The following is a 57,671-nucleotide window of genomic DNA, read 5'->3' as shown; positions in this document are numbered from 1 at the left end:
GGCTTTTATCGAAGGAGATAGCTTTCATCGTTACACGCGCCCAGAAATGGATAAAAAAGTACGCGAAGCACAACAAGAAGGTAAACACATAAGTTACTTTGGCCGTGAAGCCAATGACTTTGGCGCATTAGAAACCTTATTTGGTACCTACGGCGAAACAGGCCAAGGCAAATTGCGCCGATACTTACATACCTTTGATGAAGCTGTACCTTATAATCAATTACCGGGGACCTTTACCCCTTGGCAAGATCTTGAAACAAACACTGATTTAATGTTTTACGAAGGCTTGCACGGTGGCGTGGTTGATCAAGATCATGATGTAGCTAAGCACGTGGATCTACTTATAGGCATGGTGCCTATTATTAACCTTGAATGGATCCAAAAATTGATCCGCGATACGCAAGACCGCGGCCACTCTCGCGAAAAAGTAATGGACTCAATTGTACGCAGTATGGATGACTACATTAATCACATTACACCACAGTTTTCGCGCACCCATATTAACTTTCAACGTGTGCCAACGGTTGATACGTCAAACCCGTTTAGCGCAAAAGATATTCCTTCGCTAGATGAAAGCTTTGTGGTTATTCGCTTTAGAGGAATTGATGACGTTGATTTTCCGTATTATTTACAGATGATTGAAGGCAGCTTTATGTCGCGTATAAATACCCTTGTGGTGCCAGGCGGTAAAATGGGTTTAGCAATGGAGCTGGTGCTTACCCCGCTTATTAAAGACATTATTGTTAAAAAGCGTGCTCTTGAAAACCTAGCCCCTTTAGATATACCCATTTAGCCCCTCTTTTATGATTTACACTTCTGACGTACACTGCTGCTTTTGCTAACAGTGAGGGAAAACGTGTCGCACTCATTAAAAATTATTGTGGGCTCTAAAAACCCAGTAAAAATTAACGCTGCAAAACATATTTTTGCAATGTACTTTCCTAGTTATGAAATTGATTGCCAAGGCGTTGATGCTCCCTCAAATGTTCCCGATCAACCAATTGGCGAGGAACAAACCCTTATAGGCGCACAAAACCGAGTTACTTACTGTAAAAACATGTACCAAGCAGATTACTACTGTGCAATGGAAGGCGGTGCAGAGCTATTTAGCTATGGTGCTGCGACCTTTGCCTATGTTGTTATTAATAATGGCTCTGAGCAAGCGATAGGACGCAGCAGTAACCTGCCGTTACCACAAGTGTTATATAACGCGCTGCTAAACGGAGAAGAGCTTGGCGATGTGATGGATAAAGCATTTAACACCCATAATGTTAAGCAAAAAGGCGGCGCGATAGGACTTCTCACAAACAATCATGCCACTCGTCAAAGCACCTACACCCAAGCGCTTACCTTAGCTATGGCTCCTTTTTTACACCCTAGCCTTTATCAGGAAAATTAATGAAATACAGTTATGTACTGTTTGATGCAGACGAAACACTATTCAGGTTTGATATTTTAGCGGGAATGACCCGCATGTTTAAAGCGTACAATATTGAGTTTACTCAAGCTGATTACATCCATTACCAAAAAACTAATAAGCAGCTGTGGATAGATTATCAAAATGGAAAAATTAGCGCCGATTACTTACAAGTAACCCGCTTTAACGAGTGGGCTGTAAAATTAGGGGTACCCGCTAAAGAGCTAAACGATGCATTTTTAGACGCTATGGCACAAATTTGTGAACCACTCCCTGGCGCAATCGATTTACTAAATGCACTAAAACCGCATGCACAATTGGGTATTATTACTAATGGCTTTGCACGTTTGCAGACCGTGCGCTTAGAACACACTGGTTTAAAAGATATGTTTGAGTGGCTGGTTATTTCGGAACTGGTAGGCATTGCTAAGCCTAACAAGGCTATTTTTGAGCACACATTTGAGCTTATGGGTAACCCAGACAAAAGCAAAATATTAATGGTGGGCGACACTGCCTCTAGCGATATCTTAGGAGGCAATAATGCAGGTATTGATACCTGTTGGCTACAGCACCCTGGCGAGCAGTTACCAGCAGGCATAATCCCAACCTACACCATAACTGAACTGGCACAGTTACCAGCAATTTTAGCGCTTTAAGCTGCGCGTTAATTATTAAAAATTAATAGTAATTAGCTGCAACTCGCTAATTTAAGGCAAAAAAAATGACGCTATTAAGCGTCATTTTTTATAACTGTTTGTGAGCGTGTATTTTTAAAAAATACTAAATTAGGCCGTCGCTAATTCAAGGCCGGGTGCAGGCATCGTAACAGGCGTTTCAAATGTTGCCCACTCCCATGCTGACTCTGTTGCCATAATTTTGCGAAGTAACTTATTATTTAAATCGTGACCCGATTTATAAGCCGTTACCTTACCTAGTAGGTTATGACCTGTCATAAACATGTCGCCCACACAGTCTAATATTTTGTGTTTTACAAATTCATCGCTGTAGCGCAAACCATTTGGGTTTAGTACTTTAAAGTCATCAAGTACTACTGCGCTGTCCATGCTGCCACCAAGTGCTAGGTTATTAGCATGCATGTATTCAATGTCTTTCATAAAGCCAAAGGTACGTGCACGGCTAATTTCTTCAGTAAAGCTTTGCGCAGTAATATCTAAACCAATGCGCTGGCGGCTTTCATTAATGGCCGGATGATCAAAGGCAATTTCAAAGTCGATATGAAAACCATCATATGGTTCTACTTCGGCCCATTTATCACCTTCTTCAATACGTACTTTTTCTTTTATACGAATAAAGCGTTTCGCAACATTTTGCTCTTCAATGCCGCCTTTTTGTAACAAATAAATGAACGGTAATGCACTACCATCCATAATCGGCACTTCTGAGCTGTCTAATTCAACAATTAAATTATCGATACCCATTGCAGCAACCGCTGCAATTAGGTGCTCAGTCGTTGATAAGCGAACGCCATCTTTGTTAATTAAACAGGTACACAGCTGCGTATCACCAACGGCTTCAGGTGTTGTTTCAAAATCAACAACCGGATCAAGGTCGACACGACGAAATACAATCCCGGTATTTGCGCTCGCAGGTCGGAGAGTTATTGTGACCTTCTCACCTTTATGAAGTCCAATTCCTATGGCTTTGACTACTTGTGCAATCGTACGCTGTTTAATCATAGGTTCGCTCACTTTTAAATCAGTTACAGTTAGACGGCGGAGTTTAACATAAATCCTTTTGCCTTTCAATATTTGTACATATTTCAAACAAAAGCATTAGTAAATGTTAATCAGCCTGCTTACGTAAAAAAGCCGGAATATCAAAATAATCTCCGCCTTCTGATTTATCCGCTTTTTTACTGTTTTGTGCTGATGAACTTGCCGTGTTGCTTGAGCTTGTAGATGGCGCTTGTTCTTTGCTTTCTACTTGCGTGCTTGGCGTCGTTTCTTCAGTGCTTGTGCCTTGGCTTGCAAAGCTTGGTACGTACATGCTGCTAGATTGGTTTGATGAACTTGCTACATCAGAACCTGATGCCTTTTTAAAGCCGTTATCAACAATACCAAACTGCGGACGACGATCGCCGCCTAAACCCGTAGCAACAACGGTTACACGTAACTCGTCGCTCATTTCTGGGTCAATAACCGCACCCACAACTACGGTTGCATTTTCAGACGCTAGCGCTTTAACGTGGTTACCCACAATTTCAAATTCTTCAATCGCAATGTCCATACCCGCGGTAATATTAACCAAAATACCTTTAGCACCGGTTAAATCAACGTCTTCTAGTAATGGGCTTGAGATAGCCGCTTCTGCAGCTTCTTGGGCACGATCTGGGCCTGATGCAGAGGCTGTGCCCATCATGGCAGTACCCATTGCTGACATTACGGTACGTACGTCGGCGAAATCCACGTTAATTAAACCAGAACGTGTAATTAGCTCCGCAATACCTTGAACAGCACCAAAAAGTACATCGTTTGCTTTAGCGAAGGCATCTAACAGTGTAGTCCCTTTACCTAAAACTTTAAGCAATTTATTGTTCGGAATTGTAATAAGTGAGTCTACAATTTCTGACAATTCGTTAATGCCTTGTTCAGCAGCTGCTGCGCGCTTTTTGCCTTCAAAGTCAAAAGGACGCGTTACTACAGCAACCGTTAAAATACCTAATTCTTTGGCAATTTTAGCAACCACTGGTGCAGCACCAGTACCTGTACCACCACCCATGCCGGCAGCAATAAATACCATATCTGCGCCTTCAAGGCTGGCACGGATTGTTTCTGCATCTTCTTCAGCCGATTCGCGGCCTACTTCTGGGTTTGCACCTGCACCTAACCCTGAGGTTATTTGCGTGCCTAGTTGTACGGTAATATCGGCAGCGGAATTACGTAATGCTTGTGCATCCGTATTTGCAGCTATAAAGCGCACGCCTTCTATTTGTTGTTTTACCATGTGCTCAACAGCGTTACCGCCACCACCGCCCACGCCAATTACCTTAATTACAGCTTCTTCGCTGTGTTGTTCCATCATATCAAACATGTTTACTCTCCGACTTGAGTACTTTAAAACTCGCCTTGGAACCATTTAGTAATGCGGTTCCACCAATTATTATTATCCTCTGCTTTCGACTTTTGTGCATTCATCGATTGCATAGTGCGCCCGTATTGTAACAAACCTACAGCGGTTGCGTACGAAGGATCGTCTACGTAGTCTGTCAAACCAACTATCCCGATTGGTTTGCCTATTCTTACTGGCATTTGGAAAATGTCTTCAGCCACTTCCATTGCGCCAGTCATTTTAGCAGTCCCGCCTGTAATAACGAGGCCTGCCGCAATTTGGTCTTCTAAACCTGAGCGACGAATTTCTTCCATCGCTAATTCAAATAATTCTCTAAAACGAGGCTCTACCACTTCAGATAAAGTATGGCGCGACATTAATCGTGCTGGTCGCCCGCCTACACTTGGTACTTCTATGGTGTCTTCGTTACTGGCCATTTGGCTACTTGCACATGCATATTGTACTTTGAGTGACTCAGCATGTGATATAGGTGTACGAAATATTTTTGCAATATCACCGGTTACTTGATTACCCGCCACTGGGATAACCGAAGAATGGCGTAATGCCCCGTTAATATAAATAGTGATATCCATTGTACCACCACCAATATCAAGTACCGCTACACCAAGCTCTTTTTCGTCATCGGTTAAAACCGAGTAACACGATGCAAGTGCGGTAAATATAAGCTGATCAACCTCTAAACCACAGCGCTCAACACATTTTTCAATGTTTTTAGCCATGTCGTTTGAGCAAGTAATAATGTGTGCACGTGCTTCCATACGTACACCGCTCATCCCAAGGGGGTTTTTAATGCCCTCTTGCATATCAATGCTGTATTCTTGCGGTAATGCATGCAGCATTTTACGCTCTGCCGAAATAGGCACAGAGCGCGCTATATGAATTACATTTTCAATGTCTTCATCGGTTACTTCTGTATTATTGATAGCAACCACGCCGCTTTCGTTTTGACACTGTATGTGCTTGCCAGAAATCCCTAAGTACACTGAGCTAATACGACAATCGGCCATTAACTCGGCTTCATCTATTGCTCGGCGAATCGACTCAGACACTAAGTTTAAATCGTTAACGCCGCCTTTATCCATACCATGAGATACTTGGCTGCCCACACCAACAATGCTGAGCTTGTTATCTGCGGTGATTTCACCTACCGTGGCCACCACTTTTGAGGTACCAACGTCTAATCCAATCACTAGGTTTCTTTCTGCTGACTTAGTCATGCCTTACTCTTATTTTGTAATTGCTGTTCTTGCACAGGCTTATAGCTAACTGCAAGGCCGGTATCATAGCGTAAATCTATTGCATCTATTTGTGCATCTGCACGCTTTTCCATGCGCGGGTACACATCTATAAACCGCTGTACTCGCTTTGCTTTGTCTTTGCGCCCTAAATTTAAGCGCACACCATTATCTAACCATAACTGCCACGAAAAACGCTCCGAAAGGGCTAAGCTTTTTAGCGTTAACGCATTTACCTTTAGCATTTCGTCAAACTGCTTAAAGGCAATCCACGCTTCTTTTTCGCTGCCTTCTGGGCCGTAAAGTTGCGGTAAATCATTGGCGAGTTTATCGCTACTTGCTTCAAAGGCATCGCCACTTTGGTTTAGCAGTAAATCGCTATTCCAATGGGCTACGGCTTCGTGTTCAACCACGTACACTTGTATTGTATCGGGCCATTGCTTGCGTACCGATACGGTTGCAACCCAAGGTAAATCTTTTACTAGTTGCTGTACGCGTTTTACATCTAGCTCAAAAAAACTGCTTAAATCGGCCTTTTTTATTGCTTTTATTATGGCCTTTTCGTCAGTGTATTTGGGCTTTCCTAGCACTGTTAAGTGCTTTATTTGTGCATCTTTGTTCTCTACTAGCCAATCAGATACACCGGTAGTTATTTGCACGAGCCCAATCACTACCACCAGAAAAAAGCTCACACCAAAAATTAGCGACCAATTAAAGTTAAGTTGCTGTTTTAACTGTTGAGCTTTTTCTAAAAGGGGATGCATATTAAAGCGTTTGCCCCAAAATGCGAACAACTAATTGCTCAAATGTTGCCCCGTTTGCTTTTGCCGCCATGGGCACCAGCGATTTTTCGGTCATGCCAGGGACTGTATTTACTTCTAATAAATAAAAGTTCCCCAGCTCATCTTGCATGGCATCTACACGGCCCCAACCGCTTGCACCCACTAAATCAAACGCCTCTAACGAGATAGCCTGTAAATGCTGTGTATCTTGCGCCGATAAATCTGCAGGGCAATGATACTGTGTTGTATTTGATTGATACTTAGCTTGGTAATCGTAAAAACCATTTGGAGTCGTCATTTCAATCACAGGCTGTACTTCATCGCCTAATACAGTCACGGTAAATTCGCGCCCAGTTATCCACTGCTCTACTAATACTTGGCTATCAAACTTAAAAGCGTGTGTAAGGGCATCTTCAAGCTCTTGAGCGGTACTTGCTTGCGCCATACCTATGCTTGAGCCTTCGTGCGATGGCTTAACCATTACTTTTTTAAACTCATCCATAATGGCTTTTGCATCAAAGCCTTTTTTAGCATCAACAACTGCATAAGGCGCTGTGCTTAGCCCTGCAGATTTAAATAAATGCTTACAACGTACTTTATCCATTGCCAAGGCTGAGCCTAATACAGTGCTGCCCGTGTATGGCAAATTCATAAATTCAAGCGCGCCTTGCACTGTACCATCTTCGCCACCACGGCCATGCAAAGCAATAAAAACACGATCGACCTGTAATTCTTTTAGCTCCCACAAAGAGCGATTTTGCGGGTCAAAAGCAATGGCATCAACGCCGGCATTTTGCAGTGCATTAAGCACCGCTTGCCCTGAACGTAGTGACACTTCGCGCTCTGCTGAGTTACCCCCAAGCAGTACTGCTACTTTACCAAATTGCGCGTTTTCTTGCGTCATACTTCACCTTGCTTTAATTTTTCCACCGACATACCTGTTGCCGCTAATGTTTTAACCAATTGTCCTATATTACCAGCGCCTTGCGTTAAAACTAAGTCGTTATTTTGTAAGTTATCGGCCAGCACACCAGCAAGCTCTGCGCTCGTTGCTACATGTAGAGGCTCTTTTCCGCGCTGACGTAAGCTGCGGCACAGGCTTTTACTGTCTGCGCCAACAATAGGCTCTTCGCCGGCACTGTACACATCTAGTAATAAAAGTTGATCTACATCTGCTAATACTTTTACAAAGTCTTCGTATAAATCGCGTGTACGGGTAAACCTGTGTGGTTGATAAACCATAACTAAACGCTTTTCTGGCCAGCCTTCGCGTACCGCTGCAATGGTGGCAGCAACTTCTGATGGGTGATGTCCGTAATCATCCACCAGCATGACATTGCCGCGCTCGTTTTCAAAATTGCCATAATGCTGGAAGCGTCGCCCTATGCCTTCAAATTTTTGCAGCGCCTCTAAAATTGCGTGGTTAGCAATGTTTTGATCTTTAGCCACTGCAATTGCCGCCGTGGCATTAAGTGCGTTGTGCTTACCTGGCATATTAAGCGTTGCAGTTAAGCTTTCACCGCTTTTATGTGTCACTGTAAAAGTACAAGTACTTGCTGATTGGCTAAAGTCGCTCATGCGGTAGTCGGCATCTTTTGACTCGCCATACGTAATCACAGGGCGACCAAAACGCGGGATCAACTCACTTGCTACTTGCGAGTCTATGCACACTACGGCTAAGCCATAAAATGGCAGGTTATGAATAAAGTCCACATAAGTGTCTTTCATTTTCTCAAGACTGCCGCCATAGGTTTCCATGTGATCTTCTTCAATATTGGTGATCACCGATACCATAGGCTGTAAATGTAAAAACGATGCATCGCTTTCATCTGCCTCAGCAATTAAAAAGTCGCTCTTGCCCACTTTTGCGTTACTGCCCGCGCTATTTAATAAGCCGCCAATAATAAAAGTAGGATCAAGCCCTGCCTGAGCATAAATGCTGGCAATTAAACTGGTTGTTGTGGTTTTACCATGTGTGCCCGCAATAGCAATGCCATGGCGAAAACGCATTAATTCGGCAAGCATTTCTGCACGGCGAACTACCGGTATACGCGCTGCTTTTGCAGCAATAATCTCAGGGTTTGTTTCGTCAATAGCACTTGAAACAACAACTACGTTGGCATCTTTTACGTTGTTTTCGTGATGGCCTATAAATACTTCTGCACCGGCTTTAATTAAGCGCTCGGTCATTGCGCTGTGCGCTATATCTGAGCCTGTAATGCGGTAGCCTTCAAAAGCCAGTACTTCAGCAATACCGCCCATACCCGCACCACCAATACCAATAAAATGGATGGTTTCTATTCGACGCATAGCAGGTCGAGTTTGTTGTTCTTGTATTGACTTATCTTTCACTTATTTTCTCTTATTTGTTACTTGCTCACAGTGCGAGGCAACGCTTGCTGTGGCATCTAAAATGGCTTGCTGCTTAGCATTGCTGGCCATTTGTTTAATTAATATAGGCTTTGCCAAATACGGGTTTAATAGCTCAACTATTGAATCTTTATTAAACTGCGGCTGAGGCATTAAAAGCGCGCCATTTGCGGTTACTAAATACTTTGCGTTGGCGGTTTGATGATCGTCTACCGCATGTGGAAACGGCACAAACACAGCCATTTTACCCGCGGCGGCAATTTCACTAACAGTCAGTGCACCAGCACGGCAAATAACAATATCGGCCCACGCGTAGGCGGCGTCCATATCATCTATAAATTCAGCAACTTTTAGGTCTTCATCTGCAATGTTGTTTTGCGCATACGCGCTTTTCACACCCTCAATATGGCCTTTACCTGTTTGGTGCCACACTTTAATTGGCGCTGTTTTAGCAAGTAAATTAAACGCCTCTGGCAGTGTTTGGTTAAGCACTTGTGCGCCTAGCGAGCCACCTACCACTAAAATATTAATAGGGCTTGAAACATCACGTTTAGCTACATTAGCAACGCTTGCACGTACTGGGTTACCGACTAATTCGGCTTGCCCTGGTGCAAAGGCGCTTGGAAACGCAGCAAGTACTCTGTTAGCAAATTTTGCCAACCACTTGTTGCTCATTCCTGCTACTGCATTTTGCTCATGAATCACCAGTGGAATGCCTAAACTTTTAGCGGCAATGCCGGTTGGCCCGGTTACATAGCCACCCATAGCAAGCACTACATCTGGTTGCTGAGATTTCAATACCTTACGCGCCTGCAATATTGCATTAAGTACCATGAATGGGGCTTTAATAAGACGCTTTAAGCCATTACCGCGTACGCCCTTTACATTAATAAAGTCAATTTCAATGTTATGCTTTGGTACAACATCCGCTTCCATTCTATCTGGCGTGCCTATCCAGCTTACTTGCCAGCCTTGCTCTTTTAAATAATCGGCTACAGCAATACCTGGGAATATATGCCCGCCTGTACCACCGGCCACAACTACTAATTTTTTACTCATCGCTTACCTCCGCGTGAGGTGGCTTGTTTGGTTGCCATTTTGGTTTCAAAATCAACACGCAATAAAATACCGGTGGCAATCGTCATTATTAATAAACTTGAACCACCATACGAAATAAACGGCAAGGTTAACCCTTTAGTCGGTAATAACCCTGCACTGGCGCCTACATTAACCATGGTTTGAAACGCAAACCAAATGCCAATAGCAAACGCAAAATAGCCTTCGTATTCTTTGCCACATTTTAAAGCTTGTTGGCCTATTAAAAGCGCCCTAAATACAAACACAGCCAACACACATAAAATACTTGCTACACCTACAAGGCCTAGCTCTTCACCTATAACGGCAAAAATAAAATCGTTATGCGCCTCGGGTAAATACTGTAACTTTTGCACGCTGTTACCTAACCCTTGGCCAAACCAGCCGCCTTGGCTGTAGGCCATAAGCGATTGCACTAACTGATACCCTTTACCAAATGGGTCTTCCCAAGGGTCTAAAAAGCCCACCACTCGCGCCATTCTGTATGGCTCTACAATAATCAGTAATACAACAAGCCCTACGCCCGTTAAAATAAGTACAAAAAACTGCCATAACTTTGCGCCGGCCAAAAATAATAGCCCCACAGTTGTTACAAACATAACCACCACGGTTCCTAAATCGGGCTGCAGTAAAATAAGTAAGGCATATACCGCAAATACAGCGATAGGCTTAGCAAAGCCTTTAATATTTTCTTGTACTTCTTCTCGTTTTCTTACTAAGTAGCCTGCTATATAACTGAAAAAGTATAATTTAGCGGCCTCGGCCACCTGAAAACCAACAGGCCCAATGGGTATCCAACGCTTAGCGCCGTTGACTTCGCGGCCTATTATTAACACGGCAATAAGTAGCACCATACCAAGCAGCAACAAATACGGGTTTGAGCGTTTCCACCAATCCATAGGCACGCTGGCTGCAATCCAAAATAAAACAAATGCCATCGCTAAAAACATGCTGTGGCGAATGGTAATATGGTATGAGTTATCAAACAGCCTTTCGGCTGTGGGCATTGAGGCGCTGGTCACCATTATAAAACCCACCCCTATAAGCATTAACATGCAATAAAGCAGTGGCACATCGTAAAGCTGTGCTGAGGGTTTTGGGGTGAGTGTTTCTTTTAAATCGGCAAAGGCAATCATAATTGCCCTTCCATTACACATTGCACAAAGTCATCACCGCGTTGCATGTAGTTGTTATACATATCAATGCTGGCACAGGCAGGGGCAAGTAATACAATGTCACCGCGCTTGCTAAGTACTTTCGCAAGCGATACCGCCTCTTGCATTGTGTTTACTAAGTGCGATTTACTCGTTAAAGCAGCAAGCTCTGCTGCATCTTTACCAAAGCATACAAGCGCTTTTACATGACTTTTTATATATGGCTTTAACGCACTTAAATCAGCGCCTTTAGCATCACCACCGGCTATTACAATCAGGTTTTCGTGATCTGAGGCCAAACTATCTATTGCCGCTATAGTGGCGCCAACATTGGTGGCTTTAGAGTCGTTAAAGTATTGAACACCATATTGCTCATCAACAAACTGGCAACGGTGCGCTAAACCATTGAATTGAGAAAGCGCCGCTACGTACTTTTCTTTACTAATATTAAACGGGCTTAATAACGCCATAACCGCAAGTGTATTTAAGTGATTGTGCTTACCAACGACCGCAAGCGTACTAACAGGTAAGTACGCCTCGCCTTTTACTATAAAGTGCAGCTCATTATTGCGCTCAGCTAAGTGGTAATCACCTTGGTCGCTGCCAAAGCTCATTTGCGGCGCTAAAGCGCGACTAATAGGCTTAGTTTGAATATCATCTGCGTTGCTTACTAAAAGCTCAGCATTGTTATAAATACTTAATTTAGAGTCGATATAGGCTTGGTAGCTGTCGTAACGATCTAAATGATCTTCAGATATATTTAATACCGCTGCGCTTATTGGTTTTAAGCTTGAGCAGGTATCCAGCTGAAAACTCGAAAGCTCCAGCACATACACATCAAAATCATCACTTAGTAAATCCAATACCGCAGTGCCAATATTGCCACCTAATGCCACCTTGTAACCTGCTGCTTTTAATACCTCGTAGGCTAAGGTAACAACGGTTGATTTACCATTAGAACCAGTGACAGCAACAACCGGTTTTGTATTTATACGAGCAAACAGCTCTACATCACCAATTACTTCAATGCCTGACTCTATTGCTTGAGCAATTGCGGGAATTTTTAAGCTAAGCCCGGGGCTTATGATGATCATGTCGGTTTTACAAAGCGCGGCGCTAGCTAAATCACCAAAATGCGTATTAAGCTCAGGAGCATGCTCGCTTAGCCAATCCATACCTGGTGGTGCAACCCGGCTATCAACGACTTTTGGTGCAAAACCATGAGATAATAAAAACCGCACAATGCCCAGACCGGTTACACCGAGTCCGAGCACTGTTATATGTTTGTTTTTTATCTCGTTTAAATACTGCATTTATCGAATCTTTAATGTCGCAAGGCCAGCAAGTACTAGCACAATTGAAATTATCCAAAAGCGCACAATAACACGTGGCTCTGGCCAACCTTTTAGCTCGTAATGATGATGAATCGGCGCCATTCTAAAAATGCGCTGTCCGCGTAATTTGTATGAGCCCACTTGTAAAATTACCGATAAAGCTTCCATTACAAACACACCACCCATAATAATAAGCAGTAGCTCTTGGCGTACTAAAATAGCAATAATGCCTAGCGCGCCGCCAAGTGCCAGCGACCCTACATCTCCCATAAACACCTGTGCTGGGTATGTGTTAAACCATAAAAAGCCTAACCCTGCGCCAACAATAGCGGTACACACAACCACCAGCTCACTAGCAAGCGGTAAATGCGGGATATGTAAGTAAGCCGAAAAGTTAATATTACCGGTTAAATAAGCAATTATGGCAAGTGCTGCCGCAACTAAAATAGTCGGCACTATCGCCAGGCCATCTAAGCCATCAGTCAGATTTACCGCGTTTGAAGTGCCTACTAATGCAAAGTAAGTAATTACAATGTAAAACAAGCCTAGTTGTGGCAATACATCTTTAAAAAATGGCACAACAAGTGAGGTTTCTGACGCTTGTGTACTCGTTGCATACAGTGAAGTTGCCACCACTAGAGCAATAACCGATTGCCAAAAATACTTCCACTTAGCAATTAACCCTTTAGGGTCTTTGCGTATTACTTTGCGGTAGTCATCTATAAAGCCCACTAAACCTAATGAGCCAATTACAAATAAGGTTGCCCATACGTATTTGTTTGATAAATCAGCCCATAATAAGGTGCTGGTAAATATGGCGCCTAAAATAAGTAAGCCTCCCATAGTAGGAGTACCTTTTTTAGATAAGTGAGATTCGGGGCCATCATCACGCACTACTTGGCCAATTTGCATTTTTTGTAACGAACGAATGAGCTTAGGGCCAAAATAAAGCGACATCATTAACGCTGTTAATATGCCTAAAATGGCACGTAAGGTTAAATACGAAAAAACATTAAAGCCACTGTAATATTGGGTTAAATACTCTGCCAGCCAAACTAACATTATGATACTCCATTGATGGCTTGTTGCTGGCCATTTACTAAATCGGTTACTAATAATTCCATGCGAGAACTGCGCGATCCTTTCACCACAAGCGTGGTTTTATTGTTTGTGTTATTAAGACTGGTTTGAATTTGCTTGAGCATCTCTTCTCGGTTAGAAAAATGACGGTTTGGCTTATCAAATACATCGCTTGCGTATTTACTTAACACACCCAGCGTATACAGCTCATCAATGCCTTGTTGTTTTGCGTATTCGCCTACTTCTTGATGATAAGTTCTGGCTTGCTCACCAAGCTCTCCCATATCGCCCAGTGCTAAAATACGGTGCCCTTGAATATCACTTAATAAATCAATTGCTGCTTTTACCGACTTAACATTTGCATTGTAGGTATCATCAATAACGGTCAGTGAATCAGTTACTTTTATTAAGTTTACCCGCCCCTTAACATCGCCCATGGTGGCAAGTGCGGTGGCTATCTCTTCAAGTGATACATCAAACTCGCTGGTTAAAGCTGCGGCAATAAGCGCATTGCTCACGTTGTGCTTACCAGGAAGAGCAAGCGTTACTGGTACTTTTTGATCTTGTGTACACAATAAAAAGCTCGCGCGAGCGTTTTCATCTAGGCTTATATTTTCAGCCCAAATATCAAGTTTTTCAGTACTTGAAAAACACTTAACAGTGCGCCCTTTTAATTTATCAAGCCAGTATTGGCTAAATTCGCTATCGCAGTTAACAATGGCAACGCCATCGTCTTTTAGGCCATCAAAAATCTCACCTTTTGCCTTAGCAACCCCCATTAGGCTACCAAAGCCTTCTAAATGCGCAGCGGCCACATTGCACACCACAGCTACATCGGGTTTTGCCATGGCGGTAGTGTAAGCAATTTCGCCTAAATGATTAGCGCCAAGCTCTATAACAGCAAAACGGTGCTGCGGCTCTAAACGTAATAGCGTAAGCGGTACGCCAATATCGTTATTAAAATTACCTTTTGTAGCAAGCACATCTCCGTGTACCGATAAAATAGCAGCGCACATTTCTTTTACCGTTGTTTTACCCACGCTGCCCGTAATGGCAATGGTTTTAGGGTTAACCTGCGCCATAACTGCTGCACCTATATTACCTAATGCAATACGGGTATCGCTAACAACAAACTGCACAATATCTACATCTACTTTATGCTGAACAATAACGCCAATAGCGCCTTTTTGTTTAGCATCAGCAATAAACTTATGGCCATCAAAATTAGGCCCTTTTAAAGCTAAAAACACCTCACCGTCGCAAATGCTGCGAGTATCGGTATTAATATTTACTACATTGAGATTATCACCTAGATAATCGGTTGCTAGCACATTTGCCAGCCAATCAAAGTCCATTGGGATCATTGAGTTATCCCTCTTACTGCTTTTTTTAGTTGTTCTTTTACATAACTGCGATCGCAAAAGTCGATACGTTGATCGCCAATAATTTGGTAATCCTCGTGGCCTTTGCCGGCAATTAAAATAACGTCATCCGCATTTGCATTTTCTATTGCATAGCGAATGGCTTTTGCTCTGTCAGCCTCTAAATGGGCTTTTTCAGGCTGCGATAAACCCGCTGCCACATCTGCCAAAATAGCATCTGGGTTTTCTGAACGCGGATTGTCGCTGGTAACAATAACCTTATCTGCATTTTGCTCTGCCGCTTGCGCCATTAAGGCACGCTTGCCTTTATCTCTATCGCCGCCACAACCAAAAACACAACTAACCCCACCAGGCACATGTTTTTGTAAAGCTTGTAAAGCCAGAGCAAGTGCATCAGGCGTATGGGCGTAATCAACAACGCACGTGGGTAAATTAACTTCGCTAAACGCTTGCATACGCCCAGCAACGGGGTGCAAATGCGCGCATCCGGCGGCTAACTGCTCAAGCGGATAACCTAGCCCCAACAACGTTGCCAGTGCCGCAGTTAAATTATATAAGTTAAACTCACCAAATAGAGGCGATTTTACGCTAATATCACCCCAACTTGTGCTCAATTGCGCCGAAATACCATTTTTAGAATACTCAACATCAGAAAAATACACATATTGTGCATTTTTAGGCGCTAAATTTTTACGACCATAACAAATAAGATTATTAAAACTGTATTTTTCAAGCCATTGCTCTGCTTGCCCATCGTCTTGATTAAGCACCACTAGCTGTGGGTCAAAATCGCGAAACAGCATAAGCTTAGCGTCGCCATAACTTGCCATATCGCCGTGATAGTCAAGGTGATCGCGCGATAAATTAGTAAATACCGCCGCTTTAAATTGGCATTGTGCCACACGCTGTTGCACTAACCCGTGCGATGAAACCTCCATCGCCACAAGCTTTTTATGCTGCTGTTTTAAGTCATGCAATATGTGCTGCAAGTCAACAGCCGAAGGCGTGGTATTAATAAGTGGCGTAAGTGTATCGGGGTGGCCATAACCTAATGTGCCTATAATGGCCGAAGGGGTACTACAAAACTGCGCTAAATGCGCCATCATAGCCGTTGTTGTAGATTTGCCATTAGTGCCCGTTACACCAATTAAATCGAGAGATTGGCTTGGGTTTTGATAAAATTGACTCGCTAGCTCTGGGAGTTTTTTATCAAGCTCAGTTACTAAATACAGTGGCTCAAAAGTGACATCAAATTCGCAAAGCCTATCGGCAATAATGGCTGTAGCGCCGTTTTCAATTGCTTTGGCAATAAACTGTCCGCCATCAAGCGCATGGCCTTTTATAGCCACAAATACATCGCCAGGGGTTACATCACGGCTATCAAGGCGTAAATCTTTAACTAGCTGCGAAGGTGCATCTATGTCGATGTATTTTAAAATAGCCTTTAAATCACGCATCGTTATCTTTACCTTTTACGTAAGCCACTTCTTCCTTATCAGGGGCTACGTTTAATATTCTTAATGCGTTAGAGACGATTTCTGCAAATGCAGGGCCTGCGGTGGCACCTCCATAGTACACATCGCCACCGGGCTCATTTATCATCACTACCACAGCCAAGCGTGGATTACTTGCCGGTGCTACACCTGCAAAATAACCTACGTATTCATCACCGTAACCACCAGCAACCGCCTTTTTAGAAGTACCGGTTTTGCCTGCCGCACGGTAGCCATCTACTTTTATGTTTCGGGCTGTACCGTCTTTTTCAAACACGCTTTCCATCATGTGAACAACGGCTTCTACGTCTTTTTGTTTAAAAATACGCTCGCCTTCTGGCACACCGTCTTGCTTTAAAATCGTTAACGGACGATTAATCCCACCGGCACCTAACATGGTGTAAAAGCGGGCCATTTGCGCCGTACTTACCGAAATAGCATAACCAAACGATAACGTGGCAATTTCAAAGTCAGACCAGCGGCGGTTTGGATAAAATAAACCACTACTTTCGCCAACCATGCCTGTGCCGGTATCGCTACCAAAGCCCACTTTTTGATATAAACCAACTAAGTAATCTTTAGGTACTTGCTGCGTTACCTTTGCCACGCCCATGTTTGATGAATACTTTAAAATTTCGCGAAGCGTCATTTCACCGTGGTTACGGGTATCTTTTACTAAACTGCCGCCTAAACGCATCCAACCTGGGTAGGTATCAATGGTGTCGTCGGCTTTAATTGCGCCGTAGTCTAGCCCAGCTAAAATGGCTAGTGGCTTAACGGTTGAGCCTGGTTCAAACAAATCGGTAATTGCGCGGTTACGGCGTTTATGTGGTTGTGCATCGTTCAAATTATTTGGATTAAATGATGGGCTATTTACCATGGCCAAAACTTCACCGGTTTTAACATCAACTACCATGGCCGACCCTGATGTCGCTTTATACGTGAGTACAGCAGATTTTACTGCCTTATAAGCAATTGCTTGAATACGTTGATCAATACTCAGCTGAATATTTTCAGGCTCTACACGCTCACGCTCATCTAATACTTCAACTTCGCGGCCTTGGGCATCTTTACGAATAGTGCGGCGGCCTTCTTCGCCTGTTAAGGCATTTTCGTAGAGTTTTTCAATGCCTTCTATGCCTTTTCCATCAATGTTTGTAAAACCAATAATGTGGGCCGTTACCTCTCCCGCGGGGTAATAACGTTTAGACTCATCTAACAAATGAATACCAGGTAAGCGTAATTGGCTAATATAGTTGGCAACAGCCGGTGTAACTTGGCGCTTTAAATACACAAAACGACGGGTGGGATCATTTAATAAACGCGAATTTATTTTTTTAGGATCGATACGTAATACATCTGCCAGCTCACGCCAGCGCAGATCATTTTCATAATAAACAGAGGTACGCTTATCAAGCTCAGCGGCATTTTCTGCAAGCGTTTTATGATCTTCACCGTTTTTACGTGCTTGTTTTATAACTTTGGCAACAAGTGACTTATGTAATGCTTTAGGATCGGCATACACACTGACTACAGGCACACTTACAGCAAGCTCTTTGCCTTGACGATCGAAGATCATACCGCGTTGTACATGTAGTTTTTCTACACGAACAGTGCGTTTATCGCTTTCTGAACGGGCTTTATCTGGCTCAATAACTTGTAAATAGGCAGCACGCGACACCAGTGTTACAAACACTAAAAACACCACAGTGCACACCAACATAAAGCGCCATGTGATTAAGTTATTGACCTGTTTTTTGCCGCGATTTCTCATTGTATTATTATAACCTGTTCATCCTGACTGGTAGGGCGCTTCATTTGAAGCTGCGTGGTAGCAACTTCTTCAATGCGCGCATGCTGCGAATAAAACTCTTCTTCTACAAGTAAATAACGCCATTCAAGGTCGAGCTCATCTCGCTCTTGTAGCAGCGTATCTTGCTTAATTAGCTGCGCGCGAGCCGAGTGCGTAACCTGCACTACTGCAAAGCTTGAAGCGAATATCACAACCAACAAGGCCGAGGTTAGCTTGTTAGCTCCTAGGCCTTTTAATATTTCTAAAAATAAATTGGGTTGGCGATGATTCGCTTTAGTGTTCATCCAAGCCTCTGTGCAATCCTAAGTACTGAACTGCGAGAGCGTGGATTACGCTCTATTTCTTCAGCACTTGGTTTAATAGCTTTACCCACTGCTTTTAACGTCAGGTTTTTATTTATTTGTGCGTCGGTTAAAGGCAGACCTCTGGGTATCGCTTCTCCCTTACTCTGTTTTCTAATAAATTGCTTCACAATTCTGTCTTCAAGTGAATGAAACGAAATAACCACTAAACGCCCACCTGGCTTTAATACTTTTACAGCGGCTTGCAATGCGGTTTGAATTTCTTCCAGTTCACTGTTTATGTAAATTCTGATTGCCTGAAATGTACGTGTGGCTGGGTGTTTAAATTTATCTTTAACGGGCACCGCTTCATCGACTAAATCGGCAAGTTGCTTGGTTGTAGTAATTGACGTGTGCTCTCTTACCTCAAGTACTTTGTGGGCAATACGCTTACCAAATTTTTCTTCACCGTAGGTTTTAATTACATGGGTAATGTCTTCAAGCTCAGCTTCGGCTAGCCACTGCGCTGCACTGCGCCCACTTGTTGGGTCCATGCGCATATCAAGAGGGCCGTCCTTCATAAAGCTAAAGCCACGCTCTGCGTCATCAAGTTGGGGGGAGGACACGCCAATATCTAATAAAATGCCATCAACTTTACCTAACAGATCGTTTTGCTCTGCAACATCGTATAAGTTAGAAAAGCGGGTGTGAGCTATAGCAAAGCGTGCGTCATCGGCAAATTTTTCAGCCGACTTTATTGCTTGAGGGTCTTGATCAATGGCCTGTAAACGCCCTTGCTCACCAAGTCGAGCAAGTATTTGACCTGAGTGTCCGCCACGTCCAAAAGTACCATCCATGTATATGCCGTCTGGCTTAATTGCAAGAGCATCGATGGTTTCGTCCATTAATACGGATACGTGTTCAAATTGCGCAGTCATTAGCTTGTGTTTGCCTTTTTTAGTGCCGTTAGAGTGTGAAATTATCTAAATCTTGGTTTGCTTCAAAATCGCCGAGCCTTTCCAACTCAGTGTCTTGGCGCATTTGTTCGTGCCAACGCGCTTCATCCCAAATTTCAAATTTATTCATTAAACCAACTAGCATGATCTTTTTGCCAAGTTCTGCGTGGCTACGCAATGAAGGCGCCAGCAAAATTCGACCATTTTTATCAAGTTGATACTCTGTGGCATTACCTAACAACATACGTTGCATTCGGCGAGCGCGTGGATTCATATTAGAGATTTTAGATAAGCGGCTTTCTATTTCTTGCCACTGTGCAAGAGGATACAACCATAAACACGGCTCGTTTAGCGCAATGGTACATATTACCGTTCCTTGATCTTCAGACAGCAAAGCGTCTCGGTACTTAGTCGGTACCGCAAAACGTCCTTTATCATCCAAGCTCAGTGAACTAGCGCCACGAAACATAAAAAGCCTACTTTTAAATTGTGTAATCGAGTTTCGATTAATTTGATCCAGTTAGATCCACTAAAAACCACTTTTTACCACAGTGCTCCAGTTTAGGGCTTGACAAGCCTTTTTGTCAAGTAAGCTGACCAGCTTTAACGTCTCGCTAAGCTAGAAAAAATAAGGCTTTACGCAAAGCGATTGAATTACGTGGGAAAAAGTGGAGGTAGTAGATAAAATTTTTTTAAAGCGTTGCTAATAACGTTTGGTTTACATAATTTGCTTACTGAATAATCAATGAATAATTACAAAAAAATGAATCTAGGGCCTGTTGACCTTTAAGGATTATAATTTGTTCAATCTAGGGGGTATTTAATCGCGGCGTGAGGTTTGTAACCTAGTGGGCTAAGTAAAAACCGAGTAACAAAGAGTAAATGCCCCCTAGGCAGAACCCTTCGGGCAGCGCCTGTTTGACATTTATACGTCGTTATCGCCTATTTATGGGGAATAACCACACTACATAGGCTCTACCTTGCCTAAATCCCAAACAGACTGCTGCAAATTAAATCTCGAAAGGTAAACAGGCCCTAGGTTTATAGGCATGTAAAATTTACTTAGCACAGCAGCAATACTTACTTCATGCTGCTTTTTATTTAATCTACCGCACCCTACCTAAAATATATAAAAACAATAAAATCAAGTGGTTAAATTATTTTTAATGGTTGGTTTAATCGTTGCATCTGCTATAGCACCAGTTAAATTTTTTTATTTTATTTATTAAGGATTGATTATGGCTACTGCAACAAATACAAAACCGAATACTGAAACAAACATGAAACCTGATCTTAAACAAAAAGAGAGTGAGGCACCGTTGACTGAAAAAGCAACGTCTGTAGCACACGATGCAGTAGATGCACTTTCAAGCAAGGCATCAGTTGCTGAGTCAAGCGTACGTAAAGGCGCTTCAAGCTCTGCAGAAGCACTAAGCGAAAAACAACTTATTGCTCGTGAAAAACTAACTGAGTGCAGCGCAAAAACGCGTGCTTTTGCCTCAGAAAATCCGCTAGCAACAGCGGGGATTGCTTTTGCGGCGGGTATGCTTGTAACGTCATTATTTCGTCGTAAGTAATAAATAATGAGTAGCTCACAAACAACAGCAACCACGGACGGTAATGCTCAAAATCAAACAACTGATGACCCTAGCCAAAAGGATGATTGGCAGGATCATATAGCAAAGATCATTGAATACTCTGACCAGCTCAAGGAGGATTATAAAACGCAAGGAAAGCTTACCCACCAACTTGCAAAAGCTGAGTGGAAGCTGTCGTTACGATCAATGGCGTTGATCACTATATTTTTAGGATGTTTTGCCAGTGGTTTGATTTTGTTGTGGGCCGGCTTACTAGGTGCAATTGGCTACGGTGTATATGATTTATTTGGCTCGGTTTGGCTTAGCTTTGCTACTGCTGCACTCGCGCAAATAATTTGTTTAATTTGGCTTTGGCGAAATACCGTATACCTAAGCAATAAAATTGGCTTTAGTAAAACGATTAAAAGTGTGAAGCAACTTTTAAATCTATAAGGAAATAACCATGCTCGTTAATTTTCTAATTAAAGAACCCAATGAGAACGTTGACACGTTAAATAAGCAAATGGATTTACAGCATGCATTAAAACGCCAGCACCATGCAGCAATAAAGTATCGCTTTAAGCGCTTTGCAGCCACCAAGGTAGGATTGGCATCAGCCTTTTTAGCCGGAGCAACGGTTCAAGCTGGCAAAAGCGAAACCAGCTTTGTGCGAAAATACGGCTGGCTGGTAAAGTTATTTGCATAGCAGCAATTGCATTTATAAAAGCTTTTTTAAAAGTGCAATTGCCGCTTATTATAATGCCTTCTAATACCTCTTAGCCCAACTCGTCTCTATTATGGTTTTGGCTAAAGTTTAACGCCGGCCCCTTTGGAATAATTTGCGTTGGGTTGATCATCGTGTGGCTAAAATAGTAATGCTGCTTAATATGATCAAAGTTAACCGTACTGGCTACTCCCTCTATTTGGTATAACTCACGTACATAGTTACTCAGCGCTGGGTAGCTTTCAATGGTGCGTAAATTACACTTAAAATGCCCTACATACACGCTATCGAACCGGATGAGTGTGGTAAATAAACGCCAATCTGCTTCAGTTAAAGTACCTCCCATCAGGTAACGATTTTTACTTAGTATGCCTTCTACTTTATCAAGTGCTTTAAATAACGCAGTAAATGCATCTTCGTATGCTGTTTGTGTGGTTGCAAAACCCGCTTTATATACCCCATTATTAATATTGGTATAAACAAGGTCGTTAATTTCATCAATATCAGCTTGTAGTGGTTTTGGGTAATAGTCATCCGTATTATTCGTAATTTCATTAAATGCGGTATTAAACATACGAATAATATCTGCAGATTCATTACTAACAATTTTATTTTGATGCTTATCCCAAAGCACAGGCACAGTTACTCGCCCACTGTAATTTTCATCGTGCTTAGTATAAATTTGATGTAAGTATTCACTATTAAATAAATCATCGCCGCTACTGAGGTTATCTTTATCAAAGCTCCACCCCTTATCTAACATATCTGGGCTGACTACCGATACGCTAATAATATCGCTTAGGCCTTTTAGCTGTCTGAATATAAGTGTGCGATGCGCCCACGGGCACGCTAAGGCAACATATAAGTGGTAGCGATTTGCTTGCGCTTTAAATCCGCCGCTCCCTGTAGGTCCAGGGCTGCCATCTTTTGTGATCCAATTACGAAGCTGTGCTGCTTCGCGTTTAAATTTACCATTATTCGAGTCGGTGTCGTACCATTTTTCTTGCCATTGGCCATCAACTAATAAACCCATAATAACCTCCTCAATTAACTATTAAATGTTGCCAAATTCACCGTTTTGATAATCACGCACCGCTTGTTTAATTTCCTCTTGCGTGGTCATTACAAATGGGCCCATATGTACAATAGGTTGCTCAAGTGGGTTACCCGCTAAAATAAGTATCCCCGCCCCCTTTTGTGAAGATATATCAATGTCACTGTTTTCACTTAATATAAGCAACTTGCCAGCATTAAATGTTTGCTCGTCACTTGTAATAAGCTCACCTGTATGAACATAAATCATCACTTTACGTTGTTTAAGCCCTGCTAACTGGATGCGTGTATTAACGGGGAGAGTAACATTGGCCAGTGCAGCATTGGCCGCTAAGCTTTGCAAACTCGACGTTAACGTACAATCTTCAAACTGCCAATTACCCGCAAGTGCACTAAAGCTCACGCCGTGCTTGTTAGTGACTTCAGGCGCTGGATTTTGTGTAGTATCTTGATAACGTGGCGCACGCATTTTTTCGCCACTGGGCATATTGATCCAAATTTGAAAGCCATGCAGCCCCTCTTTTGCATCTGTTAGTGGCATTTCACTGTGCATTACGCCTCTACCTGTACTCATCCATTGTACATCGCCAGATCGGATCGCTTTTTTGTTGCCCATTTGATCTTGGTGTTCAAAGCCACCTTTAATAATGTACGTAAAGGTTTCAATGCCGCGATGAGGGTGCGGTGGAAAGCCACCAATATAGTCACTTTCATTGTTAGACTTTAGCTCATCAATCATTAAAAAAGGGTCGAGATATTTGCCATCAAAACCAGGTATCCGACTTATGTTTACACCATCACCATCTTGGGTGGCGTAAGCAGTTAACACTTTTGCTATGTTCATATTTAAAATACTGTAGTAGATTAATTAATGAGCTTATTAAAACATTCATAAAACAATACGACTATGTCTTTAAATCGAGCGAAACGTTCTATTTTTTAGAAAGTTGAGTATTTATTTTGATAATTCGTTTATTTGGCATAATAAGCTTCATGATTAAAAACACAGACTTAAGCTGATTTCTAATAACTTTTTAGTGCAACCCTATATTTTGTATGGTTATTTTTGGCTTTTATGTCTACAATCACTTTTTAGGGACGCAGAGCTTAAGGAAAACTTATTTTTACTTCATCGCTTAAAAGCCAGCTTTACAGGTTACTCATTCTACTTAGCATTCCCGGTGCCGCTGTGACGGTATTTACGCTATGGTATGAGCGTGATGCTGCCATAGAAAAAAGTGAAGAAAGAATAGTAAACATCGCTAAGCACTTGACACAACATCAAAAAATCATGGTTGATGATGTTAAACGTATTACTATTTATTTAGCCGATAAAACTGCAAAAAATGAAACACTCCCCACAACTTGCCCTAATTACTTTTACGAAATAAAAGCCCTTCACCAGAATATTGCAAATATAGGTATTGTTGATAAAAACGGCGACCTACAATGCGTGACAAATGGTCGTAGTAAAAATATTAATATTAGCGATCGTACTTATTTTCAAAATGCCATTAGTAATAAAAGTTTTTCGGTGGGGTATTTTCAATACGACCGAAGTATTCAAGCGCAAAGTGTCAATTTTGCCTACCCAATTATAGATAGTAATAACCAATTAAAAGGCACACTAGTTACCGTTATTGCATTGAATTGGTGGAATATCGCCTTAAGCGAAGCAAAATTACCTAACAATGCCAAGGCCGTTATTGCCGACTCTAACAGCTTAATACTGGCCAACTACCCTAATCAACCACGTAATTTAGGCCAAAAAATTACCGACATAGATTTACTTCACGATAAAAGCTCGTTAACCGTGTTTAAAAATGCAGAAGGCGAAAATCAGGTTTTTCACCGCTCAGTTATATACGAAGACGACCATGATAATAATTTAGATATTTATATAGCCGTTTCGGTTGAAGACTTTATTAATACAGTTAATAAAAACTTTGCTAAAACTATTTTTGCGTTTTTATCGGCTATTGCCTTGTTGGTGTTGCTCGCTAGGCGCTTAATTAAACAAAGTATATTTAAGCCTATCGCTAATTTAACCAAAGCCACAGATGAACTGGCAAATGGCACTATGCCCAAACATATTAAAAAGCCCAATAGCCCAGAGCTGCGCGCGCTTTATGACCGTTTTGCTGTGATGGCACAAACCCGGCTATCTGCAGAGGCTAAATTAAAAAATAAGCACAACGAGTTAATGAGCTTATTAAATGCTTTACCCGATACCTACATACGTATAAATGCCCAAGGCAAAATCCTTTATATTGGCGGCTATATTAGCCCTGTGCTAAATGTTGAGACAGGCAAAGCTTTAAAATTAGTTGATGTACTCTCTGAGGCCAACGCAGAGTTACTGCTTTCTCAATTAGGTACTTTAGAGGGCTCACAAACCGTTGAATTTACATTGTTTAAAAAATCTAAAGAGCACTTTTTTGAGGCAAGAATCAATGCACTCACTAATAATGAATACATTATTGTTCTTAGAGATATAAGCCAAAAAAAGGTCAACGAAAAAGCACTTCATTTAGCGTCGCTTGTTTACAGTAATAGTAGTGAAGGGATGATGATTACAGACCCCGACGGCATTATTTATGACGTAAACCCTGCGTTTTGCGAAACAACCCAATACAGCAAAGAAGAAGCGATAGGTAAAACCAGTCGTATTTTAGCATCTGGCAAACACTCAAAAGCATTTTATGAAAAAATGTGGGCAGAGCTCAGAGAAACTGGCCGTTGGCAGGGTGAGATAATTAATCGTAAAAAAAATGGCGACACCTATACCGAGTTTCTGATCATAGATACCGTTTACGATGATAAAAACATGCCTACTCGCCGGGTGGCCATTTTTACCGACCTAACAGAAAAAAAACAAGCCGATGAAACCATATGGCGAAAAACTCACTTCGACCACTTAACTGATTTACCAAATAGGCTTGAGCTTAAAGAGCGTTTAAATAAGCGTTTTGAAGAAGTAACAGGCGACAAATGCGAACTTGTTGTGATGCTGCTCGATATTGATCACTTTAAAGATATTAATGACACGTTAGGCCATCATTATGGCGATAATCTACTTAAGTTAGTTTCTCAACGGATAATTCAAGCTGCAATAAACGCCAGTTTTGTCGCGCGTATTGGCGGTGATGAGTTTGTGATTGTATACGACCATGTTAAAAGCAGTCGCCATATAAACCAAATTGCCAGCAATATATTGCAAAGCCTTTCATCAAGTATACAGCTTGAAGACGAGGAGCTATTTATTAGCGCTAGTATGGGCATTGCATGCGCACCTAGCGATGGCCAAAGTACAGAGCTGCTATTAAAAGCTGCCGACCAAGCCATGTATAAAGCTAAAAATAACGGCCGTAATGGGTTTGAGTTTTTTTCAAAAGATATGCGTATTCATGCGCAAGCGCGTATGCAGCTATTAAAAGATTTACGCTCCGCCATAGAGCTTGAACAATTTGAGCTATTTTATCAGCCTATTGTGGCATTAAACGATTTGCACATTCATAAAGCCGAAGGGCTTATTCGCTGGCACCACCCTAAAAAGGGGTTAGTCTCGCCGGCGACGTTTATACCGCTTGCTGAGGAAACTAGGCAAATAAATGCGCTGGGCCAATTTGTATTTACGCAAGCAATACACACCCTAAAAGAAATAAATACCACCATGGGGGAGCAATTTCAAATTAGTATAAATGTCTCTCCTGTGCAGTTATCAACAATCGATAGCGGAATTGACGATTGGTGTGAGATTTTAAAAGCAGCCAAACTACCCGCCTCCTCTATTGTGGCCGAGATCACAGAAGGCCTTATGGTTAACCCAGAGCCACTAACCCAAAGTCGCTTAAAAACATTAGTCCAGTCAGGTGTGCAATTAGCGCTAGATGACTTTGGCACCGGCTATTCATCGCTCGCGTACCTGCAAGAAATGGATACCGATTATCTAAAAATAGATAAACGCTTTATTGATAATATTAAAGCTGGGAGCCAGGAGCTTGCTTTATGTGAAGCCATTATTGTAATGGCCCACCAGCTTGGCCTAAAAGTTATTGCCGAAGGGATTGAAACGCAGCAACAAATGCAACTACTACTAAAAGCAGGATGCGACTACGGGCAAGGTTATTTGTTTTCAAGGCCAGTGCCTAAAAAAGAGTTTATGACGCTGCTGAGCAGCAAAAAAATGGTTATTACCAATAATAAATAAGTAGTTACGCAATAAATAGAGTGTCTACACGGTCAGGTAGTTTAATCAATAGTAAGTAGTAACAAGGTTTAAAATGGCAAAGGCAACACTCGAGCAATGGAGAATGTTTAAAGCTGTTGTAGAGCATGGTGGATTTGCCGGTGCTAGCAGCGCGGTATTTAAAAGCCAATCAACCGTGCACCATGCAGTGCAAAAGTTAGAGTCGGCACTGCAAGTAAAATTGCTTGAAGTAAAAGGCCGTAAAGCGTATTTAACCGAAAACGGTAAGCTTATATTGCGCCGCGCCGAATTTTTAATAGATGAAGCCAGCAAAATAGAATCGGTTGCTAATACGTTAAGCGAAGGTATTGAAAGCACATTAAAAATAGCGGTAGATGAAGTGTTTCCGCAGCATTTATTGTACCAAGCGCTAAGCCATATTAATGAGCAATACCCATTGGTAAAAATAGAACTGATAGAAAGCGTACTTAACGGCGCAAACGAATTACTTACCAATGCAGTGGTCGACTTAGCAATTACTTCTATTGCGCTTTATGGCATTAATTGCCATAGTTTGTGCGATATAGAATTTATTGCCGTTGCGCACCCTGATCACCCCTTACACCAGCGCACTGAACCACTGACCTACAGAGAGCTTAAATTACACAGGCAAATAGTTGTTCGCGATTCGGCCACCCACACCAGCCACGACGACGGCTGGCTTGGGGCTGATATGCGCTGGACAGTGAGTCACTTACGTAACTCTATTGATATGGTTAGCCAAAACTTTGGTTATGCATGGCTGCCTAGTGCACAAATTAAACCTTATCTTAAAAACAACACTCTTAAACCCCTTAATTTAGAGCAAGGTACAACCCGCTCCTTAAAGCTTTATTTAATGTGCACCGACAATGACCGTTTAGGCCCCGTTGGCCAAGCATTTACTCAGCATCTCATAAGCTTGTGCAATAACGAGCCCGGCTAAGAGTTTGTCGGCTCATCTACATCAAGGTGATCAGCAACATAGGCACCGCGTTTACCGCGTTCTTTAGCGGGGCCTTTAGTACTATCTTTCGCTGTTTGTTGTTCGGTTGCCGCATTTATTACCGCCCCAAGCGTAATAATATAGGCACTTATATAGAGCCACATTAGCATAATCACTACCCCGCCTAACGAACCATACGTTTCGTTGTAGCTTGCAAAGTGAGACACATAAAACGAAAAACCAATTGAGGCTAAAATCCATAATACAGTCGCAATACACGAGCCAAGTGTGATCCAGCGCCATTTAGCGGGTTTTCTGTGTGGTGCATAGCGATACAAAAGCACCAATGCAAAATTAAACATAAAGGCGAGTAATGGCCACGATATTAACTTTATTAGTAAGTCTATACTTTCTTTTAAGCCCACTAAATTAAGTACTATGGGTAAAATACCTATAATTAGCAAAGCAAAAATAGCCACTAAAATAGCCCCTACCGAAAATAAAAAACGTACTAACTGAGCATGAAGAAAAGAGCGTTTTTCGTATTCATGATAACTAATATTACAGGCAGTAATAAGCGCTTGGCTGCCTTTAGAGCTACTCCAAATAGTAAGAATAAGTGTACCAATTGCACTTAAGCTTAAACTGGCGTTAGAGGTTTGAGCCAAGCTCGAGACCTGAGATAAAATTAAATCGCTCGTGCTTTGCGGTAATAAGGTAACTATTTTACTTAAGTGTTCACTAATATCGGTGGGCGATGAAAAGTACGCATACACAGAAACCATTGCAGCAATAGCAGGAAAAATAGCAAGTAAGGCATAAAACGCAACGCCCGCTGCAACCAGCGATAAGTTATCTTGGCTCATTTGCTTAAAAATACGTTTGGCTATGTCCCACCAACCAATAACCGGAATGTGCACTGGCTGCTCGGCATGTTGTCCCCGTTTAGGTTTGCTCATTGTTTGCTCCTTTTTAGCCTATTATCGAGCAAAAAGTTTGCCAAGCTGTGCTTATGGCATTGGTATTAAACTTGCTGCTTGCTAGATTATTTAAAATACCAAGGTAATACACCATGAACAGCCTTATAACTATGCTAATTGCAGTGAACACCACGGCTGTGAATGCCTTAAACACCCCAGAAAGCGTGCTCAGTTGGCAGTATTTATACGCCCAAAGTTTGCAATTACTTCACGCAACAGCGCAAATATTACCCACTCTTTTATTAGGTTTTATACTTTTAACTATTAGCTACTTTGTCGCCAGTCCTTTGTCTAAGCTGTTAGTAAAACCGCTCATTTATATGACCGACAGTAAACTTGTGCACTTAGTGGCCAAACGCGGGATTAGCATTTTAATTTTATTGCTGGGCGTGTATTTATTTTTACGTTTAGCAGGACTTACCGAATTTGCTATTGCCATTATGAGCGGCACCGGATTAATAGGCTTAATATTGGGCTTTGCCTTTAGAGACATAGCAGAGAACTTTATTGCTAGTTTGCTGTTGAGCGTTCAACGGCCATTTAAAATAGACGATGTAATAGAAGTCGATGGCCGTTTAGGTGTGGTTAAAAAGGTCACCGCTCGCGCAACCACCTTAGTTGATTACGATGGCAACCATATACAAATACCTAACGCCACGGTTTATAAAAATACCATTAAAAACCTAACTGCAAATCCAAAAATGCGTGCCAAGGTGGTGATTGGCATAGGTTACGATAACGATATTCGTTACTGCCAAACACTCGCCCTTGAAATTGCAAACAAGCAAACGGGTGTTATTACTGAGCCACCAGCACAAGTGCTGATCAATAATTTAGGCAGCTCAACAATTAACTTTAATCTGTTTTTTTGGGTTAACAGCGAGCAACATAGTCCGTTAAAAGTGGCCTCGCAGTTAATGCGTGAGCTAGTAACCGAATTTACAGCGCAAAACATCAGTATGCCAGATGATGCCCGCGAGCGTATTTTACTCAGTGCACCTGATGAGAGTGATACACAAAAGCCCACCAACAAAGCTGAGCAACCTTTAACTGCTCAGCAAAGCTTTAAGCAGCTGCAGCAGCAAAATGAAACGGTTGATGATGTAAGTAGTGATACCGACGAAATTCGTGATCAAGCCGAAAAATCACGGGATCCTGAACAGGGTAAAAATATTATCTAAGTTAAACGTATAAGAAAAAATAAAACCACATACAGCCAATTTACAACTTAATAATGTTTTAAACCCTAAAAAATCAAAAAATATGATTAATTAATGCATTAAATATAACTTTTGTTATATCAATAATAAAAGTTATACGCCAAGCAACCAATTGATTTTAAATAATTTATTTATAAACCATCATTTAAGCCGCCTTTAACCCGCCTTTCATTATTAATAATTATTCAAAAAGTTATATTAACAAACCACCAACCAAAAACAATAAAACCAATAACATTCAATACGTTATTAACAAAACCGTGCTTGGCATTATTAATGCAATAACAATAATCTAACAACTTTAGAGCTTAATTATGCACGTGTACAAACAACCCCTATCTAAAAAGGCTAACGAAAGCTTGTCCATAAAATTGCAAGCCCCTTGTGTGGCCTGTGCACGTGCCGGTGCAATATGCGCGTTAACGCCCTAAGCAAAAGTTAAATAGCTCCCACTAAATATTATAAATAATTGGAATAACACTATGACCAGTACAACAAGTATTAATAACAACGAGCCTAGAAAAATGGCGCTCTGGCTAAAAATACTCATAGGTATGATAGCGGGTATTATTGCCGGCATGCTGTTAGGCAATAATGCTGAATATATAAAACCAATTGGCCAGCTATTTATTAGCGCCATAAAAATGTTAATTGTACCGCTTATATTTTGCTCATTAATTGTTGGTGTTACCTCAATGAAAGACACCACTAAAATGGGTCGTATTGGTGTTAAGTCAATCGTATTTTATTTAGCCACCACCGCAGTAGCCATTTCGATTGGTTTGGGTCTTGGGCTGTTGTTTGAACCTGGCGCAGGCTTAAATATGGTTGCAACCACAGTCGCTGATGCTAAACCAAGCCCTACCTTAGTAGACACCATTGTAGGTTTAGTACCAAAAAACCCAGTGGGCTCATTAGCCTCAGGTAATATTTTACAAATTATTGTGTTTGCGTTGAGCTTAGGCATTGCTTTAAACCTAATTGGTGAAAAAGGCGAACCCGCTAGCAAAATGTTTGAAAGCCTAGCCGATGCAATGTACAAATTAACTGAGCTTGTAATGAAGCTGGCACCATACGGTGTATTTGCATTAATGGCTTGGGTATCTGGCAAGTACGGACTGGATGTATTACTGCCACTTATAAAAGTAATTGGTTTAGTGTACCTAGGCTGCATTATTCACGTTCTAGTGTTGGGTGGCGGCTTTGTAGGCCTACTAGGCAAGCTTAATCCACAGCGTTTTTATAAAGGTATTATTGAAGCGCAAATTATTGCTTTTACCACCACAAGTAGCTCAGGTACTTTACCTGCCAGCATTAAATGCGCCACCCAAAACTTAGGTGTATCGCGTACTGTATCAAGCTTTGTACTGCCAGTAGGCGCCACTATTAACATGGATGGCACCGCTTTATACCAAGGCGTATTAGCACTGTTTATTGCCCAAGCCTTTGGTATTGACCTCACCACAACAGATTACTTAACCATTATAGCTACAGCTACTTTAGCCTCTGTAGGCACTGCTGGTGTACCCGGTGCAGGCCTTATTATGCTTTCGCTAGTACTGACTACCGTTGGCTTACCACTTGAAGGCATTGCAATAGTTGCCGGTATTGACCGAATTTTAGATATGGCGCGCACTACCATAAATGTAACTGGCGACTTAATGGTTACTTTATTAATTGGTAAAAGCGAAGGCGAGCTTGACGAAACCCTTTACAACCAAGATAACACAGCGGCTCAACCCGCTAAGCAATAAACCTCGATTTAGTAATTTTATAGAGACAAACCATGACTAGTAAACTTATATATTTACCCGTTGCATTAGGTGTTATTGCCTTAGCTAAACCTGCCCACGCAGATATTACAATTGAAGGTTTAAATGGCCTTGAAGCCGTTAAGCTTTTTGGCGATATGCGTATGCGCTTTGAGCGCACCGAAGGCGATACAATTGACTCAACAAGCCGCGCCCGTTTGCGTGCCAGATTTGGTATTAAATACGCAGCTACCGAAAACTGGTCAGCGCAAATGCGCTTTAGAACAACCTCAAGCCAACACGATTCAACCCATCAAACCTTTGGTATCACCGATACCAGCGATAACGATGACTTTGGTTTAGACCGTGCCTTTATGAAGTACACAGGGCTTAGTAACACCCAAGTATATATTGGTAAAGCGGCACCCGTTTATATGCATTCATCAGAGCTGCTTTTTCGTGACGATATAGCACTAGAAGGTGTACAAGCTAACTGGAGTAACAATACGTTTAGCGTTAATGCGGGGCATATTATTCTTGAAGAAAACGTCGATAATGGCGAAGGCAAGCGCGATGCTAGCTGGCAACAGCTACAAGGTGTTTATGCTACAAGTTTTAATAACATTAACGTTAAAGCCGGTATTGGCGGAATTTTTGTTAGCGCCTCAGATACGGCCTATGCCAGTGCTGAGTCGGGTCTTGATGATGACCAAGCAGGCAACGTAATGGCCTACAACCTTGATGTACGTTATGGCGCAGTGCGCTTTGCAGCCGATTACTACACAAGTGAAGCCGACAGCGAAAATACAGCGTTTACTGTACATGCTCGTTATCAAATTAATAAACAGTTTGGCCTGCGTTTTTACGTGCTACGTACCGAAGCCTATGCATTACCTATGAACGGCGCGTTTACGCAAACTAATACTCCGGGTTCTTATACCAATATTAAAGGCACACGCGTACAGCTAGATTACAAAATTGCAGAGAACCTAAATGCCGATTTAAGATGGTTTAGCGTAGATAATATTAATAACGATATACCCACTAACAACAATGGCCGCGATCGCATTCAAGTAAACCTAAACATGAAGTTTTAGTACTAAGGCATGTTGACCAATCGTGATTAAATTTACAGTAGTGAGTTTAGTATTTAGCAAAAGCGATTATTAAGCCTACTCGCTTAAAAGCCAGCGCCTTGCTTAAACTGCCCTAGCTTGAAAAACGTTAATCTACACAGGTCAACATTCTCTAAATAGGCCCAACCAATAAAAGCGATTTAATAGCCGATATTAAATCGCTTTTATTTTATTAAACAGCCTTAAAAAGACATAACTGCCTTACAAAAAACCTTAATTAACAATTAATTTATTCTTATTTAGTTTAAAGTATAAATAGATAAGACTTAAAACCATAATAAATTCGTTAGTACCTAATTTATATAAAATTAAAATACAGACTATAGTCCCCTGCTGCCAACTAAAAACAACCTTTTTGCGGCTGTAAAAGGAACATAAACGCCATTTTATTTGTACTGTTTAGACAATTTACTAACGCACTACCACAACTAAAAAATGCAGAGGTTTACTCACTTGTTTATTAAACAAAACGCTTGGTTTTATGTATTAAAAATAGCGCTACTCAGCCTACTGGGTTTCAATAGCCTAAACTGCATTGCACAAGCTAATTTATCGCAGCCTAAACAAATTATAGTGGGCGGAGATTTTAACTACCCCCCTTATGAGTTTATTAACGAAGATGGTGAACTTACAGGTTACAACGTAGAACTTAGCCAAGAAATAGCCGCTGTAATGGGGCTTAATATAAAAATAAAGCTAATGCCCTGGGCCGAAATAAGAGCCGAGTTTGACCGTGGAAATGTGGATATTCTACAAGGCATGGCCGCCACACCCGAGCGCACCGATCTGTATAACTTTAGCCCGCACACGTTTGTTAACCACTCTATATTTGCGCGCGACAATAGCCCTAAAATAGCGCACTACAGCGAGCTTGAAAACTACCGCGTTATTGTACAAAGCAATGGCTCAGCATTTGATATGCTTAACCACTCAGGCTTAAACATTACCCTTATACCGGTTGAAACCCATGCCGATGCCCTGCGCTTGCTTGCCTCTGGCCGCTATGACTTTGCAGTGGTTTCAAACTTACCCGGCTTATATTTAAGTAAAAAATTGGGGCTATCAAACATCACTGCTATTTCTAGCCTAGAAAGAAACCGGCTTTATGGCTATGCCACTAAAACCGCAGATGAAGCGCTGTTATCGCAATTTACTCAAGGCTTAGCTATTTTAAAAAATACCGGACGCCAGCAAGAAATTTACGACAAATGGTTTGGCCCGTTAAACGTATCGCCTTGGTCAAAAGCTGGCGTAATAGCGGGTATATGTGTAGTGGTGCTGCTACTAATTAGTACCGTGGTGATAATTTGGAACAAAGCTCTGCGCAAAAAAGTAGAAAGCCGCACCAAAGAGCTACAAGCCCAGCAGTTACAGCTACTTCATGCAGATAAAATGGCCTCACTGGGGGTGTTGGTTTCGGGAGTAGCTCACGAAATTAATAACCCATGTAGTATTTTAACGTTAAACTTTCCGTTTATAAAAGAAGCCTTTGAAGATGCAACAGACATACTTGATGAGCATCAAGCACGCCAAGGCGACTTTCTTGTTGCCGGTGTAAGCTATCAGCGCTTTAAACATATGCTGCCAGAAATTCTAGACGATATGCACATTGCCAGTAACAAGGTAAAGGGCATAGTAGAGGATTTAAAAAGCTTTGCCGTAAAAGGTGAAGCATCGCATGAGAAAACTGAGCAGCTAGATTTAAACCTACTAACAAACCGCTCTATTCGCTTAGTCACAAATCAAATTAAAAACTCGACAAACCACTTAGAGGTTAACTTAGCCAACTCACTGCCTGCGTTTAAAGGCAGCGGCAGTCGCATTGAGCAGGTAATCGTAAATTTAATTTTAAATGCCTGCCAAGCGCTTGAAGACAAATCGCAAAAAATTATTATCACCAGCTATTTCCATACTAAACACAATCAGGTTGTGCTGAGCATTGAAGATCAAGGCGTAGGCATTGATCAACAGCACTTAATTAAGCTCACCGACCCGTTTTATACCACCAAACGACAATCTGGCGGCACCGGCTTAGGGCTTTCTGTATCAGCGGGGATCGTGGCAGATCATCAAGGCCAACTCACCTTTAAATCAACCCTCGGTAAAGGCACAAAAGTAAAGCTATCACTACCCTTATTACAACACGAGAGAGAACTATGAATACTAATTTATATCCTAGTTTTGAGGTCCTCATTTGTGATGACGACAACAGCTTTTTACGAAGCATATCGTTTGCAATAGAGCGCTACTGCGGCATTAACAACATTGTACAATGTAATGATAGCCGCGATGTAATTGCCAAACTAAACCAAGGGAATGTTCGCGTTGTATTGCTTGATTTAAACATGCCACATATCAGTGGCGATGAGCTTATAGCGCAAATTACAGAGCTTTTTCCGCATATTTCGGTGGTGATCATCAGCGGCATTAACCAAGTAGAAGCCGCTGTAAAATGTATAAAATTAGGTGCTTATGGTTATCATGTAAAAACAGAAGATCCAGAACGCCTAAGTAATAGCATAATGCAGGTGGTGCGTTTTCAAGAGCTAAACTTAGAAAACCAAGCCATGCGCGGCTATCTGCTAGAAAACCAAACAAGCCTGCACCCTGCGTTTTCTAAAATTATCAGTGTAGATCATCAAATGCATTCGGTGTTTAATTACATTGAGTCTATATCAAATAGCCAACAACCTATTCTTATAACCGGAGAAAGCGGCGTAGGAAAGGAGCTTATAGCCAGAGCCATTCACGAAACCAGTAGCTGCAGTGGCGAACTTGTGTGTGTAAACGTAGCCGGGCTTGACGATAACTTATTTTCGGATACCTTATTTGGCCATAAAAAAGGCGCTTTTACAGGTGCTGAGCAAGCCCGCAAAGGCATGATAGAACGCGCATCAGGCGGAATACTATTTCTTGATGAAATTGGCGATTTAAACCTGGCCTCGCAAGTAAAGTTATTAAGGCTTTTGCAAGAAGGCGAATATTACCCAGTAGGCAGCGATACCCCAAAGCGCATCAACGCGCGCATTATTGCAGCCACCCACCAAAACTTACTCACTAAAAAAGAAAATGGCGAATTTAGAAACGACTTATACTACCGTTTAAAAATTCATCATGTAAATATTCCGCCGCTTAGAGAGCGCAAGCAAGATATAGCCTTATTACTAGAGCACTTTTTAACGCTTGCCGCACAAGAATTTAATAAACCGGTGGCAAGTATTCCAAAAGAATTATTAATTTTACTCGAAAACTACGCTTTCCCGGGCAATATAAGAGAGCTGCGCGCCATGGCCTTTGATGCAATGAGCACCCACCAAAGTGGCGCACTGTCTATGAAAGCGTTTGAAAGCGTACGCAGCGCCGTGCCTAAATTAGATATGCAAGCCCAGCTTGCCAAGCCCTTATTTGAGTCAACATCAACGCTACCCACTTTAAAACAAGCCGCAGAATTACTGGTGGCAGAAGCTATGAAACGTAGCAACTCAAATCAATCTATGGCAGCGCAACTACTCGGTATATCGCAGCCAGCACTCAGTAAGCGACTTAAAAAAGGACAGCCTGAGCCTTAAAAAACAACAAAGTACGTCATCAAATTTTAGGCACAAAAAAGCCCGCAGCGTTAACTGCGGGCTTTTTTGTTGAATGAGTGAGTTAGCCTATAAGTTTCAAGGCTGAAAAAAAATTGCAAGCAAAAACAATACGTTCATTTTTAATACTTTAAAATCAAGTACCACTTTGGCACATCTTTTGGCACAGTTCCAGAAGGAAAACGCTTTTTTTTGAGCTACTCACGTATAATGTAGAAGCATTAACTGACATAAAACCAAAAGAAAAGGAGTTCTATCAGATGTATCTATTCGTAATAGACCAAAACCCACAAAATAACGGTGACCACGAAGTTCATAATAAAAGCACAGGTTGCTCATATATGCCTAACCCAGAGAATCAAGTATCTCTTGGTTATCATCAGTCCTGTTCAAGCGCTATTTCCGAAGCTAAAAGTAAATGGCCTCAAAGTAAAATAAACGGCTGCTTTTACTGCTGCAACGCATGCCACACTAGCTAGCTGTTATCGGGGCTAATACCCCCTCTTACTAATACTAGGTGGAGGTGGAAGTTTATCACCAACAAAGAAATCCGTTCCGGATACAAAACCACAGTGGGTCGGAAACTTCTTATAATGAGAGGTATTCTTACTCCACCTTAATGCAGAGTAACCTCCCATAATTCTATGCCCAACCCACCTTTCGTCTATTAACTTATAACCACTAGGTTTGTTTAATAACAATAAGCTGCCCATAAATTGCAACCACTGTTGATGATCTAGCAATTTATTTCCATAAGCATGATACGAGCGACCACTTGAGAAAATATTAAAACCCATTCCCCAATAATTACATAGCTCTTTAAGTACACCTGAGGCTGATGGTTCAGCTCCTTTAGAACCAAAATCAATCATTGGTAAGTGCATTACTGTAGAGTTTAAATATAGCTTTGAGTGAAAAGCCAGCTCACAATCGGATTCTAGGTTAATTAACTCAGCCAGCAAATAGCTTTCTGTTAGCTCTGAAGCAGAAATACTTAACTCTTGCCGTTCATCTCTAAACGATTGAGGCTCATATCTATACCTACTTAAATTTAAGTGAATCGAACAATTCAGATAGCCGTTAAGAATTTCTTTCACCCAACAAATAGGATGACGACTTAGTTTCATCCTATGAGTGATCCCATTATGGTCATTTGAGAACATTTATACCTTTCACCATTTGAAAAAACTCCATTGAGTATTGATCTGTCATTCCAGAAACAAAGTCAATTATTAAATGTAACCTTAACTGCCACTCAACACCATTCTCTAAACTGAGGAAAAGCTCTGAAAATTTATCATGAACACAATCATCAACCTTGCTGCAATCCAATTCAAACTGAGGAATAGAACAACCTAAAATGGCAGCTTTATAAGCATTTAAATGTTTTTCTGGTAATCGATTAAATAACCTTCTTTGTCTGTGTAGTGATTCATCCTTTATTCCATCAAAATCATTTTTTAACAAAAATAGGAAGTGCTCTTTTGTCAGTTTAAGAATACACTCAAACTCCTCAAGTATACCTGAAATAATTTTAAAACCGGACAGTTCCATGCACTCGGCTTCTTCTGATGTAAACAAGTAATCGCCAGTGTAAACCTTTAAAACTTTTAGTAAGTCATAACTTAAAGTTCCTTTGCAAACTAACTCTTCTCTTTCATCAAAACTACATATACGTTCATAATTAGTTACGAATTTTTCAGCTACAGAGTCAACTAAGAAGTTAGACAACAAAGTCTTGAAACTCAAAAATATCCCAATTGAGTCACCTTTAGTTCCATTTAACTTAGCCATTAGCTCTTCACAAATACTTGGGTTTTTGTGCTTTTTAGCAACTTTAGATAACCCTTTGATCACTTCTTTTTTAAAGTGATCCATATTAATGATTTTCTTTTCAATTCCGTCTTCAATATCACTTATACAATAAGAAATATCATCAGAAGCCTCCATCAAAAAACCTAATGGATGCCTACTATTAAGCGGCATTCCCAAGGCTTCCCAAGCAGATTTGATTACATCTTTTTCTGTGCTGAAATAACCTATTTTTTTACTAAACGGTGAATTTTTATTCTCTTCTTTTTCGGTTGACCCATAAGTATATTTAAGAAATGCTGCTAACTGAGTATAGGTTAAATTCAAACCATAATATCCATCATCACCTTGTAGCTTGGTAATAATCCTAAAACCTTGTGGGTTACCATCAAAATGAGTAAGGTCCAACGTTAAAGATTTTCTCAATTTCTCATCTTTAAAAAGTTCTGTAAACCAACCTTTACTGACTAAATCTCCAGCCCATTCTGATACAGCAGCCTCACCAAAGTGACCAAAAGGAGGGTTTCCTATATCATGCATTAAGCAAGCTGTTTCTACGATATTGGATATTGAAAGGCTATTCTCTTCCCAATACTTTTTTATTTCATCAGACTTATCCGAACCAGCTATTTTCTCTAGAACTTTAGCAACTATATATCTTCCAATATGTGAAACTTCAATAGAGTGGGTTAACCTTGAACGAACTGATGAGTTGCTTTCTAAAGAAAAAACTTGAGCCTTCTGCTGAAGCCTTCTAAAAGCAGCAGAGTATATTAATCTAGCACGATCACTTTGTGTTGAAGCAAGCAAAGAATCGTGGTCAGCGGTTGAAGCTCGATGTCTTGTAATTGAATTTAAGTTTTCCATTTCATCTACTTATTTAAGTTAAAATCACTTTGCAATCAATTTTACAAGCATACATAACTTAAGCTTAGATTAACATTCTTAATAGCTTAGTTTAAAAGCCAATCCTTCTTGGCGCTGAGCCTTTCACCTTTTGCTCTTCAAAAAGGTAGTTTAATACATCCGATGTTGACAGTGATTTATTGTTAAAACGCATTTTTCTGGCGATCACACTAAAGTCACCAGGGGTTAAACGATTTAACTCAGTAAGCATTTTTGTGCTATTGGGCGGGAGTGACCTTTCACCTGTTAATTTTAAAAGCATATGTTTCACTTGCTGATCGGTTAAGTAATCCAGTTAAAGCTTGAAATCACAGCGTCTTAGCAAAGCTTTATCTAACTTATCTTTAAAGTTAGTGGCAGCAAAAAATGGAAATTCAAACATCTCAAGATTACATAAAAGTTGGTTAACTGATTGAATTTCCCAGTTGCTTTTAGCGCTCTCTCGACTTGCAAACAAACTATCAGCTTCATCGATAAAAATGGCCGCTTCTTGCTCGGTTGCTTTTACAAATAGCTCCTTAATATTTTGCTCGCTTTCACCAACCCACTTACTCAAGATATCTGAAGCTTGAACACTAATTAGATCATACCCAGCCTCTTCACATACATGATTTACGAATGCAGTTTTGCCTGTTCCTGCTGGGCCAAATAGTAAAGTTCTTGCGCCATGATGGCTTTCTATAGCAGTTACAATTTCGTTCATTGATGAAAAAAGGAATGGGGTCAAATCTTGACTTCATACATCATAATTTCTCACAGCCCAGTTATCACTCTTTGTTGAAATTCTAACTAATACTGCAAACAGATAACCAAAAACTAATGACTTATCTTAATTTTAAACACAAAAAGCCCGCAGCGTTAACTGCGGGCTTTTTTTTTGAATGAGTGAGTTAGCCATATAAGCCGGGTTCTGTCCTTTCCGAAGAAAGTGATAATCATTCGTCTAGGCCATAAATCGCTCTATGGCTCAAGCAACCTACCCGGTTCCAACGTGGGCCACGCCATAAGGAACCCTATTTGGTCTTGCTCCGAGTGGAGTTTACCTTGCAACCTACTATTACTAGCGGCCCGGTGCGCTCTTACCGCACCCTTTCACCCTTACCAACCCGAGGGTTGGCGGTCTCCTCTCTGCTGCACTTGTCGTGGGCTCACGCCCCCCAGCCGTTAGCTGGCACTCTGCCCTGTGGAGCCCGGACTTTCCTCCCCCTGATCATTTTCGTCACAGGCAGCGATTATCTTGGCTAACTCGGCGCGCAGTATACATGAGCTGTGCCTTGTACGCAGTAAAGATTTACTCTTTTTCGTCAATAATTGTTTTATACAGGGCGTTTTTCTTCATTCCAAAGTATTCAGCAACAATACCACAGGCTTTTTTCATCGGCATTTCGCTTTCAAGTAGCGCCAGCATTTTACGCGCCTCTGGCGGTATATCATCTACTTGCTTGGGCTTACCTGGCAACATGAGCACTATTTCGCCGCGTTGCTTGGTTGGGTCATCAGTTAAAAACTGCTTTAACTCACTTACGCTACCATTAAAAAAGGTTTCAAAGGTTTTGGTAAGCTCTTTTGCAAATACCACTTGTTGCTCACTACCTAAGGCCGCTTCTAAATCATCTAGGCTTGCCATAATACGGTGGGTGCTTTCGTACATTATGCTGGTAATGCTTGAGTTTACAGCTTCTATGAAAAAATCTTGGCGGGCTTTACTTTTAGCCGGTGTAAAGCCAATAAACTGAAAACGATCTGTTGGCAGGCCTGAGCAACACACTGCAGTAATAGCAGCACACGCACCGGGCACGGGTGTTACATGCGCGCCTTGCTCGCGGCACAAGTTTACAACGGCATAACCTGGGTCGCTTATCAGCGGCGTGCCGGCATCTGAGACTAGCGCGATATTTTTGCCTTCGTTTAGCCAATCAATAATCTGCTGCGCTTTTTGTTTTTCGTTATGGTCATGTAATGCAAAGGTTTTAGCCTTTATACCAAAGTGGCTTAGTAGCTTACCGGTGTGGCGCGTGTCTTCAGCAGCGATTAAGTCAACTTGCGATAATGTCGCGATGGCACGCTGGCTTAAGTCGTCAAAATTGCCAATTGGGGTGGCAACAATGTAAAGAGTGCCAATTTTCTGTGAATTCTCCTCATTTAACATTGAGGTCTCCTGCGTCAGTCAGTAATATAAGCAAATCGCGTTAACGTATTGGGAAATCATTGTGCGACTTAAACTTGTTAGTCTATTAATTATATTGTCAGGGTTATCGGCCTGTAGCACAACCGAAAAACCAACTAAAAATAGCGATAGCATTAACACCAGTGTGAATGCGCTGCAAAATCAAGCAACCAGTGCCGATGCTATTTATAAATTAGCGCTTAATCGTACCGGTGCCGACAAAATTCAATTGCTTTATAGTGCGCGTGATGCGGCTATTTCGGAGCAAAGCTGGCCGTTACTTGAAAACATTTGTAATGAGCTTGAGCAAACCCCAAGTGTTGATAAAATTCAAAACCGCTTATACATTGCTTATGCACAAAAGCAGCAAAATAAAAACGACCAAGCGCTCGTTATTTTGCAATCGCTCGATGGCCAACTGAAACAGCCTGAACACTTTGCTTGGCATCAATATTTAACTGCTAGCATATATGCATCGCAAAACTTTCCTAAGCGCGCCGCACCTTATTTTTTTAGAGCCTCAGAAACTGCGAATAAAAACAATATTGAGATCCCAGCTCTGCAAAGTGCGCTTTGGGATAACTTAACAAAGCTGTCTTCTTATGCGCTGGAGCGCTTTAATCGTGGCTCTGTTATTCAACAAGGTTGGACTAACTTAGCTTTATACCACCAAGTATATGCAAATAGCGGTGTAGAGCTTGACCAAGCCATCAATAATTGGCGCCGTCGCTACCCTGGGCACCCTGCCGTAGCTATTCTTCCCGAGCAAGATGAAGCCCTAGCCGACCTAGCACCAGTTAATATAGAGCGATTAGCTGTACTTTTACCGCAATCAGGCGCAAATGAGCGTTTAGGTGACGCCCTAAAGGCCGGCATTTTGGCAGGGCTTGATAAGCAAACTATTAGCGACACTGTTTTTATAGATGAGAACCTTTCAACCCAAGTGCTAAGCGAGCAGCTGAGCCAATTTAATCCAGACTTTGTGATTGGGCCATTATTAAAAGCGAATATAGATAAACTTGCGCAAGCTAAAACACTTATTGATACCCCAACATTACACTTAAATACATTTGATGGTGAGCGACTCTCGCTGCAACATTACTTTTTTGCTTTAAACCCTGAGCATGAAGTGCAGCAAGCGCTGGAGCACTTTTTAGCTAAAGGTTATCAAAAGCCTATGTTATTAGCGCCTAATAATGCCAATGGTCAGCGTTTGGTTGATTACTTTAATATTCAGTGGCAGCGCTATAGCGAAACAAAACCGCAAATTGGGTTTTATAACGATAACAAAGACATGCCAAACACAATTACAAGCTTGTTAGAGGTTGATAAATCTAAGCAGCGTATTAAAACGGTTAAGTCTTTATTTAAACAAGAAGTAGAAAGCGAAACCCGCTCTCGTAGCGATATTGATGCGATTTACATTTTAGGCGACGCTATAGAAACACGCCTAATAAAACCTTATCTAGATGTAAATGTAAGTACTTTTGCACAGCGGATCCCGCTTTATGCCAGCTCTAAAAGCCATAGTAAACAAATAGATCGCACTGATAAAGGCGATTTAGAAGGGCTTTACTTTACAGAGCTTCCGTGGATGCTTAATGCGACAGTTAAACAACATAACTTACGCAACCAATACAACACGCTGTGGCCTGAAAATGCCGATATAAGCCAACGCCTATTTGCAATGGCTTACGATGCCGTGTCGGTGCTAAGCGACATTAGGCAATTGAGTGTAATGCCCGGTAATAAGTTTACAGGTTTAAGTGGAAAGCTTTCGGTAAATACAAGCGGACACATAGAGCGTACGCTTGATTGGGCACAATACACAAATAGACGCATAAAAGCCGTACAGCTAGAAACAAAGCAGCCCGTGCCTTTATTTATGCAATCAGCCAACGAAAGCACTACGCTTACGTTTGATTAATCTGGAGCGGCTATGTCGTGGTTTAAAGAGCTGTGGCAAAATAGCCGAGAAAAAGGCCAGTACTATGAACGCCAAGCAGAAAAATACTTAACCCGTGAAGGGCTTACGCCTATTGAGCGTAATTATTATTGCCCCTTTGGTGAGCTTGATGTGATTATGAAACACGGCGATACGCTTGTATTTGTAGAAGTTAAGTTTCGTAAAAACAATGCTAGAGGCGGTGCAAATTATGCCCTTGGCGCACAAAAACAAGCACGATTAAAACGCACTATTTATCACTACTTGGCAGCAAAAAACTTAACTAATCAGCCTATAAGAGTCGACTATGTTGCCATTACAGGTGAAGGCTCTGGCAATATAAATTGGATCAAAAGCGTACTTTAACACCACGCAAACAGATTAGTAAAACGCCCAGCAACAAACAAAAATGACGAATAAATTATTGGTAGTCTATGCAAGATACAATTAAAGAAATTTTTACAGAAAGCATTCAAGTACAAATAGCAGCAGGCGAAGTACTGCCAAGCGCACTAGAGTCTGCGGCATTTACCATTGCACAAAGTTTAATTAATGGTAACAAACTCCTTTGCTGTGGCACGGCAAACTGCCATATGCTAGCGCAACACATGGCCGGCGTATTAGTTAATCACTACGAAACAGAGCGCCCCTGTTTACCTGCTATTGCGCTATCTCAAGAAAACATCAATTTAGGGCAAAGTAGCCAAGTAGATGAGCATGATACCTTTGCTCGCCAAGTACGTGCCTTTGCACAACAAGGCGATTTACTGCTTGCGTTAGCAATTAATGGCAACGAAAAACATATTATTTCTGCTGTAGAAGCTGCACTTACTAAAGATATGAAGGTCATAGTGATGGTAGGTGACGATGGTGGAGAACTCGTTGGCTTATTAGGCCCTAATGATGTAGAAATTCGTACGCCTTCTAAGCGCCCTAGCCGCATTATTGAATCTCACTTAGTTAACTTACATTGTTTAAGTGAACTGGTTGATTTAACTCTTTTCCCGCAGGATGAAAATTATGTTTAAACGCTCTCTTATTGTTTTAGGTACTGTTGTTTTACTGCAAGGCTGTGCAGCCGCAGTGGTTGCAGGAACAGCTGGTGCAGTAACAGCAGCAAATGATCGCCGCACCATTGGCTCGCAAATAGACGACAATAATATAGAAATTAAAGCCAGTATTGCGCTTAGTGAAGTTGAACGACTAGAAAAGTTCGCCAATGTAGACGCTATAAGCGTTAATGGCATTGTTTTACTAGTAGGTCAGGTTGCCAATCAAGAAATGAAAAACCAAGCTCAGCAGAGCATTGAGGGGCTCTCAGGTATACGTAAAATACATAACCAAATTAGAATTGGCTCAAATATTGGAATTACCACACAAACGCACGACTCGTGGCTAACCTCTAAAGTAAAAGCGCAGCTTTTAACAGCTAAAGATATACCGAGTAATAATATTAAAGTAGTGACCGAAAATGCTGAAGTATTTTTAATGGGATTAGTATCTGAATCTGAGTCTAACCAAGCGGTTAACATTGCACGCAATGTATCGGGTGTAGAGCGCGTTATTAAAGTGTTTGAATATTTATAAAATACATAAAAAGCCCTTTATGAGGCACATAAAAAAACCGCTTAATTAGCGGTTTTTTTGTATTTAAGCGTTACTTGATGACGCGTAAATGTGAGCCTTTTTTCTTTTCTGGCTTTTCTGGCGGGGTTTCATCAATAATCTCATCTGATGTTTCCACACTTTCAAGGTCAGGTGCAAAATCGTCTTCGTCCTCTAAAAACTCATCTGCAGTAAAGACTGTTCCTTCGCCATTTTCACGCGCATAAATAGCAAGTACCGCACCTAAAGGCACATATACTTGCATTGGCTGTCCGCCAAAGCGCGCATTAAAGCTTAGTTGTTCCATATCTAACGAAAACCCAGTAACGGCAGAAGGGCTAATATTAAGCACTATTTGGCCATCTTGTACAAACTGCGTAGGCACTTGTACTGCTGGGTACTGCGCATCAACCACTAAATGTGGTGTGCAGTCGTTATCTACGATCCAATCAAAAAAAGCACGTAGTAAATAAGGACGATTAGGCGTCATTATAAACGGATCTCACGCTCAGCTTCAGTTAAAGAAGCTTGGAATGACTCACGCTCAAATAAGCGGATCATGTACTCTTTTAGCTCTTTAGCGCCAGAGCCATTAAGCTCAATACCAAACTCTGGTAAACGCCATAATAGTGGTGCTAAATAACAATCCACTAAGCTAAACTCTTCACTCATAAAGTATGGAGCTTCGTTAAAGATTGGTGCAATTGCAAGTAACGCTTCAGTTAACTCTTTACGAGCTTGTGCAGCATCTGCTGTATTGTTAATGATTTTTTCAGCAAGGCTGTACCAATCAGTATCAATACGGTGCATCATTAAACGGCTACGACCACGCATTACCGGATACACAGGCATTAGTGGAGGATGAGGGAAACGTTCATCAAGGTATTCCATGATGATGTTTGCCTGATATAAGCCAAGCTCACGGTCAATCAGTGTGGGTACTGTACCGTAAGGGTTAATTTCGTGAAGTGCCTCTGGCAAGTTATCCTTTTCAGCCAAATGAATATCTACACTTACACCTTTTTCTGCAAGTACAATACGTACTTGGTGGCTATACATACAGTTAGCACCAGAAAAAAGGGTCATTACAGGGCGCTTATTGGCAGCTACGGCCATGCCTATACCTCCATTAAATAACTAAAACAGCAATAGGGGCTTAAGCCCCTATTGCAAAATTACCTTGTAAAATGCTCAAATTAATGAACATCTCTCCAGTATTCTTTCTTAAGCATAAATGCCAAGATAAACAGGATAACTAAAAATCCAATTACCTTAATACCTAACGCTTCTGACTCAAGGCGTGTAGGTTCACCTACATACTCTAAGAAATTCGTTAAATCACGAACCGCTTGATCGTATTCATCAACGCTTAATTCGCCCTTACCATCTGTTTCAGTACCAACAACTTTAGTCACTGTTTGACCATGCTGTTCAACTTCTTCAATGATAGGTGTTGGTAGCCCTTGTAGTTCTTGAAGAACATGCGGCATACCCACCGATGGGAATAACGTATTATTTACGCCAAACGGGCGAGATTCATCTTTATAAAACGATTTTAAGTAAGTGTAAATCCAATCACTGCCGCGCACACGCGCCACATTGGTTAGATCCGGCGGAGCCGCACCAAACCATTTAGCAGCATCTTCTTTTGCGATAGCGTTAAGAATATGGCCACCTACTTTTGAACCATCAAAAATCAATTGCTCTTTACCAAGCTCGGTAGGAATACCAATATCACGGAAAGTACGTTCATAACGTTGATACTGCATTTGGTGACAACCAAGACAGTAGTTCATGAACAACTTTGCGCCGCGCTGCAAAGAAGGCTGATCAGATATATCGTTACCCGCTTCCATAAGAGGAACCGAAGGACCCGCGGCCATAACCATGTTAGGCAGCAAGTTTACTGATAAAGCAAATACACCAATAAGTAGCTTTTTCATCATTTCGTTAACCTCTCAGGCAATGGCTTAGTTTTTTCATTCTTACTGTATATAAATAACAGTACGAAGAACATAAAGTAAGTCACAGTACAGATTTGAGAAATTATCGTTTTCATATCAGTTTGTGGAGTTGCACCCACCCAACCTAAAAGAACGAAAGTTACAACGAAACCTGCAATGTTCCATTTGTGGAAACCACAACGGTAACGAACCGACTTAACACGACCACGGTCAATCCACGGTAACAATGCGAGTACCACAATTGACGCACCCATTGCCGCAACACCGATAAGCTTATCAGGGATTGCACGTAAGATTGCATAGAATGGCGTAAAGTACCAAACTGGGAAAATGTGCTCTGGTGTTTTAAGTGGGTTTGCTGCTTCAAAGTTTGGCGCTTCTAGGAAGAAACCATTCATCGCAGGCATAAAGAATACAACCCAACAGAACAAGATTAAGAAACCAACCACGCCCACAATATCTTTTACTGTGTAGTACGGGTGGAACGGTATCGCATCAACAATGTCTTTTTTGTCGGTGTAATACTCATGGAATTTAAATTTAGACTTATCTTCTTCAGCCACAGTGCCTTTTTTGCGTTTTATTTCAACACCGTCAGGGTTGTTAGAGCCCACTTCGTGCAGCGCAACAATGTGTAAGAACACTAAAATTACAATAACCAATGGTAGTGCAATAACGTGTAATGCAAAGAAGCGGTTAAGCGTTGCACCCGATATTACGTAGTCACCACGGATCCAAAGTGTTAAGTCATCACCAATTACCGGAATAGCCCCGAATAACGAAATGATTACCTGCGCACCCCAGAACGACATTTGACCCCATGGTAGTAAGTAACCCATGAAGGCTTCAGCCATTAATGCTAAGAAAATAAACATACCGAACAACCACAGTAATTCACGTGGTTTTTGGTAAGAGCCGTAGATCATGCCACGGAACATATGCATATAAACAACGATGAAAAACGCAGATGCACCCGTTGAGTGTAAATAACGTAATAACCAACCGTATTCAACATCACGCATGATGTACTCTACTGATGCGAAAGCGCCTTCAGAAGAGGGAACAAAGTTCATCGTTAACCAAATACCAGTAAGTATTTGGTTTACTAGTACTAACATGGCTAGCGAGCCAAAAAAGTACCAGAAGTTAAAGTTTTTAGGTGCTGGATACTGTGCAATGTGCATGTTCCAAACACGTGTCATTGGGATACGGTCGTCAATCCAACTAACAATTTTACCAAACATTAGGCTACCCCTTTTTCTTCGCCCACTAAAATAGTGGTTTCATCAAGAAAAGTATAAGGTGGTACTTCTAAGTTCAATGGTGCAGGAACTGATTGAAATACTCGCCCAGCCATATCAAATTTAGAACCGTGACATGGACAGTAAAAACCATCATCTGTCCCTTCAACTTTTTCACTAAAGTTACCTTGGAAAAAGCCTGGAGAACACCCTAAATGCGTACAAATACCAACAGCGACAAAAATCTCTGGGCGTAATGAACGGTAATCATTTGTTGATGATTCTAGTTGTTGTGGCTCTTGCGATTGCGGATCACGAAGTTGACCTTCATGTTCTTTCATCTGCTCAAGCATTTTAGGGGTACGTGATACAACCCATACAGGTTTACCACGCCACTCGACACGTATTAATTGTCCTGGCTCAAGTTTGCTGATATCTACTTCTACAGGCGCACCCGCAGATTTAGCTCGCTCACTTGGATTCCAAGACGCAATAAAAGGAACAGCAGCCCCAGCCGCACCAACACCACCTACAACAGAGGTAGCTATGGTTAAAAAGCGACGTCGGCCATTGTCTACAGGCGCATTGCTCATCCACTTATCTCCACTATGATTCTCAACACTTGCTATATTGAGAACATCAGTTACAGCAGGTTAATTTTTCGAAATTTTTAAAATAGAAGCGATCATAATTAAAACCCTTGATTAAAACAAGGTTATTCACAGCCTCACGCTCGAATAACCCGACTTGATCAATAGTTTGATAAAGTAAGCTCGAGAATAAAGCCGAATGACTATAATAGCGCTTCTGTAAAAACAATATACTGACCAAGATCAACCCCACTACGAGGAAACAGATAAACTGTACATGGTGATGTTGAACTTGCTCATACTACTTGCCAGCCAATTGTAGCAAAAAATTCCACCAATTAACTGATGGATTTACACTAATTGCGATAATTATTTAACTTTTTTGCAGCGAAATGGGTATTTTAAAGCTTTCGTACATTAAATACGCAGTATTTATAAAATATGATCAGCGCCTAGCCTTAAAAAAGCGGGCTTGAGGTAGGTAAGTACTTAAATTTTAATGCCAAAAACAAAAAACCCAGCATAAGCTGGGTTTTTGAATTCTTGATAACGTAAAAATTAACGTTTTGAGAACTGTGGACGCTTACGCGCTTTCTTAAGACCCACTTTCTTACGTTCAACTTTACGTGCATCACGTGTAACAAAACCTGCTTTACGAAGTTGTGGACGTAATGACTCGTCAAACTCCATAAGTGCACGAGTGATACCGTGACGGATAGCACCAGCTTGACCAGTTGTACCACCACCGGCAACGGTGATGTGAAGGTCAAATTTTTCAGTCATGTCAACAAGCTCAAGAGCTTGACGAACAACCATGCGTGCTGTTTCGCGACCAAAGTACTCTTCTAAAGAGCGCTTGTTGATTACGATGTTACCAGTGCCTGGGCGTAAGAATACGCGAGCACTTGAACTTTTACGACGACCTGTACCGTAGTATTGATTTGCCATGATAGTGCTCCTTAAATGTCTAGAACCTGAGGCTGTTGTGCAGCATGGTTGTGCTCAGTACCTGCGTAAACTTTAAGTTTACGGTACATAGCGCGGCCTAAAGGACCACGTGGCAACATGCCTTTAACAGCTTTTTCGATGATCATTTCAGGCTTTGCAGCTTGAAGTTTATCAAAAGTAGTAGACTTAAGACCACCTGGGAAACCAGTATGAGCGTAGTACACTTTATCTTTGAATTTGTTACCAGTTACAGTAACTTTCTCAGCGTTGATAACGATGATGTAATCACCAGTATCTACGTGTGGAGTGTATTCAGCTTTGTGCTTACCGCGTAGGCGATGAGCGATTTCAGTAGCGATGCGACCTAAAGTTTTACCTTCAGCGTCAACTACGTACCAGTCACGTTTTACTGTTTCTGGTTTAGCAACAAACGTTTTCATTTATAAAAATCCAATGTTTTTCAATTAAAACCACAGGCAGTTATTATTAACTACCGCTCTAAGTATGCTATAACCCCTTCGAGTTTTAGACTTTAGCGCCGCTCACAAGTGGCTAAACTATATGAGGACATAGAACGCAACGTGGCAGACGCGGGAGTATACCAGCACTTAAAACACATTGCTACCGAGCGGTTGTTTTTTCCACAAGAAAATTACAAAAATTTATGCATTTATATAAAAACAACAATAAGGCCACTTTAAAGAGTCGATACAGTCGTATTAGCGCTATGCTAAATGCTCTTTTGCTAAATACTCTAAAGACTGCATTTCTTGCAGGCGGCTAATGCAGCGCTTAAATTCAAAGTTAAGATTACCTTGGGTATAAAGTTGCGTGATCGGTTTTTCAGCCGAAATAATTAATGTTACATGGCGTTCGTAAAACTCATCCACTAAAGCGATAAAGCGCCTAGCTGCATCATCATTATTTTGTCCAAGCTGTTTAACATTAGAAATAATAACAGTGTTGTATAAACGGCTAATTTCCATGTAGTCGACTTGGCTACGTGCGGTTTCGCACAATTCGCTAAATTCAAACATCACTACACACTTAGCCACTTTGCGTGTGTTGATTAAGCGCCCTTCTATTTCTATGGGTTGATCAAGCTCCCCCGCCTCTGGCGAGAGCTTATCAAAATATTCAAATAAGTTTTTATCGGCTTGCTCATCTAACGGGCTGTGGAATATTTCGGCTTGCTCAAGTGTACGCAAGCGATAATCAATACCAGAGTCTACATTTACTATTTCTGTGTTCGCTTTTACCAGTTCAATGGCCGGAATAAAACGCGCACGCTGTAAGCCGTTTTTATATAAATCATCAGGCACTATATTAGAGGTGGCGACTAATACTATATTGCGTGCAAATAATGCCTGCATTAAGCCGCCGAGTAACATGGCATCTGTAATATCTTGAACAAAGAATTCATCAAAACAGATGATATCGGTTTCGGCTTTAAATATGTCGGCAACAATTTCCAGTGGATTGCTTTTATTATTTAGCTTTTTTAGTTCATCGTGAACTCGGTGCATAAAGCGATGAAAATGCACGCGCATTTTACGCTCACCTGGCAGCGCTTCGTAAAAGGTATCTACTAAATAGGTTTTACCACGCCCTACACCACCCCAAAAATAAAGCCCTTTAATTGGCTCAGGTTCGCTTTTATTAAACAACTTTGCAAAAAAGCCTTGTTGCTGTGGTTTTTTATTTGTGAGGTCATCGTATAAACGTTGTAAATGGCGCACTGCATTTTCTTGTGCTTGGTCATGTACAAAGTCATCGCGCTTAAGATCTTGCTGGTAAGTTTGCCAAGGAGTCATATCTAATTACATTTTAAACACAGTTTAATTTGCACAACATATTAACACGCATCTTAACTCGGGGTATATTACCCACAGGATGATTTATATTTGAATCAGGCATTATTAGATATTTTTTCCCAAAGGGGTAAAGTTATGGGCACAGTTACGTGGGTAGGTTTAATTATTATTACTGCTGTAGTAGCATTTTTTGTTGGTGCATTCGTTACTAAAAAGCAATTTAAGCAAGATGAATTAAAAGAGCAAGCCGAGCAAGCACAAAACGCGCTTGAGCAGTATCGCCAAGATGTGGCCGATCATTTAGCAAGCACAGGTAAGCTTGTGAATAAAATGAAAGAAAACTACGACCAACTACTCAGCCATGTTGAAGAAACCAATCAACTCTTACTTGATGATAAAAACAAAGCGCCTAGCGAGCCGTTTTTCTCTAAAGAAACAACAGAGCAATTACAAGCGTCTTTAAAAGAGCGCGAGGTTGACCGTTCATCGGCACAAGCACAACCTGCCGATTACGTCTCGGGTGAGTCTGGTTTATTTGCAGGGCAAAATGGCGATACAAAACCTGCAAAAGCCTCTTAACATACTGAGCACGCTAAAATGTTAGTGCTATCTTGAGGAACTTTTTTTTGACCCCATAGTCTTTAAATGTAACAGCTTTATATTTAAATTCGAAAAGGCTGCTTATGCAGCCTTTTTGCTTTTCCTGTGATGTGGAGTACACCCTGACTATGAAAATGAAATTATCACTTATTAGTGCTGCAATCTTATCTACAAGCTTATTACTAAGCCCAATGGCCTCTTATGCAAAACTGCCTATTGCAGTTAACGGCCAACAATTACCCACACTTGCGCCTATGCTTGAGCAAATTACCCCTGGCGTTGTGAGCATTCAGGTTTCTGGCTCAAAAGAAGTGCGCCGTCGTGCAGACCCGCTTGAATACTTTTTTGGTAACCCTCAACCACGTAGTCAAAAGCGCCAATTTAGCGGTTTAGGCTCAGGGGTTATTATTGATGCCGACGAAGGCTATGTAGTAACAAATAACCACGTAATTCAAGATGCCGAAAAAATGGTGGTAACGCTAGAAGACGGCCGTGAATTTGAAGCCACCAAAATTGGTACCGATAAAGAGTCTGATATTGCGCTATTACAAATAGATGCAGATGACTTAACCGAAGTTAAACTGGCAAATTCAGATAAATTGCGTGTCGGCGACTTTGCAGTAGCAATTGGTAATCCATTTGGTTTAAGCCATACAGTAACCTCGGGCATTGTAAGTGCATTAGGGCGTAGTGGTTTAAATATTGAAGGCTACGAAGACTTTATTCAAACCGATGCAGCTATTAACCAAGGTAACTCAGGAGGCGCTTTAGTTAACCTAAATGGTGAACTCATTGGTATTAATACTGCTATTTTAGGTGCCTCGGGTGGAAATGTTGGTATTGGCTTTGCCATTCCATCAAATATGATGAAAAACTTAGTCGACCAAATTATTGAACATGGCGAAGTACGCCGTGGCTCACTGGGTATTTCTGGCCGCCCACTTGATGCAGGCCTTGCAAAAGCACAGCAACTTGACGTTAAACAAGGTGCTTACGTTATGCAAGTAATGGATGATACCGCAGCAAGCAAAGCAGGTATTAAAGCTGGCGATGTTATTATTAGTATTAATGGCAGCGATATTAGTGGCTTCCACGAGCTGCGCAGTAAAATAGCAACGTTAGGTGAAGGACGCGAAGTTAAATTAGGTATTTACCGCGATGGCAAAGTAAAAACCATTAAAGTAACGCTTGATGGTGCATCGGGTGTAACCGCCGCAGGCGATGAACTGCATCCTGCATTCCAAGGTGCGACACTTGAAAACGTGCAAAAAAATGGCACTAAAGGTATTGAAGTCGCCACAGTAGATCCGCGCTCTCCTTCTGCACGTGTTGGCCTTGAAGAAGGTGATGTGATTGTTCAAGTTAACCGCCAACGTGTAGAAAACATTCGTCAAATGAACAAAATTATCGAAGATACCCAAGGTAATATTGTACTTGGCGTTAAACGTGGCAGAGAGTCTATCTTTGTACTTATCCAATAAGTAACACGTTATAAATAAGCAATAAAAATAACAGCAGCACTTGCCGCTGTTATTTTTTTTGTGCCATCATAAAGAATTGCTCACTAACAATAAGAATCTCGTGCTGAAATTACTAAAATTTGTACTTCCCCCTTTGTTTGTCGGTTTAGGTATCGCTTTTTTAGTGGTTTTTTTCAGCCCTAATATGCGCGCCTCTTTACTCCCTAATGTTCCCTTGCCCAGTGCTATGAGCTCGAATCACCTTAGTTTTGCTGACGCGGTTAAACGTGCTGCACCGTCGGTAGTAACTATTTTTTCAGAAAGCATTTCTAAAGAGCCTCGATATAAGCAACAAAACACCGTTCAAGAGCTTGGCTCTGGCGTAATTATGGCGCAAGATGGCTACATATTAACTAACTACCACGTTATAAATAATGCAGATCAAATCTTGGTTATATTAACCGATGGCCGACGCTTTTTTGATGTGCAGTTAATTGGCTTTGACACCATTACCGATTTAGCCTTATTAAAAATTAACGCCGACCACCTGCCGGTGATCCCCGTAAACGATAATTACACCACCAGTGTAGGTGATGTAGTGCTGGCCATTGGTAACCCACTCAATTTAGGGCAAACCATCACCCAAGGTATAATTAGTGCCACCGGTAAACAAAAAATTACCGATAGCCCTTATAACAACTTACTACAAATGGATGCTGCTATAAATGTAGGTAACTCTGGCGGTGCTTTGGTTAATTCAAATGGGGATTTAGTGGGGATCACGTCTGCGCAGTTTAAAACTCGTGAAAATCTTAATATCCAAGGAATATTTTTTGCTGTTCCCTATTCGCTCGCTAAAGAAGTAATGGCAAAGCTAATACGCCATGGCCGTGTAGTACGTGGCTATTTAGGCTTTGAAGGCACTGCGGTTGATAGCACGGGCAAAGAGGTAAACGACAGCCTTACTGAGGTTGCTGGTATGCGAATCACCAATTTAGACCCATTAGGCCCTGCATGGCAAGCTGGCATTGAAGAGCAAGACATCGTTATTAAAATTGCAGGGTTAAGTGTGGCCAACCCGCAAAAAGTACTCGAAAAAATAGGCAATACACAGCCCGGTAAAGAAATAGAATTTGAGCTGTACCGAAACGGTAAAGTAGAAAAAATAATGGTTAGAGTTGCAGAGCTCGAAACTAAACTCTAACCAAAATGGCAATAAAAAGGTCGGATAGCAATACGCGTATCCGACCTTTTTTTATGTCTAAAGTAAACTGTGTTTAACCCAGCGCTTAATTTAGGAGCAAGTGTGCTCTCACCCTAAAGCGAATAAATATTATTGCGAATGGGTATTAGCTACTTCTGCGCTTAATATTGGCACCTAAGCCACTGAGTTTATCTTCAATGCGTTGATAGCCTCGGTCTACGTGGTAAATACGATCGACTACCGTTTCACCTTGCGCCACAATACCGGTCAAAATTAAGCTTGCAGAGGCGCGTAAATCGGTTGCCATTACTTGTGCGCCACTTAAACTTTGCGTTTCACCACAAATAGCGGTGTGCCCTTCTAAACGAATATTAGCGCCCATGCGTTGTAACTCTGGTACGTGCATAAAGCGGTTTTCAAAAATGGTTTCGGTAATTGTTGCACTACCATTAGCCACTACATTTAGCGCGGTGAACTGCGCTTGCATGTCGGTTGGAAAACCAGGGTGTGGCATGGTTTTAATATTAACGGCTTTGAGCTCACGATTACGCATATCTAAATAAATGCTGTCATCGTTTACTTCAACTAATGCATTCGCGGCACGTAATTTTTCAATAACAGGCTCAAGTGAATGAAAATCTGTTTTTTTACAAAGTACTTCGCCTGCAGCCATCGCTGCTGCAACTAAAAAAGTGCCCGTTTCAATGCGGTCAGGTAAAATGCTGTGCTCACAGCCGCCTAAACGCTCTACGCCATCAATTTCTATACGGCTTGTACCTGCACCAGTAATTTTTGCACCCATAGCAATTAGGCAATTGGCCAGGTCAATAATTTCGGGCTCGCGTGCTGCGTTTTCAAGCACCGTTTTACCATCGGCAAGTGCTGCGGCCATTAGTAAGTTTTCGGTTGCGCCAACACTGACCATTTCCATGAAAATTTCAGCGCCTTTAAGGCGGCCTTCTACCTTTGCATTGATATAACCGTTTTCAACGTTTATTTGTGCGCCCATGCGCTCTAAACCTTGAATATGTATATCAACCGGGCGTGCGCCGATTGCACAGCCGCCAGGTAGTGATACTTGCGCCTCACCAAAACGCGCCACTAAAGGCCCAAGCGCCAAAACAGAGGCACGCATTTGCTTAACTAAATCATAAGGAGCAAGCGTTTTATTAACGGTTGCGCCATCAATATACAGTGTATCGCCTTGCCAATTTACAGTTGCGCCTAAGGTGCTTAAAAGCGCCTCAGTGGTCACAATATCGCGAAGGCGAGGAACATTCGTAAATGTACTTTTACCATCGGCAAGCAGTGCGGCAAACAAAATTGGTAATGCGGCATTTTTAGCGCCAGAAATAGTTACTTCACCCGCAAGTGAAGTGCCACCTTGAATTACAAACTGATCCATTAAGAGGCCTTAACTATTGAGGTAAAATAAATTTTTGTTCACGCTTCCACTCAGTTGGCGTGAATGCACGAATTGATACAGCGTGAATTGTACCGTCTGAAATAGTATTCATTAATGGGCCATAAACTAGCTGTTGCTTTTTAACGCGGCTTAAACCGTCAAAGCACTCACCTACTGCAATTACTTCATAATGGCTACCATTGGCTTTTACTTTTACTTCAGATAATTGAAGTTCGTCGCGTAATAATGTTTCGACTTGGCTAGTTTCCATAACTCTCACTCAAATAAAGTTGTTACCTGACCCAACAGCATTAAATTTTGCAATTGCTCAGGTGGATTTTGCAATTCAAGGCGTGTGCCCTGTTGCTTAAATTCAGCAAAAGAGTGAATTAACCAAGCTAAGCCCGCTGTGTCAACCCTCATTACCTCACAAAGGTCAAAATAGATGGTTTTATGCTTACTTAATGACTTGGCGTTCAGAAGCTGTTCATTGCCAATTGAGCTGCGGGTAAGTTCACCACTTACCCTATAGTGCTGCTCATCTACTTGGCTAATTGCCAATTTAGTCATTGCTGTTGTTGCCTCTAAATTGCACAGGTAACTGGCTCTTTTGCTCTAGTAATTTGCTTACGTGTGCAATACCTTGCTGGCGTAAAATACCTTGTAGCTCACTTTGTTTTGCATCGAGTAAGCTAATTCCTTCTGCAATCATATCGTATGCGCGCCACTCGCCGCTGCGATCTTCACGCACTTTAAAATCAATTTTTATGTCAGGCTTGCCATCTTCTGTAATTTTAGTTTTTACTACAACTACATCTTTGCCTTTAAATGGCTGCTCTGCGCCAAATTCTACATGTTGGTCAGTGTATTGAGTAAATACCCCCGCGTAAGTAGCAACTAAATAGCCTCTAAACACGCCAATAAATTCTTGGATATCTTTAATTGCTTTGGCTTTTTCGGCTTCATCGGTAATTGCACGCACTTTAGACACTTCACTACCCAACACACGAAGTGCTGCATATTTGTAGTCTATGTAAGGCATCAGCTCTTCTTCTACAATAACACGAAGGTGCTCTTTATCTTTAGTGATAAGCGGTTGATCTTTTTTAATGCGCTCAAATGTATGCTCTGCTACCTGACGCACCATTTTGTTAGGATCTGTCAGTTTAACTTCGGCTGCGCTAACACTTTGCACAGCTAGGGTTGCACCAAGTGCAATAACGGCTAAAAACTGTTTCAACATAATAATTACTCACTACCTTGGTTGAATAAAAACTGCCCAATTAACTCTTCTAAAACAAGTGCAGACTTAGTATCTGTGATTGA

57 protein-coding genes, 1 other RNA gene and 1 pseudogene (2 of these 59 running past the window's edge) are annotated in these 57,671 nt (G+C 41.5%); 20 read left to right on the top strand and 39 right to left on the bottom strand.

Features of this window, described 5'->3' with window-relative positions:
- The 3 genes from MTN96_RS01235 to yjjG all read left to right on the top strand — a co-directional run.
- Window positions 1-793, top strand: partial view of a phosphoribulokinase gene (locus MTN96_RS01235; protein WP_004589425.1) — the 3' portion only. 107 nt of this gene lie to the left of the window's left edge; 793 of the gene's 900 nt are visible here — the last part of the coding sequence; its start codon lies off the left edge, out of view; the stop codon is at window positions 791-793.
- Window positions 794-856: 63 nt separating this feature from the next.
- Window positions 857-1,399, top strand: coding sequence for an inosine/xanthosine triphosphatase (yjjX, locus tag MTN96_RS01230; RefSeq protein WP_248530536.1), 543 nt, complete (start codon window positions 857-859; stop codon window positions 1,397-1,399).
- Complete coding sequence (gene yjjG / locus MTN96_RS01225) at window positions 1,399-2,073, top strand: pyrimidine 5'-nucleotidase (RefSeq protein WP_248530535.1); 675 nt, start codon at window positions 1,399-1,401, stop codon at window positions 2,071-2,073. Before yjjX ends, yjjG begins: the two co-directional genes overlap by 1 nt.
- Window positions 2,074-2,202: 129 nt before the next feature.
- On the opposite strand, the gene lpxC is transcribed toward yjjG, so the two are convergent.
- From lpxC to mraZ, 16 genes are all read right to left on the bottom strand, one after another.
- On the bottom strand, window positions 2,203-3,114 hold the full coding sequence (gene lpxC, locus MTN96_RS01220) for a UDP-3-O-acyl-N-acetylglucosamine deacetylase (protein WP_004589422.1): 912 nt from the start codon (window positions 3,112-3,114) through the stop codon (window positions 2,203-2,205).
- A 106-nt stretch (window positions 3,115-3,220) separates the two neighbouring features.
- Window positions 3,221-4,468, bottom strand: a complete 1,248-nt coding sequence (ftsZ, locus tag MTN96_RS01215) for a cell division protein FtsZ (RefSeq protein WP_004589421.1) — start codon at window positions 4,466-4,468, stop codon at window positions 3,221-3,223.
- Window positions 4,469-4,491: 23 nt separating this feature from the next.
- Window positions 4,492-5,724 carry a cell division protein FtsA gene (gene ftsA / locus MTN96_RS01210; protein WP_004589420.1) on the bottom strand — a complete coding sequence of 411 codons (1,233 nt, stop codon included), beginning with the start codon at window positions 5,722-5,724 and terminating at the stop codon, window positions 4,492-4,494.
- Window positions 5,721-6,506: a cell division protein FtsQ/DivIB gene (locus MTN96_RS01205; protein ID WP_004589419.1), complete on the bottom strand. Its 786-nt coding sequence runs from the start codon at window positions 6,504-6,506 to the stop codon at window positions 5,721-5,723. The genes ftsA and MTN96_RS01205 overlap by 4 nt, the downstream gene beginning before the upstream one ends.
- Window position 6,507: 1 nt before the next feature.
- Window positions 6,508-7,428, bottom strand: coding sequence for a D-alanine--D-alanine ligase (locus MTN96_RS01200; RefSeq protein WP_248530534.1), 921 nt, complete (start codon window positions 7,426-7,428; stop codon window positions 6,508-6,510).
- Window positions 7,425-8,834, bottom strand: coding sequence for a UDP-N-acetylmuramate--L-alanine ligase (gene murC, locus MTN96_RS01195; RefSeq protein ID WP_282451870.1), 1,410 nt, complete (start codon window positions 8,832-8,834; stop codon window positions 7,425-7,427). Before murC ends, MTN96_RS01200 begins: the two co-directional genes overlap by 4 nt.
- A 42-nt stretch (window positions 8,835-8,876) precedes the next feature.
- On the bottom strand, window positions 8,877-9,953 hold the full coding sequence (gene murG, locus MTN96_RS01190) for an undecaprenyldiphospho-muramoylpentapeptide beta-N-acetylglucosaminyltransferase (protein WP_064384758.1): 1,077 nt from the start codon (window positions 9,951-9,953) through the stop codon (window positions 8,877-8,879).
- A complete protein-coding gene (gene ftsW, locus MTN96_RS01185; RefSeq protein WP_004589415.1) occupies window positions 9,950-11,125 on the bottom strand; it encodes a cell division protein FtsW in 1,176 nt (391 codons plus the stop codon). The genes murG and ftsW overlap by 4 nt, the downstream gene beginning before the upstream one ends.
- Complete coding sequence (gene murD / locus MTN96_RS01180) at window positions 11,122-12,456, bottom strand: UDP-N-acetylmuramoyl-L-alanine--D-glutamate ligase (protein WP_248530532.1); 1,335 nt, start codon at window positions 12,454-12,456, stop codon at window positions 11,122-11,124. Before murD ends, ftsW begins: the two co-directional genes overlap by 4 nt.
- On the bottom strand, window positions 12,457-13,539 hold the full coding sequence (gene mraY / locus MTN96_RS01175) for a phospho-N-acetylmuramoyl-pentapeptide-transferase (protein ID WP_064384762.1): 1,083 nt from the start codon (window positions 13,537-13,539) through the stop codon (window positions 12,457-12,459).
- Window positions 13,539-14,921, bottom strand: a complete 1,383-nt coding sequence (murF, locus tag MTN96_RS01170) for a UDP-N-acetylmuramoyl-tripeptide--D-alanyl-D-alanine ligase (protein ID WP_248462245.1) — start codon at window positions 14,919-14,921, stop codon at window positions 13,539-13,541. The genes mraY and murF overlap by 1 nt, the downstream gene beginning before the upstream one ends.
- Window positions 14,918-16,396, bottom strand: a complete 1,479-nt coding sequence (murE, locus tag MTN96_RS01165; RefSeq protein WP_248530531.1) for a UDP-N-acetylmuramoyl-L-alanyl-D-glutamate--2,6-diaminopimelate ligase — start codon at window positions 16,394-16,396, stop codon at window positions 14,918-14,920. Before murE ends, murF begins: the two co-directional genes overlap by 4 nt.
- On the bottom strand, window positions 16,389-18,206 hold the full coding sequence (locus MTN96_RS01160) for a penicillin-binding transpeptidase domain-containing protein (protein WP_024033305.1): 1,818 nt from the start codon (window positions 18,204-18,206) through the stop codon (window positions 16,389-16,391). Before MTN96_RS01160 ends, murE begins: the two co-directional genes overlap by 8 nt.
- Window positions 18,203-18,529 (bottom strand): cell division protein FtsL, encoded by a 327-nt coding sequence (gene ftsL, locus MTN96_RS01155; RefSeq protein ID WP_024033306.1) that lies wholly within the window; start codon window positions 18,527-18,529, stop codon window positions 18,203-18,205. The genes MTN96_RS01160 and ftsL overlap by 4 nt, the downstream gene beginning before the upstream one ends.
- The gene (rsmH, locus tag MTN96_RS01150) at window positions 18,526-19,464 is read right to left on the bottom strand and encodes a 16S rRNA (cytosine(1402)-N(4))-methyltransferase RsmH (RefSeq protein WP_248530530.1); all 939 of its coding nucleotides are present in this window, start codon (window positions 19,462-19,464) and stop codon (window positions 18,526-18,528) included. The genes ftsL and rsmH overlap by 4 nt, the downstream gene beginning before the upstream one ends.
- 28 nt (window positions 19,465-19,492) lie before the next feature.
- Window positions 19,493-19,951 carry a division/cell wall cluster transcriptional repressor MraZ gene (mraZ, locus tag MTN96_RS01145; RefSeq protein WP_004589407.1) on the bottom strand — a complete coding sequence of 153 codons (459 nt, stop codon included), beginning with the start codon at window positions 19,949-19,951 and terminating at the stop codon, window positions 19,493-19,495.
- Window positions 19,952-20,720: 769 nt separating this feature from the next.
- Between mraZ and MTN96_RS01140 the strand changes: the two genes are divergently transcribed.
- From MTN96_RS01140 to MTN96_RS01130, 3 genes are read left to right on the top strand one after another with little or no spacing between them, the layout of a single operon-like run.
- The gene (locus MTN96_RS01140; protein ID WP_004589131.1) at window positions 20,721-21,059 is read left to right on the top strand and encodes a hypothetical protein; all 339 of its coding nucleotides are present in this window, start codon (window positions 20,721-20,723) and stop codon (window positions 21,057-21,059) included.
- 6 nt (window positions 21,060-21,065) lie between these two features.
- Window positions 21,066-21,512, top strand: a complete 447-nt coding sequence (locus tag MTN96_RS01135; protein WP_024033307.1) for a hypothetical protein — start codon at window positions 21,066-21,068, stop codon at window positions 21,510-21,512.
- A gap of 10 nt (window positions 21,513-21,522) precedes the next feature.
- A complete protein-coding gene (locus MTN96_RS01130; RefSeq protein WP_004589129.1) occupies window positions 21,523-21,765 on the top strand; it encodes a hypothetical protein in 243 nt (80 codons plus the stop codon).
- A 70-nt stretch (window positions 21,766-21,835) separates the two neighbouring features.
- On the opposite strand, the gene MTN96_RS01125 is transcribed toward MTN96_RS01130, so the two are convergent.
- Together MTN96_RS01125 and MTN96_RS01120 are read right to left on the bottom strand one after the other, a co-directional pair.
- Window positions 21,836-22,816: a glutathione S-transferase family protein gene (locus MTN96_RS01125; protein WP_248530529.1), complete on the bottom strand. Its 981-nt coding sequence runs from the start codon at window positions 22,814-22,816 to the stop codon at window positions 21,836-21,838.
- Window positions 22,817-22,837: 21 nt separating this feature from the next.
- Window positions 22,838-23,680, bottom strand: coding sequence for a pirin family protein (locus MTN96_RS01120; protein ID WP_248530528.1), 843 nt, complete (start codon window positions 23,678-23,680; stop codon window positions 22,838-22,840).
- A gap of 345 nt (window positions 23,681-24,025) precedes the next feature.
- Here MTN96_RS01120 and MTN96_RS01115 point away from each other — a divergent pair, with 345 nt between their 5' ends.
- Together MTN96_RS01115 and MTN96_RS01110 are read left to right on the top strand one after the other, a co-directional pair.
- Window positions 24,026-27,046, top strand: a complete 3,021-nt coding sequence (locus MTN96_RS01115; protein WP_248530527.1) for an EAL domain-containing protein — start codon at window positions 24,026-24,028, stop codon at window positions 27,044-27,046.
- 73 nt (window positions 27,047-27,119) lie between these two features.
- Window positions 27,120-28,010: a LysR family transcriptional regulator gene (locus tag MTN96_RS01110; protein ID WP_004589125.1), complete on the top strand. Its 891-nt coding sequence runs from the start codon at window positions 27,120-27,122 to the stop codon at window positions 28,008-28,010.
- On the opposite strand, the gene MTN96_RS01105 is transcribed toward MTN96_RS01110, so the two are convergent.
- Window positions 28,007-28,969, bottom strand: a complete 963-nt coding sequence (locus MTN96_RS01105; protein ID WP_248530526.1) for a YihY/virulence factor BrkB family protein — start codon at window positions 28,967-28,969, stop codon at window positions 28,007-28,009. The genes MTN96_RS01110 and MTN96_RS01105 overlap by 4 nt on opposite strands.
- Before the next feature lie 131 nt (window positions 28,970-29,100).
- On the opposite strand from MTN96_RS01105, the gene MTN96_RS01100 reads away from it, so the two are divergent.
- From MTN96_RS01100 to MTN96_RS01080, 5 genes are all read left to right on the top strand, one after another.
- The gene (locus MTN96_RS01100; protein ID WP_248530655.1) at window positions 29,101-30,171 is read left to right on the top strand and encodes a mechanosensitive ion channel family protein; all 1,071 of its coding nucleotides are present in this window, start codon (window positions 29,101-29,103) and stop codon (window positions 30,169-30,171) included.
- Window positions 30,172-30,692: 521 nt separating this feature from the next.
- Window positions 30,693-31,964: a dicarboxylate/amino acid:cation symporter gene (locus MTN96_RS01095; protein WP_248530525.1), complete on the top strand. Its 1,272-nt coding sequence runs from the start codon at window positions 30,693-30,695 to the stop codon at window positions 31,962-31,964.
- Between the two features lie 32 nt (window positions 31,965-31,996).
- A complete protein-coding gene (locus MTN96_RS01090) occupies window positions 31,997-33,058 on the top strand; it encodes a putative porin (protein WP_248530524.1) in 1,062 nt (353 codons plus the stop codon).
- A 492-nt stretch (window positions 33,059-33,550) separates the two neighbouring features.
- On the top strand, window positions 33,551-35,257 hold the full coding sequence (locus MTN96_RS01085; protein ID WP_248530523.1) for a transporter substrate-binding domain-containing protein: 1,707 nt from the start codon (window positions 33,551-33,553) through the stop codon (window positions 35,255-35,257).
- Window positions 35,254-36,666, top strand: coding sequence for a sigma-54 dependent transcriptional regulator (locus MTN96_RS01080; RefSeq protein WP_004589118.1), 1,413 nt, complete (start codon window positions 35,254-35,256; stop codon window positions 36,664-36,666). The genes MTN96_RS01085 and MTN96_RS01080 overlap by 4 nt, the downstream gene beginning before the upstream one ends.
- A gap of 509 nt (window positions 36,667-37,175) precedes the next feature.
- On the opposite strand, the gene MTN96_RS01075 is transcribed toward MTN96_RS01080, so the two are convergent.
- The 6 genes from MTN96_RS01075 to rsmI form a co-directional block, all read right to left on the bottom strand.
- On the bottom strand, window positions 37,176-37,811 hold the full coding sequence (locus MTN96_RS01075; RefSeq protein ID WP_248530522.1) for a hypothetical protein: 636 nt from the start codon (window positions 37,809-37,811) through the stop codon (window positions 37,176-37,178).
- 22 nt (window positions 37,812-37,833) lie between these two features.
- The gene (dgt, locus tag MTN96_RS01070) at window positions 37,834-39,363 is read right to left on the bottom strand and encodes a dGTPase (protein ID WP_248530521.1); all 1,530 of its coding nucleotides are present in this window, start codon (window positions 39,361-39,363) and stop codon (window positions 37,834-37,836) included.
- Window positions 39,364-39,454: 91 nt separating this feature from the next.
- Window positions 39,455-39,664, bottom strand: a complete 210-nt coding sequence (locus MTN96_RS01065) for a hypothetical protein (protein ID WP_248530520.1) — start codon at window positions 39,662-39,664, stop codon at window positions 39,455-39,457.
- Window positions 39,665-39,697: 33 nt separating this feature from the next.
- Window positions 39,698-40,105 carry an ATP-binding protein gene (locus MTN96_RS01060; protein ID WP_248530519.1) on the bottom strand — a complete coding sequence of 136 codons (408 nt, stop codon included), beginning with the start codon at window positions 40,103-40,105 and terminating at the stop codon, window positions 39,698-39,700.
- A 180-nt stretch (window positions 40,106-40,285) separates the two neighbouring features.
- Window positions 40,286-40,650: RNase P RNA component class A (rnpB, locus tag MTN96_RS01055), an RNA gene on the bottom strand.
- 43 nt (window positions 40,651-40,693) lie between these two features.
- On the bottom strand, window positions 40,694-41,551 hold the full coding sequence (rsmI, locus tag MTN96_RS01050; protein WP_024033320.1) for a 16S rRNA (cytidine(1402)-2'-O)-methyltransferase: 858 nt from the start codon (window positions 41,549-41,551) through the stop codon (window positions 40,694-40,696).
- 61 nt (window positions 41,552-41,612) lie between these two features.
- Here rsmI and MTN96_RS01045 point away from each other — a divergent pair, with 61 nt between their 5' ends.
- The 4 genes from MTN96_RS01045 (at window position 41,613) to dolP (ending at window position 45,101) form a co-directional block, all read left to right on the top strand.
- Window positions 41,613-43,496 (top strand): penicillin-binding protein activator, encoded by a 1,884-nt coding sequence (locus MTN96_RS01045; RefSeq protein WP_248530518.1) that lies wholly within the window; start codon window positions 41,613-41,615, stop codon window positions 43,494-43,496.
- A 12-nt stretch (window positions 43,497-43,508) separates the two neighbouring features.
- Window positions 43,509-43,880: a YraN family protein gene (locus MTN96_RS01040; RefSeq protein ID WP_004589112.1), complete on the top strand. Its 372-nt coding sequence runs from the start codon at window positions 43,509-43,511 to the stop codon at window positions 43,878-43,880.
- A 68-nt stretch (window positions 43,881-43,948) separates the two neighbouring features.
- Window positions 43,949-44,542 carry an SIS domain-containing protein gene (locus MTN96_RS01035; RefSeq protein ID WP_004589111.1) on the top strand — a complete coding sequence of 198 codons (594 nt, stop codon included), beginning with the start codon at window positions 43,949-43,951 and terminating at the stop codon, window positions 44,540-44,542.
- Window positions 44,535-45,101 carry a division/outer membrane stress-associated lipid-binding lipoprotein gene (gene dolP, locus MTN96_RS01030; RefSeq protein WP_004589110.1) on the top strand — a complete coding sequence of 189 codons (567 nt, stop codon included), beginning with the start codon at window positions 44,535-44,537 and terminating at the stop codon, window positions 45,099-45,101. The genes MTN96_RS01035 and dolP overlap by 8 nt, the downstream gene beginning before the upstream one ends.
- Before the next feature lie 70 nt (window positions 45,102-45,171).
- Here dolP and MTN96_RS01025 read toward each other — a convergent pair whose 3' ends face one another.
- The 9 genes and pseudogenes from MTN96_RS01025 to MTN96_RS37230 form a co-directional block, all read right to left on the bottom strand.
- Window positions 45,172-45,609, bottom strand: coding sequence for a ClpXP protease specificity-enhancing factor (locus MTN96_RS01025; protein WP_004589109.1), 438 nt, complete (start codon window positions 45,607-45,609; stop codon window positions 45,172-45,174).
- Window positions 45,609-46,235, bottom strand: a complete 627-nt coding sequence (gene sspA, locus MTN96_RS01020; RefSeq protein WP_004589108.1) for a stringent starvation protein SspA — start codon at window positions 46,233-46,235, stop codon at window positions 45,609-45,611. The genes MTN96_RS01025 and sspA overlap by 1 nt, the downstream gene beginning before the upstream one ends.
- A gap of 80 nt (window positions 46,236-46,315) precedes the next feature.
- Window positions 46,316-47,065, bottom strand: coding sequence for a cytochrome c1 (locus MTN96_RS01015; protein WP_024033324.1), 750 nt, complete (start codon window positions 47,063-47,065; stop codon window positions 46,316-46,318).
- On the bottom strand, window positions 47,062-48,327 hold the full coding sequence (locus tag MTN96_RS01010) for a cytochrome b N-terminal domain-containing protein (protein ID WP_004589106.1): 1,266 nt from the start codon (window positions 48,325-48,327) through the stop codon (window positions 47,062-47,064). The genes MTN96_RS01015 and MTN96_RS01010 overlap by 4 nt, the downstream gene beginning before the upstream one ends.
- Entirely contained in the window at window positions 48,327-48,917 is a 591-nt protein-coding gene (petA, locus tag MTN96_RS01005; protein WP_004589105.1) for a ubiquinol-cytochrome c reductase iron-sulfur subunit, read from the bottom strand. The genes MTN96_RS01010 and petA overlap by 1 nt, the downstream gene beginning before the upstream one ends.
- Window positions 48,918-49,472: 555 nt before the next feature.
- On the bottom strand, window positions 49,473-49,865 hold the full coding sequence (gene rpsI, locus MTN96_RS01000; protein ID WP_024600778.1) for a 30S ribosomal protein S9: 393 nt from the start codon (window positions 49,863-49,865) through the stop codon (window positions 49,473-49,475).
- An 8-nt stretch (window positions 49,866-49,873) separates the two neighbouring features.
- Window positions 49,874-50,302 carry a 50S ribosomal protein L13 gene (rplM, locus tag MTN96_RS00995; RefSeq protein WP_004589103.1) on the bottom strand — a complete coding sequence of 143 codons (429 nt, stop codon included), beginning with the start codon at window positions 50,300-50,302 and terminating at the stop codon, window positions 49,874-49,876.
- A gap of 285 nt (window positions 50,303-50,587) precedes the next feature.
- Window positions 50,588-51,676: a cell division protein ZapE gene (gene zapE / locus MTN96_RS00990; RefSeq protein ID WP_024033326.1), complete on the bottom strand. Its 1,089-nt coding sequence runs from the start codon at window positions 51,674-51,676 to the stop codon at window positions 50,588-50,590.
- Window positions 51,677-51,771: 95 nt separating this feature from the next.
- Window positions 51,772-51,900: pseudogene (locus tag MTN96_RS37230) on the bottom strand (hypothetical protein); the annotation flags it as partial.
- Between MTN96_RS37230 and MTN96_RS00985 the strand changes: the two are divergent.
- From MTN96_RS00985 to MTN96_RS00975, 3 genes are all read left to right on the top strand, one after another.
- The gene (locus tag MTN96_RS00985) at window positions 51,839-52,255 is read left to right on the top strand and encodes a YhcB family protein (RefSeq protein ID WP_353683220.1); all 417 of its coding nucleotides are present in this window, start codon (window positions 51,839-51,841) and stop codon (window positions 52,253-52,255) included. The pseudogene MTN96_RS37230 and the gene MTN96_RS00985 sit on opposite strands and share 62 nt — an antisense overlap.
- A 149-nt stretch (window positions 52,256-52,404) precedes the next feature.
- A complete protein-coding gene (locus MTN96_RS00980; protein WP_004589100.1) occupies window positions 52,405-53,757 on the top strand; it encodes a Do family serine endopeptidase in 1,353 nt (450 codons plus the stop codon).
- Window positions 53,758-53,857: 100 nt separating this feature from the next.
- Window positions 53,858-54,940, top strand: a complete 1,083-nt coding sequence (locus MTN96_RS00975) for a trypsin-like peptidase domain-containing protein (protein WP_024033328.1) — start codon at window positions 53,858-53,860, stop codon at window positions 54,938-54,940.
- Between the two features lie 145 nt (window positions 54,941-55,085).
- Here MTN96_RS00975 and murA read toward each other — a convergent pair whose 3' ends face one another.
- The 5 genes in view from murA to mlaD are tightly spaced (at most 13 nt apart) and all read right to left on the bottom strand, a layout consistent with a single transcriptional unit that may run on beyond the window.
- Complete coding sequence (gene murA, locus MTN96_RS00970) at window positions 55,086-56,345, bottom strand: UDP-N-acetylglucosamine 1-carboxyvinyltransferase (RefSeq protein ID WP_004589098.1); 1,260 nt, start codon at window positions 56,343-56,345, stop codon at window positions 55,086-55,088.
- Window positions 56,346-56,358: 13 nt separating this feature from the next.
- Window positions 56,359-56,616: a BolA family protein gene (locus tag MTN96_RS00965; RefSeq protein WP_004589097.1), complete on the bottom strand. Its 258-nt coding sequence runs from the start codon at window positions 56,614-56,616 to the stop codon at window positions 56,359-56,361.
- A 5-nt stretch (window positions 56,617-56,621) separates the two neighbouring features.
- Entirely contained in the window at window positions 56,622-56,915 is a 294-nt protein-coding gene (locus tag MTN96_RS00960; protein WP_138577852.1) for a lipid asymmetry maintenance protein MlaB, read from the bottom strand.
- On the bottom strand, window positions 56,908-57,588 hold the full coding sequence (locus MTN96_RS00955; protein ID WP_248530517.1) for a phospholipid-binding protein MlaC: 681 nt from the start codon (window positions 57,586-57,588) through the stop codon (window positions 56,908-56,910). Before MTN96_RS00955 ends, MTN96_RS00960 begins: the two co-directional genes overlap by 8 nt.
- Window positions 57,589-57,593: 5 nt before the next feature.
- Window positions 57,594-57,671 carry the 3' portion of an outer membrane lipid asymmetry maintenance protein MlaD gene (mlaD, locus tag MTN96_RS00950; RefSeq protein WP_004589094.1) on the bottom strand. It continues 471 nt past the right edge of the window, so 78 of the gene's 549 nt are visible here — the last part of the coding sequence; its start codon lies off the right edge, out of view; its stop codon occupies window positions 57,594-57,596.

The sequence above is a fragment of the Pseudoalteromonas sp. 2CM28B genome, assembly GCF_023161935.1.
Note: the sequence above shows the minus strand (reverse complement) of the source record. Positions and strands in the feature narration are given on the sequence as shown.

What these genes read in the sequence shown, in the direction of transcription:
- yjjG (WP_248530535.1), top strand. Translation starts at nt 1,399, where the DNA reads ATGAAATACAGTTATGTACTGTTTGATGCAGACGAAACACTATTCAGG.
- lpxC (WP_004589422.1), bottom strand. Translation starts at nt 3,114, where the DNA reads ATGATTAAACAGCGTACGATTGCACAAGTAGTCAAAGCCATAGGAATT.
- ftsZ (WP_004589421.1), bottom strand. Translation starts at nt 4,468, where the DNA reads ATGTTTGATATGATGGAACAACACAGCGAAGAAGCTGTAATTAAGGTA.
- ftsA (WP_004589420.1), bottom strand. Translation starts at nt 5,724, where the DNA reads ATGACTAAGTCAGCAGAAAGAAACCTAGTGATTGGATTAGACGTTGGT.
- MTN96_RS01205 (WP_004589419.1), bottom strand. Translation starts at nt 6,506, where the DNA reads ATGCATCCCCTTTTAGAAAAAGCTCAACAGTTAAAACAGCAACTTAAC.
- MTN96_RS01200 (WP_248530534.1), bottom strand. Translation starts at nt 7,428, where the DNA reads ATGACGCAAGAAAACGCGCAATTTGGTAAAGTAGCAGTACTGCTTGGG.
- murC (WP_282451870.1), bottom strand. Translation starts at nt 8,834, where the DNA reads ATGCGTCGAATAGAAACCATCCATTTTATTGGTATTGGTGGTGCGGGT.
- murG (WP_064384758.1), bottom strand. Translation starts at nt 9,953, where the DNA reads ATGAGTAAAAAATTAGTAGTTGTGGCCGGTGGTACAGGCGGGCATATA.
- ftsW (WP_004589415.1), bottom strand. Translation starts at nt 11,125, where the DNA reads ATGATTGCCTTTGCCGATTTAAAAGAAACACTCACCCCAAAACCCTCA.
- murD (WP_248530532.1), bottom strand. Translation starts at nt 12,456, where the DNA reads ATGCAGTATTTAAACGAGATAAAAAACAAACATATAACAGTGCTCGGA.
- mraY (WP_064384762.1), bottom strand. Translation starts at nt 13,539, where the DNA reads ATGTTAGTTTGGCTGGCAGAGTATTTAACCCAATATTACAGTGGCTTT.
- murF (WP_248462245.1), bottom strand. Translation starts at nt 14,921, where the DNA reads ATGATCCCAATGGACTTTGATTGGCTGGCAAATGTGCTAGCAACCGAT.
- murE (WP_248530531.1), bottom strand. Translation starts at nt 16,396, where the DNA reads ATGCGTGATTTAAAGGCTATTTTAAAATACATCGACATAGATGCACCT.
- MTN96_RS01160 (WP_024033305.1), bottom strand. Translation starts at nt 18,206, where the DNA reads ATGAGAAATCGCGGCAAAAAACAGGTCAATAACTTAATCACATGGCGC.
- ftsL (WP_024033306.1), bottom strand. Translation starts at nt 18,529, where the DNA reads ATGAACACTAAAGCGAATCATCGCCAACCCAATTTATTTTTAGAAATA.
- rsmH (WP_248530530.1), bottom strand. Translation starts at nt 19,464, where the DNA reads ATGACTGCGCAATTTGAACACGTATCCGTATTAATGGACGAAACCATC.
- mraZ (WP_004589407.1), bottom strand. Translation starts at nt 19,951, where the DNA reads ATGTTTCGTGGCGCTAGTTCACTGAGCTTGGATGATAAAGGACGTTTT.
- MTN96_RS01140 (WP_004589131.1), top strand. Translation starts at nt 20,721, where the DNA reads ATGGCTACTGCAACAAATACAAAACCGAATACTGAAACAAACATGAAA.
- MTN96_RS01135 (WP_024033307.1), top strand. Translation starts at nt 21,066, where the DNA reads ATGAGTAGCTCACAAACAACAGCAACCACGGACGGTAATGCTCAAAAT.
- MTN96_RS01130 (WP_004589129.1), top strand. Translation starts at nt 21,523, where the DNA reads ATGCTCGTTAATTTTCTAATTAAAGAACCCAATGAGAACGTTGACACG.
- MTN96_RS01125 (WP_248530529.1), bottom strand. Translation starts at nt 22,816, where the DNA reads ATGGGTTTATTAGTTGATGGCCAATGGCAAGAAAAATGGTACGACACC.
- MTN96_RS01120 (WP_248530528.1), bottom strand. Translation starts at nt 23,680, where the DNA reads ATGAACATAGCAAAAGTGTTAACTGCTTACGCCACCCAAGATGGTGAT.
- MTN96_RS01110 (WP_004589125.1), top strand. Translation starts at nt 27,120, where the DNA reads ATGGCAAAGGCAACACTCGAGCAATGGAGAATGTTTAAAGCTGTTGTA.
- MTN96_RS01105 (WP_248530526.1), bottom strand. Translation starts at nt 28,969, where the DNA reads ATGAGCAAACCTAAACGGGGACAACATGCCGAGCAGCCAGTGCACATT.
- MTN96_RS01100 (WP_248530655.1), top strand. Translation starts at nt 29,101, where the DNA reads ATGCTAATTGCAGTGAACACCACGGCTGTGAATGCCTTAAACACCCCA.
- MTN96_RS01095 (WP_248530525.1), top strand. Translation starts at nt 30,693, where the DNA reads ATGACCAGTACAACAAGTATTAATAACAACGAGCCTAGAAAAATGGCG.
- MTN96_RS01090 (WP_248530524.1), top strand. Translation starts at nt 31,997, where the DNA reads ATGACTAGTAAACTTATATATTTACCCGTTGCATTAGGTGTTATTGCC.
- MTN96_RS01080 (WP_004589118.1), top strand. Translation starts at nt 35,254, where the DNA reads ATGAATACTAATTTATATCCTAGTTTTGAGGTCCTCATTTGTGATGAC.
- MTN96_RS01075 (WP_248530522.1), bottom strand. Translation starts at nt 37,811, where the DNA reads ATGAAACTAAGTCGTCATCCTATTTGTTGGGTGAAAGAAATTCTTAAC.
- dgt (WP_248530521.1), bottom strand. Translation starts at nt 39,363, where the DNA reads ATGGAAAACTTAAATTCAATTACAAGACATCGAGCTTCAACCGCTGAC.
- MTN96_RS01065 (WP_248530520.1), bottom strand. Translation starts at nt 39,664, where the DNA reads ATGCTTTTAAAATTAACAGGTGAAAGGTCACTCCCGCCCAATAGCACA.
- MTN96_RS01060 (WP_248530519.1), bottom strand. Translation starts at nt 40,105, where the DNA reads ATGAACGAAATTGTAACTGCTATAGAAAGCCATCATGGCGCAAGAACT.
- rsmI (WP_024033320.1), bottom strand. Translation starts at nt 41,551, where the DNA reads ATGTTAAATGAGGAGAATTCACAGAAAATTGGCACTCTTTACATTGTT.
- MTN96_RS01040 (WP_004589112.1), top strand. Translation starts at nt 43,509, where the DNA reads ATGTCGTGGTTTAAAGAGCTGTGGCAAAATAGCCGAGAAAAAGGCCAG.
- MTN96_RS01035 (WP_004589111.1), top strand. Translation starts at nt 43,949, where the DNA reads ATGCAAGATACAATTAAAGAAATTTTTACAGAAAGCATTCAAGTACAA.
- dolP (WP_004589110.1), top strand. Translation starts at nt 44,535, where the DNA reads ATGTTTAAACGCTCTCTTATTGTTTTAGGTACTGTTGTTTTACTGCAA.
- MTN96_RS01025 (WP_004589109.1), bottom strand. Translation starts at nt 45,609, where the DNA reads ATGACGCCTAATCGTCCTTATTTACTACGTGCTTTTTTTGATTGGATC.
- sspA (WP_004589108.1), bottom strand. Translation starts at nt 46,235, where the DNA reads ATGGCCGTAGCTGCCAATAAGCGCCCTGTAATGACCCTTTTTTCTGGT.
- MTN96_RS01015 (WP_024033324.1), bottom strand. Translation starts at nt 47,065, where the DNA reads ATGATGAAAAAGCTACTTATTGGTGTATTTGCTTTATCAGTAAACTTG.
- MTN96_RS01010 (WP_004589106.1), bottom strand. Translation starts at nt 48,327, where the DNA reads ATGTTTGGTAAAATTGTTAGTTGGATTGACGACCGTATCCCAATGACA.
- petA (WP_004589105.1), bottom strand. Translation starts at nt 48,917, where the DNA reads ATGAGCAATGCGCCTGTAGACAATGGCCGACGTCGCTTTTTAACCATA.
- rplM (WP_004589103.1), bottom strand. Translation starts at nt 50,302, where the DNA reads ATGAAAACGTTTGTTGCTAAACCAGAAACAGTAAAACGTGACTGGTAC.
- zapE (WP_024033326.1), bottom strand. Translation starts at nt 51,676, where the DNA reads ATGACTCCTTGGCAAACTTACCAGCAAGATCTTAAGCGCGATGACTTT.
- MTN96_RS00980 (WP_004589100.1), top strand. Translation starts at nt 52,405, where the DNA reads ATGAAAATGAAATTATCACTTATTAGTGCTGCAATCTTATCTACAAGC.
- murA (WP_004589098.1), bottom strand. Translation starts at nt 56,345, where the DNA reads ATGGATCAGTTTGTAATTCAAGGTGGCACTTCACTTGCGGGTGAAGTA.
- MTN96_RS00965 (WP_004589097.1), bottom strand. Translation starts at nt 56,616, where the DNA reads ATGGAAACTAGCCAAGTCGAAACATTATTACGCGACGAACTTCAATTA.
- MTN96_RS00960 (WP_138577852.1), bottom strand. Translation starts at nt 56,915, where the DNA reads ATGACTAAATTGGCAATTAGCCAAGTAGATGAGCAGCACTATAGGGTA.
- MTN96_RS00955 (WP_248530517.1), bottom strand. Translation starts at nt 57,588, where the DNA reads ATGTTGAAACAGTTTTTAGCCGTTATTGCACTTGGTGCAACCCTAGCT.